The sequence below is a fragment of the Mesorhizobium norvegicum genome, assembly GCF_004919685.1.
Lineage (GTDB): Bacteria > Pseudomonadota > Alphaproteobacteria > Rhizobiales > Rhizobiaceae > Mesorhizobium > Mesorhizobium norvegicum.
The window spans coordinates 1-53,314 of record NZ_SMYZ01000027.1 but is presented as its reverse complement, the minus strand read 5'-3'; the positions used below and the strand labels follow the sequence as shown (position 1 = coordinate 53,314).

Annotated in this window: 63 protein-coding genes, 1 tRNA gene, 1 pseudogene and 1 riboswitch (1 of these 66 cut by a window edge); of the genes and pseudogenes, 28 read left to right on the top strand and 37 right to left on the bottom strand. The window is 62.1% G+C overall.

Annotation, left to right across the window (positions count from 1 at the left end; all coding sequences use genetic code 11):
• The 9 genes from FCU66_RS11825 to FCU66_RS11785 form a co-directional block, all read right to left on the bottom strand.
• Window positions 1–396: the 5' end (the start) of an IS481 family transposase gene (locus FCU66_RS11825; protein WP_136621430.1), read on the bottom strand. Its footprint begins 738 nt before the window's first position; only the first 396 of its 1,134 coding nucleotides appear in the window; its start codon is at window positions 394–396; its stop codon lies off the left edge, out of view.
• Window positions 397–556: 160 nt separating this feature from the next.
• On the bottom strand, window positions 557–1,621 hold the full coding sequence (locus tag FCU66_RS11820) for an ABC transporter ATP-binding protein (protein WP_136621431.1): 1,065 nt from the start codon (window positions 1,619–1,621) through the stop codon (window positions 557–559).
• A complete protein-coding gene (locus FCU66_RS11815) occupies window positions 1,621–2,409 on the bottom strand; it encodes an ABC transporter permease (protein WP_136621432.1) in 789 nt (262 codons plus the stop codon). Before FCU66_RS11815 ends, FCU66_RS11820 begins: the two co-directional genes overlap by 1 nt.
• Window positions 2,409–3,272, bottom strand: a complete 864-nt coding sequence (locus FCU66_RS11810; RefSeq protein WP_136621433.1) for an ABC transporter permease — start codon at window positions 3,270–3,272, stop codon at window positions 2,409–2,411. Before FCU66_RS11810 ends, FCU66_RS11815 begins: the two co-directional genes overlap by 1 nt.
• A 67-nt stretch (window positions 3,273–3,339) precedes the next feature.
• Window positions 3,340–4,401 carry an ABC transporter substrate-binding protein gene (locus tag FCU66_RS11805; protein ID WP_013530805.1) on the bottom strand — a complete coding sequence of 354 codons (1,062 nt, stop codon included), beginning with the start codon at window positions 4,399–4,401 and terminating at the stop codon, window positions 3,340–3,342.
• A gap of 59 nt (window positions 4,402–4,460) precedes the next feature.
• Window positions 4,461–5,432: a PfkB family carbohydrate kinase gene (locus FCU66_RS11800; protein WP_136621434.1), complete on the bottom strand. Its 972-nt coding sequence runs from the start codon at window positions 5,430–5,432 to the stop codon at window positions 4,461–4,463.
• Window positions 5,429–6,469, bottom strand: a complete 1,041-nt coding sequence (locus tag FCU66_RS11795; protein WP_136621435.1) for an ADP-ribosylglycohydrolase family protein — start codon at window positions 6,467–6,469, stop codon at window positions 5,429–5,431. Before FCU66_RS11795 ends, FCU66_RS11800 begins: the two co-directional genes overlap by 4 nt.
• A 3-nt stretch (window positions 6,470–6,472) precedes the next feature.
• Window positions 6,473–7,198, bottom strand: coding sequence for a GntR family transcriptional regulator (locus FCU66_RS11790; RefSeq protein WP_136621436.1), 726 nt, complete (start codon window positions 7,196–7,198; stop codon window positions 6,473–6,475).
• A gap of 229 nt (window positions 7,199–7,427) precedes the next feature.
• Complete coding sequence (locus FCU66_RS11785; RefSeq protein WP_136621437.1) at window positions 7,428–7,697, bottom strand: DUF982 domain-containing protein; 270 nt, start codon at window positions 7,695–7,697, stop codon at window positions 7,428–7,430.
• Window positions 7,698–7,770: 73 nt separating this feature from the next.
• On the opposite strand from FCU66_RS11785, the gene FCU66_RS11780 reads away from it, so the two are divergent.
• From FCU66_RS11780 to FCU66_RS11770, 4 genes are all read left to right on the top strand, one after another.
• Window positions 7,771–8,028, top strand: a complete 258-nt coding sequence (locus FCU66_RS11780; protein ID WP_023814060.1) for a hypothetical protein — start codon at window positions 7,771–7,773, stop codon at window positions 8,026–8,028.
• Between the two features lie 207 nt (window positions 8,029–8,235).
• Window positions 8,236–8,529, top strand: coding sequence for a hypothetical protein (locus tag FCU66_RS11775; RefSeq protein ID WP_136621438.1), 294 nt, complete (start codon window positions 8,236–8,238; stop codon window positions 8,527–8,529).
• Between the two features lie 19 nt (window positions 8,530–8,548).
• A complete protein-coding gene (locus FCU66_RS41090; protein ID WP_168992125.1) occupies window positions 8,549–8,686 on the top strand; it encodes a hypothetical protein in 138 nt (45 codons plus the stop codon).
• A gap of 47 nt (window positions 8,687–8,733) precedes the next feature.
• Window positions 8,734–9,804 (top strand): sensor histidine kinase, encoded by a 1,071-nt coding sequence (locus FCU66_RS11770; RefSeq protein ID WP_136621439.1) that lies wholly within the window; start codon window positions 8,734–8,736, stop codon window positions 9,802–9,804.
• Between the two features lie 5 nt (window positions 9,805–9,809).
• Here the strand turns inward: FCU66_RS11770 and FCU66_RS11765 are convergent, their stop codons facing one another.
• The 4 genes and pseudogenes from FCU66_RS11765 to FCU66_RS11750 all read right to left on the bottom strand — a co-directional run bounded on the left by FCU66_RS11765 (window position 9,810) and on the right by FCU66_RS11750 (window position 12,129).
• Entirely contained in the window at window positions 9,810–10,295 is a 486-nt protein-coding gene (locus FCU66_RS11765) for a pyridoxamine 5'-phosphate oxidase family protein (RefSeq protein WP_136621440.1), read from the bottom strand.
• A 460-nt stretch (window positions 10,296–10,755) separates the two neighbouring features.
• A complete protein-coding gene (locus FCU66_RS11760) occupies window positions 10,756–10,920 on the bottom strand; it encodes a DUF3309 family protein (RefSeq protein WP_082525567.1) in 165 nt (54 codons plus the stop codon).
• Between the two features lie 250 nt (window positions 10,921–11,170).
• Window positions 11,171–11,461: pseudogene (locus FCU66_RS42785) on the bottom strand (hypothetical protein); the annotation flags it as partial.
• A gap of 32 nt (window positions 11,462–11,493) precedes the next feature.
• The gene (locus FCU66_RS11750; protein ID WP_425462851.1) at window positions 11,494–12,129 is read right to left on the bottom strand and encodes a methyltransferase family protein; all 636 of its coding nucleotides are present in this window, start codon (window positions 12,127–12,129) and stop codon (window positions 11,494–11,496) included.
• Between the two features lie 286 nt (window positions 12,130–12,415).
• On the opposite strand from FCU66_RS11750, the gene FCU66_RS11745 reads away from it, so the two are divergent.
• Both FCU66_RS11745 and FCU66_RS11740 read left to right on the top strand, forming a co-directional pair.
• The gene (locus tag FCU66_RS11745; RefSeq protein WP_246093865.1) at window positions 12,416–16,462 is read left to right on the top strand and encodes a tetratricopeptide repeat protein; all 4,047 of its coding nucleotides are present in this window, start codon (window positions 12,416–12,418) and stop codon (window positions 16,460–16,462) included.
• Between the two features lie 21 nt (window positions 16,463–16,483).
• Entirely contained in the window at window positions 16,484–17,263 is a 780-nt protein-coding gene (locus FCU66_RS11740) for a hypothetical protein (protein ID WP_136621442.1), read from the top strand.
• A 103-nt stretch (window positions 17,264–17,366) separates the two neighbouring features.
• On the opposite strand, the gene FCU66_RS11735 is transcribed toward FCU66_RS11740, so the two are convergent.
• The 5 genes from FCU66_RS11735 to FCU66_RS11715 all read right to left on the bottom strand — a co-directional run bounded on the left by FCU66_RS11735 (window position 17,367) and on the right by FCU66_RS11715 (window position 21,772).
• Window positions 17,367–18,389, bottom strand: coding sequence for an ABC transporter substrate-binding protein (locus FCU66_RS11735; protein WP_136621443.1), 1,023 nt, complete (start codon window positions 18,387–18,389; stop codon window positions 17,367–17,369).
• Window positions 18,382–19,149, bottom strand: a complete 768-nt coding sequence (locus FCU66_RS11730; protein WP_136621444.1) for an ABC transporter ATP-binding protein — start codon at window positions 19,147–19,149, stop codon at window positions 18,382–18,384. The genes FCU66_RS11735 and FCU66_RS11730 overlap by 8 nt, the downstream gene beginning before the upstream one ends.
• Complete coding sequence (locus FCU66_RS11725; RefSeq protein ID WP_136621502.1) at window positions 19,146–19,898, bottom strand: ABC transporter permease; 753 nt, start codon at window positions 19,896–19,898, stop codon at window positions 19,146–19,148. Before FCU66_RS11725 ends, FCU66_RS11730 begins: the two co-directional genes overlap by 4 nt.
• Before the next feature lie 104 nt (window positions 19,899–20,002).
• A complete protein-coding gene (locus FCU66_RS11720) occupies window positions 20,003–20,611 on the bottom strand; it encodes a YkoF family thiamine/hydroxymethylpyrimidine-binding protein (protein ID WP_136621445.1) in 609 nt (202 codons plus the stop codon).
• A riboswitch (TPP riboswitch) is annotated at window positions 20,602–20,715 on the bottom strand. Its footprint overlaps the gene before it by 10 nt.
• Before the next feature lie 136 nt (window positions 20,716–20,851).
• Window positions 20,852–21,772, bottom strand: a complete 921-nt coding sequence (locus FCU66_RS11715) for a LysR family transcriptional regulator (protein WP_136621446.1) — start codon at window positions 21,770–21,772, stop codon at window positions 20,852–20,854.
• A 145-nt stretch (window positions 21,773–21,917) separates the two neighbouring features.
• Here FCU66_RS11715 and FCU66_RS11710 point away from each other — a divergent pair, with 145 nt between their 5' ends.
• The gene (locus FCU66_RS11710; RefSeq protein ID WP_136621447.1) at window positions 21,918–22,655 is read left to right on the top strand and encodes an SDR family oxidoreductase; all 738 of its coding nucleotides are present in this window, start codon (window positions 21,918–21,920) and stop codon (window positions 22,653–22,655) included.
• 131 nt (window positions 22,656–22,786) lie between these two features.
• Window positions 22,787–23,890, top strand: coding sequence for a nucleotidyltransferase family protein (locus FCU66_RS11705; protein WP_136621448.1), 1,104 nt, complete (start codon window positions 22,787–22,789; stop codon window positions 23,888–23,890).
• Window positions 23,891–23,967: 77 nt separating this feature from the next.
• Here FCU66_RS11705 and msrA read toward each other — a convergent pair whose 3' ends face one another.
• Together msrA and FCU66_RS11695 are read right to left on the bottom strand one after the other, a co-directional pair.
• Window positions 23,968–24,486: a peptide-methionine (S)-S-oxide reductase MsrA gene (gene msrA, locus FCU66_RS11700; protein ID WP_136621449.1), complete on the bottom strand. Its 519-nt coding sequence runs from the start codon at window positions 24,484–24,486 to the stop codon at window positions 23,968–23,970.
• Window positions 24,487–24,642: 156 nt separating this feature from the next.
• Window positions 24,643–26,187 carry a glycosyltransferase family 39 protein gene (locus FCU66_RS11695; protein WP_136621450.1) on the bottom strand — a complete coding sequence of 515 codons (1,545 nt, stop codon included), beginning with the start codon at window positions 26,185–26,187 and terminating at the stop codon, window positions 24,643–24,645.
• A 194-nt stretch (window positions 26,188–26,381) separates the two neighbouring features.
• Between FCU66_RS11695 and FCU66_RS11690 the strand changes: the two genes are divergently transcribed.
• The gene (locus FCU66_RS11690; RefSeq protein ID WP_136621451.1) at window positions 26,382–27,089 is read left to right on the top strand and encodes a hypothetical protein; all 708 of its coding nucleotides are present in this window, start codon (window positions 26,382–26,384) and stop codon (window positions 27,087–27,089) included.
• A 123-nt stretch (window positions 27,090–27,212) separates the two neighbouring features.
• Here FCU66_RS11690 and FCU66_RS11685 read toward each other — a convergent pair whose 3' ends face one another.
• From FCU66_RS11685 to FCU66_RS41085, 7 genes are all read right to left on the bottom strand, one after another.
• Entirely contained in the window at window positions 27,213–27,536 is a 324-nt protein-coding gene (locus FCU66_RS11685) for a hypothetical protein (protein WP_136621452.1), read from the bottom strand.
• Window positions 27,536–27,721 carry a hypothetical protein gene (locus FCU66_RS11680; protein ID WP_136621453.1) on the bottom strand — a complete coding sequence of 62 codons (186 nt, stop codon included), beginning with the start codon at window positions 27,719–27,721 and terminating at the stop codon, window positions 27,536–27,538. Before FCU66_RS11680 ends, FCU66_RS11685 begins: the two co-directional genes overlap by 1 nt.
• Window positions 27,706–27,933: a hypothetical protein gene (locus FCU66_RS11675; RefSeq protein ID WP_136621454.1), complete on the bottom strand. Its 228-nt coding sequence runs from the start codon at window positions 27,931–27,933 to the stop codon at window positions 27,706–27,708. The genes FCU66_RS11680 and FCU66_RS11675 overlap by 16 nt, the downstream gene beginning before the upstream one ends.
• 1 nt (window position 27,934) lies before the next feature.
• Window positions 27,935–28,153, bottom strand: coding sequence for a hypothetical protein (locus FCU66_RS11670; protein WP_136621455.1), 219 nt, complete (start codon window positions 28,151–28,153; stop codon window positions 27,935–27,937).
• On the bottom strand, window positions 28,153–28,863 hold the full coding sequence (locus tag FCU66_RS11665; protein WP_136621456.1) for a glycoside hydrolase family 108 protein: 711 nt from the start codon (window positions 28,861–28,863) through the stop codon (window positions 28,153–28,155). Before FCU66_RS11665 ends, FCU66_RS11670 begins: the two co-directional genes overlap by 1 nt.
• A 165-nt stretch (window positions 28,864–29,028) precedes the next feature.
• A complete protein-coding gene (locus tag FCU66_RS11660) occupies window positions 29,029–30,147 on the bottom strand; it encodes an EpsG family protein (protein ID WP_136621457.1) in 1,119 nt (372 codons plus the stop codon).
• 114 nt (window positions 30,148–30,261) lie between these two features.
• Entirely contained in the window at window positions 30,262–32,631 is a 2,370-nt protein-coding gene (locus tag FCU66_RS41085) for a hypothetical protein (RefSeq protein WP_168992127.1), read from the bottom strand.
• 305 nt (window positions 32,632–32,936) lie between these two features.
• Between FCU66_RS41085 and FCU66_RS11650 the strand changes: the two genes are divergently transcribed.
• The 4 genes from FCU66_RS11650 (at window position 32,937) to FCU66_RS11635 (ending at window position 35,356) form a co-directional block, all read left to right on the top strand.
• Window positions 32,937–33,242, top strand: a complete 306-nt coding sequence (locus tag FCU66_RS11650; RefSeq protein WP_136621458.1) for a hypothetical protein — start codon at window positions 32,937–32,939, stop codon at window positions 33,240–33,242.
• Window positions 33,243–33,392: 150 nt separating this feature from the next.
• Complete coding sequence (locus FCU66_RS11645) at window positions 33,393–33,662, top strand: hypothetical protein (RefSeq protein ID WP_136621459.1); 270 nt, start codon at window positions 33,393–33,395, stop codon at window positions 33,660–33,662.
• A gap of 330 nt (window positions 33,663–33,992) precedes the next feature.
• Window positions 33,993–34,754, top strand: coding sequence for a hypothetical protein (locus FCU66_RS11640; protein WP_136621460.1), 762 nt, complete (start codon window positions 33,993–33,995; stop codon window positions 34,752–34,754).
• A gap of 248 nt (window positions 34,755–35,002) precedes the next feature.
• Window positions 35,003–35,356 (top strand): hypothetical protein, encoded by a 354-nt coding sequence (locus FCU66_RS11635; protein WP_136621461.1) that lies wholly within the window; start codon window positions 35,003–35,005, stop codon window positions 35,354–35,356.
• A gap of 59 nt (window positions 35,357–35,415) precedes the next feature.
• Here the strand turns inward: FCU66_RS11635 and FCU66_RS11630 are convergent, their stop codons facing one another.
• A complete protein-coding gene (locus FCU66_RS11630) occupies window positions 35,416–35,844 on the bottom strand; it encodes a DoxX family protein (protein ID WP_136621462.1) in 429 nt (142 codons plus the stop codon).
• A gap of 200 nt (window positions 35,845–36,044) precedes the next feature.
• Between FCU66_RS11630 and FCU66_RS11625 the strand changes: the two genes are divergently transcribed.
• The 5 genes from FCU66_RS11625 (at window position 36,045) to FCU66_RS11605 (ending at window position 38,316) form a co-directional block, all read left to right on the top strand.
• Complete coding sequence (locus FCU66_RS11625) at window positions 36,045–36,236, top strand: hypothetical protein (RefSeq protein ID WP_136621463.1); 192 nt, start codon at window positions 36,045–36,047, stop codon at window positions 36,234–36,236.
• Between the two features lie 779 nt (window positions 36,237–37,015).
• Window positions 37,016–37,195 (top strand): DUF3606 domain-containing protein, encoded by a 180-nt coding sequence (locus FCU66_RS11620; RefSeq protein ID WP_024501602.1) that lies wholly within the window; start codon window positions 37,016–37,018, stop codon window positions 37,193–37,195.
• A gap of 84 nt (window positions 37,196–37,279) precedes the next feature.
• Window positions 37,280–37,723, top strand: a complete 444-nt coding sequence (locus tag FCU66_RS11615; RefSeq protein WP_136621464.1) for a GFA family protein — start codon at window positions 37,280–37,282, stop codon at window positions 37,721–37,723.
• Between the two features lie 98 nt (window positions 37,724–37,821).
• Window positions 37,822–38,058: a DUF982 domain-containing protein gene (locus tag FCU66_RS11610; RefSeq protein ID WP_136621465.1), complete on the top strand. Its 237-nt coding sequence runs from the start codon at window positions 37,822–37,824 to the stop codon at window positions 38,056–38,058.
• Window positions 38,059–38,070: 12 nt separating this feature from the next.
• On the top strand, window positions 38,071–38,316 hold the full coding sequence (locus FCU66_RS11605; protein WP_136621466.1) for a DUF982 domain-containing protein: 246 nt from the start codon (window positions 38,071–38,073) through the stop codon (window positions 38,314–38,316).
• Window positions 38,317–38,408: 92 nt separating this feature from the next.
• On the opposite strand, the gene FCU66_RS42530 is transcribed toward FCU66_RS11605, so the two are convergent.
• The 3 genes from FCU66_RS42530 to FCU66_RS11595 all read right to left on the bottom strand — a co-directional run bounded on the left by FCU66_RS42530 (window position 38,409) and on the right by FCU66_RS11595 (window position 40,167).
• Window positions 38,409–38,543 carry a hypothetical protein gene (locus FCU66_RS42530; RefSeq protein WP_281285517.1) on the bottom strand — a complete coding sequence of 45 codons (135 nt, stop codon included), beginning with the start codon at window positions 38,541–38,543 and terminating at the stop codon, window positions 38,409–38,411.
• Window positions 38,544–38,634: 91 nt separating this feature from the next.
• The gene (locus tag FCU66_RS11600; RefSeq protein ID WP_136621467.1) at window positions 38,635–38,931 is read right to left on the bottom strand and encodes a hypothetical protein; all 297 of its coding nucleotides are present in this window, start codon (window positions 38,929–38,931) and stop codon (window positions 38,635–38,637) included.
• A 159-nt stretch (window positions 38,932–39,090) separates the two neighbouring features.
• On the bottom strand, window positions 39,091–40,167 hold the full coding sequence (locus tag FCU66_RS11595; protein ID WP_136621468.1) for a sensor histidine kinase: 1,077 nt from the start codon (window positions 40,165–40,167) through the stop codon (window positions 39,091–39,093).
• 438 nt (window positions 40,168–40,605) lie between these two features.
• Between FCU66_RS11595 and FCU66_RS11590 the strand changes: the two genes are divergently transcribed.
• Window positions 40,606–40,899: a hypothetical protein gene (locus FCU66_RS11590; protein WP_136621469.1), complete on the top strand. Its 294-nt coding sequence runs from the start codon at window positions 40,606–40,608 to the stop codon at window positions 40,897–40,899.
• Between the two features lie 87 nt (window positions 40,900–40,986).
• Window positions 40,987–41,060: transfer RNA gene (locus tag FCU66_RS11585), tRNA-Gln, on the top strand.
• Between the two features lie 67 nt (window positions 41,061–41,127).
• On the opposite strand, the gene FCU66_RS11580 is transcribed toward FCU66_RS11585, so the two are convergent.
• Window positions 41,128–41,343 (bottom strand): hypothetical protein, encoded by a 216-nt coding sequence (locus FCU66_RS11580; RefSeq protein ID WP_136621470.1) that lies wholly within the window; start codon window positions 41,341–41,343, stop codon window positions 41,128–41,130.
• 110 nt (window positions 41,344–41,453) lie between these two features.
• Here FCU66_RS11580 and FCU66_RS41080 point away from each other — a divergent pair, with 110 nt between their 5' ends.
• The 6 genes from FCU66_RS41080 (at window position 41,454) to FCU66_RS11550 (ending at window position 44,669) form a co-directional block, all read left to right on the top strand.
• Window positions 41,454–41,609 (top strand): hypothetical protein, encoded by a 156-nt coding sequence (locus FCU66_RS41080; RefSeq protein WP_168992128.1) that lies wholly within the window; start codon window positions 41,454–41,456, stop codon window positions 41,607–41,609.
• A gap of 31 nt (window positions 41,610–41,640) precedes the next feature.
• Window positions 41,641–41,829, top strand: a complete 189-nt coding sequence (locus FCU66_RS11575; RefSeq protein ID WP_136621471.1) for a hypothetical protein — start codon at window positions 41,641–41,643, stop codon at window positions 41,827–41,829.
• Between the two features lie 723 nt (window positions 41,830–42,552).
• Window positions 42,553–42,759 (top strand): hypothetical protein, encoded by a 207-nt coding sequence (locus FCU66_RS11565; RefSeq protein ID WP_136621472.1) that lies wholly within the window; start codon window positions 42,553–42,555, stop codon window positions 42,757–42,759.
• Window positions 42,760–43,013: 254 nt separating this feature from the next.
• Window positions 43,014–43,199 (top strand): hypothetical protein, encoded by a 186-nt coding sequence (locus FCU66_RS11560; protein WP_168992129.1) that lies wholly within the window; start codon window positions 43,014–43,016, stop codon window positions 43,197–43,199.
• A gap of 163 nt (window positions 43,200–43,362) precedes the next feature.
• Window positions 43,363–43,608, top strand: a complete 246-nt coding sequence (locus FCU66_RS11555; RefSeq protein ID WP_109660886.1) for a DUF982 domain-containing protein — start codon at window positions 43,363–43,365, stop codon at window positions 43,606–43,608.
• Window positions 43,609–43,667: 59 nt separating this feature from the next.
• Window positions 43,668–44,669, top strand: coding sequence for an aldo/keto reductase (locus FCU66_RS11550; RefSeq protein ID WP_136621474.1), 1,002 nt, complete (start codon window positions 43,668–43,670; stop codon window positions 44,667–44,669).
• A gap of 4 nt (window positions 44,670–44,673) precedes the next feature.
• Here the strand turns inward: FCU66_RS11550 and FCU66_RS11545 are convergent, their stop codons facing one another.
• Window positions 44,674–46,713 (bottom strand): ABC transporter ATP-binding protein/permease, encoded by a 2,040-nt coding sequence (locus FCU66_RS11545; RefSeq protein WP_136621475.1) that lies wholly within the window; start codon window positions 46,711–46,713, stop codon window positions 44,674–44,676.
• Between the two features lie 237 nt (window positions 46,714–46,950).
• Here FCU66_RS11545 and FCU66_RS11540 point away from each other — a divergent pair, with 237 nt between their 5' ends.
• Entirely contained in the window at window positions 46,951–47,538 is a 588-nt protein-coding gene (locus tag FCU66_RS11540) for a DUF308 domain-containing protein (RefSeq protein ID WP_136621476.1), read from the top strand.
• A gap of 192 nt (window positions 47,539–47,730) precedes the next feature.
• Window positions 47,731–48,309 (top strand): TetR/AcrR family transcriptional regulator, encoded by a 579-nt coding sequence (locus FCU66_RS11535; RefSeq protein WP_136621477.1) that lies wholly within the window; start codon window positions 47,731–47,733, stop codon window positions 48,307–48,309.
• Between the two features lie 84 nt (window positions 48,310–48,393).
• Here FCU66_RS11535 and FCU66_RS11530 read toward each other — a convergent pair whose 3' ends face one another.
• From FCU66_RS11530 to FCU66_RS11515, 4 genes are all read right to left on the bottom strand, one after another.
• The gene (locus tag FCU66_RS11530) at window positions 48,394–49,746 is read right to left on the bottom strand and encodes a HipA domain-containing protein (RefSeq protein ID WP_136621478.1); all 1,353 of its coding nucleotides are present in this window, start codon (window positions 49,744–49,746) and stop codon (window positions 48,394–48,396) included.
• Window positions 49,746–49,919 carry a helix-turn-helix domain-containing protein gene (locus FCU66_RS11525; RefSeq protein WP_246093864.1) on the bottom strand — a complete coding sequence of 58 codons (174 nt, stop codon included), beginning with the start codon at window positions 49,917–49,919 and terminating at the stop codon, window positions 49,746–49,748. The genes FCU66_RS11530 and FCU66_RS11525 overlap by 1 nt, the downstream gene beginning before the upstream one ends.
• 501 nt (window positions 49,920–50,420) lie before the next feature.
• A complete protein-coding gene (locus FCU66_RS11520; protein ID WP_168992135.1) occupies window positions 50,421–52,382 on the bottom strand; it encodes an AI-2E family transporter in 1,962 nt (653 codons plus the stop codon).
• A 324-nt stretch (window positions 52,383–52,706) separates the two neighbouring features.
• Entirely contained in the window at window positions 52,707–53,141 is a 435-nt protein-coding gene (locus FCU66_RS11515) for a hypothetical protein (protein ID WP_136621481.1), read from the bottom strand.
• Between the last annotated feature and the right edge of the window lie 173 nt (window positions 53,142–53,314).

Here is a 53,314-nt window from a genome sequence, read left to right as displayed (position 1 = left end):
GCGCCCGAACGGCTTGGCTCCACCCCCGAGCAAGCCCAGTTCGACGCCGTTGCGGTGCAGGATCCCGGTCACCGTCGAGGGTGCAGGCGAGCCGGTTCCCTCGCGCTGCAGGACCTTGGCGATCTTGCGACCGCCCCAGGCTGGGTGCGCCCGGCGCATGCCAAGAACCGCCGCCTCGACCGTATCCGTGCTGCGCGCCGGGCTCGTCGCCGGGCGGCGCGATTGCTCCGCAAGCCCGGCCTCGCCATGAGCGCGATACCGCGCAATCAACTTGTGACCACAGGTGCGGCCGATCCCGAAACGACGACAAAGCGCACTGACATTGCTGCCATCTTGCACGCCAAGACGCACAAACTCCAACTTCCCATCCATCACGCTGGTGTCCCCAAATGGCATCGCGAACCTCCCGGCGCAAAGCACGCCAAACTGTTCGCGATGTCCTCGCACACCTGTTCGCGATGTCCCCGGTCCAAACACCCACCTGTGGGGGAGATGCCCGGCAGGGCAGAGGGGGGCGCCACGGAACGCCAGCCGTCCCATCCGTCCACAGTCCTCCTTAACCCGCCGCGATCAACACCGTACTCTCCGGCGACCAGCGCAGCACGACATCCTGACCTTCCGCCAGCCGTTCCATGCCGGTGTTCTGCACAATCACCTTCAACGTCTGGCCGCCACGCTCGACGAAGTAGGTGCTGTTGTTGCCGGCGAAGATGCGCTTGGAGACCTGCCCCTTGAGCATGTTGGCGTTGCCATCCGGCGCCCCGGCGTCGGTCGCAATCCGGATGCGTTCGGGCCGCACGGCGCAGCTTGCCTTGCCGCCGGCGGCAAGCGTCGCACCGGCGCCGGCGGCAATCGCCGTGCCGTCCGCCAGCCGGATGCCATTGCCCGTCGTGTCGCCGCGAAAGATGTTGGCGTCGCCTAGGAAGGTGGCGGCGAATTCGGTCTTCGGCCGGTCGTAGATCTCCTCTGGTGGTCCTTCCTGCACCAGCCTGCCGTCGCGCAATATGCCGATGCGATCGCTCATCGTCAGCGCTTCTTCCTGGTCGTGGGTGACGAAGATGGTGGTGATACCGATCTCGCGCTGGATGCGTTTCAACTCGATCTGCATATCGACACGCAGCGCCTTGTCGAGCGCGCCCAATGGCTCGTCGAGCAGCAGCACGCGCGGCTTGGTGACGATGGCGCGGGCGAGCGCCACACGCTGGCGCTGGCCGCCGGAGAGCTGATGCGGCCGGCGGCCACCGAGCTTGCCGAGCTGCACCAGATCGAGAGCGCGCTGCACCTCGGTGGCAATCACAGCCTTGACCTCGCCGCGCACCGACAGGCCGAAGGCGACATTATCGGCGACGCTCATGTTGGGAAACAGCGCATAGTTCTGGAACACCATGCCGATGCGCCGCTTTTCGACCGGCACCCGCTCGACGCTCTCGCCACCGATGGTGATGCGACCCGAGTCCGGAAAATCGAAACCGGCGATCTGGCGCAGCAGCGTGGTCTTGCCGCTGCCCGATGGCCCGAGCAGCGCATAGAAGCCACCATCGGCGAAATCGATGGAGACATCGTCCAGCGCCTTGTGCGCGCCAAAGCTGCGCGAGACATCAGATACTTGCACCCCGGCCATTATTTCTCTCCGCCGAATTTGAAGAACCGCGCCGTGAGCAGCATCAGCGCCATCGACACAACAATGATGATCGTCGAGACCGCATTGATCTCGGGCGTGAACCCTTTGCGGATCGCGGCATAGATTTCGACCGGCAGCGTCGTCTGCCCCGGCGTCGCCAGGAAATAGGAGACCACGAACTGGTCAAACGAGACGGCGAAGGCAAACAGCCCGCCGGCGATGACGCCGGGCATGATCCACGGCAGCGTGACGCGCCGTGTCACCTGCCACTGGTTGGCGCCGAGCGAACGCGCCGCCTCTTCCAGCTCCGGCGCGAAGGTCTGCAGCCGGGCCGAGACGACGACGATGACATAGGGCAGCGCCAATGCGACATGGCCGAGCAGGATGGCATGCAGGCCGCGACCAATGCCGACGCGGAAGAAGAAGATCAGCATCGCCGTGCCGGTGATCAGCCACGGTATGGCGATGGGCGGAAACAGCAGCGCCTGCAGGAATTTCTTGCCGCGAAACTCATAGCGATAGAGCGCCAGCGACGCCGCAGAGCCGAGCACGGTGCAGATGATGGTGGCGATGACGGCGATTTCGACGCTGTTCCAGGTGGCCGCGATCAGCTGGTCGTTCTGCCACAGCGAGGCGTACCATTCGGTCGTCCATTCGAACGGCAACTGATAGAAGGGCGAGACGTTGAACGACATCAGCGCCATGATGATGATGGGCAGATAGAGAAAGGCGAGCAACAGCCAGATGTAGATGCGGCCGAGCCATTCGAGGATGCGGGTCGTCGCCATCACGCTGCCCTCCGCAGCACCGGCGAGGCCACCGCCAGGATGACCAGCACCACCGCCAGCAGGATGAAGGAGAGCGCCGCACCGAGCGGCCAGTTGAACACGGCAACGAACTGGTCCTCGATGACCGTGCCGTAGAAGGTGCCGGTGCGGCCGCCAAGGATGCGCGGTTCCATGAACGAGCCGACGACCGGCACGAAGATCAGCGCCGCACCCGCCACCAGCCCCGGCATCGACAACGGGATGATCACCCGCTTCAGCACTTGCAACCGCGAGGCGCCAAGCGAGCGCCCGGCCTCGATCAGCGAGTCGTCGATGGCCTGCAGCGTGAGATAGCAGGTCAGCACCATATAGGGCACGTAAGAGTGCACCAAGCCGATGATGACGGCCGGATAGGAATACATCAGGTCGATGTTGATCTTGAACGGCAGCACGGCGTTGAGCGCGGTGTCGAGGATGCCGCCCTCGCGCAGCACCATCGCCCACGAAAAGATGCGCACCAGCCCGTTCGACCAGAACGGCAGGATGACGAGCAGGAAAATCGCCTCGCGGCTGCGCCCCTTCAACACCTTGGCCAGCACGTAAGCCGCCGGATAGCCGATGACGATGCACCATAGCGTCACTTCGAGGCCGAGGCGCAGCGAGGCCAGCAGCAGCGTCAGATAGAGGCTTTGCGAGAAGAAGGCGGCATAATTGCCAAGGGTGAATGCCCACGGCCTTCCCGACAGTGGCAGCTCGGTCATGAACGAGAAAAAGACCATGGCCGACAGCGGCAGGAAGATCGCCACCGTCAGCCAGAGATAGGCCGGCGCCAGCAGCGGCAATGCCGATCTCAGCCCGCTTCGCGACGCTGTCGCAGCTGCCATGATATCCTCCTCCCGAGGATTGGAAGAACCAGCCGGCGCGAACCGCCGGCTGGTCCGGATGTCGGCTCTATTTTACGTCGACCTTGAGCTGCTGCCACAGCGCCAGATAGGCTTCGCGCTGCGCGTCGGTGATCGGCGCCTGGAACTGGATGCGCTTGGCCACTTCGGGGTCACCCATGACCTTGCGGTTGAAGGCATCCTCGGGCAGCGCTTCCACCGCCTTGGTGTTGGCCGAGACCGGCGCACCGACCTTGGTGACCCATTCGACGTAGAATTTCGGGTCGATCATGTAGTTGATGAAGGCCTCGGCGCCGGCGACGTTCTTGGCGCCGACCGGGATGGAAAAGGCATCAAGCCAGGCGACGGCGCCCTCCTGCGGCACGACCAGCGAGACCGGCAGCTTGAAATGCGTCTTGGCGCGGTCGGCCGAGCCGCTCCAGTAGGTGCCGATGTCGATCTGGTTGGAAGCAACCATCTGGTTCCAGTCGTTCTCCGAGCTCCAGAAAGTCTTGATCTGCGGCATCAGCGAGGTGAGCTTCGCCTTGACCGCATCCATATCCTTGATGTCATTGATGTTCTGGCCGGTGGCGATGGCGCCGAACTGCACCGCTTCGACGGCATCGTCGCGAATGACGACGCGGCCCTTGTGGGCTGCATCCCACATCTCGGCGATGCTCGTCGGCGGCTTGTCGAAGGATTTGTCGTTGATGGCGAGAGCGGTGAGGCCCCATACCCACGGCACGCCATAGACCTTGCCGTCATGAACGAGCATCGGCGAGCCCGCCTTGTCCTTGCTGATGTCGGCGTAGTTCGGCAATTTGGAGACGTCGATCGGCTGGATCAGCTTGCCGTCCATCGCCTGGTCGTTGAAGGCGGCATTGATCATGACCACGTCGTAGAGGCCCGGATTGGTCCGGATCTTGGTCAGCATCTCCTGTTCGGAATTGAAGAAGTCGTTGACGACCTTGTTGCCGGTCGCCTTTTCGAAAGCCTCGACGGCCCACGGCTCGTCGGCGCCGTAGCCCTTCCAGTTGAGCACATGCACTTCGTCGGCCTTGGCGGCGAACGCGAGTGCGGAGGTAAAGACGGCGGTCGCCGTCAGCAGAGCAGTCAAGTCAGGCATGCGCATGGTTTGGTTCCTCTCTGTGGGTTTGCCCGCTTTCCCGGGCTTGTCAGGCTTTCTGTCGATTATGCATTGGCCTTCTGTGTCCGGCCTGCATCCGACGGGTCGGCGGCATGGCTCAGGAATGTCTGGATTTCGCGATTCGTTGGCGCCGACGAGCCGCCATGGCGGGTGACCGAAACAGCCGCGGCCGCATTGGCATAGCGTGCTGCCTCGAAGGGCGGGATGCCGCGCGCCAGCGCGCTGACGAAAGCGCCGATATGGGTGTCGCCGGCGCCATTTGTGTCGATGGCGGTGACCTTGAAGCCGGCAATGGTCTGCGCTGACCCGTCGGCCAACCGTACGTGGCAACCCTTCGCACCAGCGCGGATGACCACGCCCGCTGCTTTCGGGCAGTGGTCGCCCAGCAGCCGTGCCGCGAGGCCTTCGACATCGCCAAGACCGGCAATCTCAGCCGCCTCCGTCATGTTGCAGCTCAGCCATGTGGTGCGGGCAAGCACCCGCGACAGGATGGAGCGTGGAATGTCCGAGATGACCGGCGTCGGGTCGAAAACGAAAGGTGTTTCAGCAGGCAAGGCCTCGATCCAGTCGGTGAGCGCATCGCGGCTTTTGGGATAGCTCAGCGTATAGCCGGAGGCGAACACCCAGTCTCCAGGCGCCACTGGGACAGGCGCCATCATGTCGAGGCTGAGTACGCTCTCCGCACCTGGCCACGAGACGAAAGTGCGTTCGGCGTCGCTCGAGATCATGGCGACGCAATTGCCGCTGTCCATCAGTGGCGATGGTGGGGTCAGCGTCGCGATGCCCTCGGCCATGAAAGCAGCGCGCAGGAAGTCGCCATTCGGGCCACTGCCGAGTTGGCCGCCGAACACCACCTTCATGCCCGTGCGGCTGGCCGCGACCATCATGTTGAAGCCGCCGCCGGCGACCTGGGCGAAGCTCGACGCCGTCTTTTCCATGCCGGGCGCCGGCAGGGCGTCGATGCGGTAGACATAGTCGACCACAGCACTACCGATGTGAACGAGACGGCCGCTCATGCCGCGGCATCCTTGCCGGAACCGGTTTTCGCCACCCTTGCCGCGACAAGGTCGGCTGCAAGCGCGCGAACCTCTGACATGTCGATGCCGACAAGCCGGGCGATGTGCTGTTGCGGCAATCGGGAAAAACCGCTGCAGGCGCCGGCCATGCCGGCGGCGATGGCGCCGATCGTATCGGTGTCGCCGCCGAGATTCGCGCTGATGATGGCTGCTTGCCAAGGGTCACCACTCGCGACTTCCAGCACGGCGAAGGCCGCCGGAACGGATTCCTGGCTGGCAACGCCGGTACCGACCAGATCGGTGATCAGCCGGATGGCATCCCTGATCGCCTTGCCGCGCACGATGTCCTGTGCCCAGACGATACGCGCGGCGATGTCGCCGCCGGTGACCCAATGGCCGAGCGTCGCCCCTCGCCTCGCCGCCGCGACGGCGCTGGCGGAAGCATCGCGCCAGCCGCCGCCGGCGACGCCGCGGCTGACGGCAGCGGCAACGGCAGCGGCGGAAGCGATGGCGATCGAGGTGTTGTGCGTCGCCCGGCAGGTCTCCGCCACCTTGGCGACGAACGCCTCCAATGGTTCGAGCGGCATCATGATACCGACAGGCGCGATGCGCATGGCCGCACCATTGGTGTCGCCGCTGCGGCCAGCTTCCTCGGCCGGCACGCCATTGTTGATGGCGTCGATGGCACGCTTGGTCGACGGCCCCAGCAGATCATAGCTGCCGCGCGCCTTCACCTCACGTTCCCAGCCGAGCAGCGCATTGACCCAGCGCGCATGGTCGAAGCGGTCGCCGGATTCGACAAGAATGCGGCCGAGCAGCAGCGCCTGCTCGGTGTCGTCGGTGATGGTTCCGGCAGCCAATCCCTTCGACACCGGATGATCGGCGAAAGGCGCGATGAAATCCTCGACATGGCCGTAGAGTTCGGCAATGCGGGCCGGTGACAAAAGCTGCGTCGGCATGCCGAGCGCGTCTCCCAGCGCCCCGCCAACAAGAGCGCCCATGGCGCGATCAATGGCCTTGCTGGTTGCATCCGACATCGCTCAGAACCTCATATGCAGCGCGAAATGCGCCGGGTTGAGCAGGCTGGTGACATACTCGATCGGCCGGTCGTCGGCCGCACGCGTCAACCGGCGGCCGCGCAGGAACGGCGTGCCTTGCGGGCAGCCGAGGATGGTCGCATCCTCGGTATTGAGCATCTCGATCTCGACCCATTCCTCGCCATGGTCGGGAATGAGGCCGGCGGCGCGCAGCGTCTGGTGCAGCGAGCCCTCGCGCAATCCGCGCAATGGTACGTCCTCAAGCTCGGGTGACAATGGCAGCCGGCTGCGCTCGATGGAGATCGCATGGCCGTCGCTGGCGTTGGTGCGCACCCGGTCGACGGCGATGAAGAACGGGCTTTCGATACCAAGCAGCGCGGCCAGATCGGTGTCCTCGATGACCTCTAGCCGCAGCGTCCGCGTCTCCGCATTGGCGCCGGCATCGGCTAGCGCCCGCGACCAGCCGATGGCGTCATCGACCGGCTTGCCGTCGAAGGTGACGAACGAGCCGATGCCGACCTTGGTGGTGATCAGCCCGCGGCTGGACAGTTCCTCGAGGCCCTTGCGGACCGTATTGCGGCTGACTGAGAAGCGCTGGACGAGTTCGTTTTCGCTTTGAAGGCGGTCGCCGAAACCGAGAACGCCGGAGCGTATCTCATGTTCGAGGACGGTGGCGATCTGCTCGGGCTTGCCCGTGCCGGGAGACAGTTGAACTGCGCGCCGCTTCATATAGGTACCTGTTCAGTGAACCTGTATAATCCTGTTCAATATATAGACACGGACGCCGTGTCAACGGGATCCAAAAGCAAGCCAACGGGCGCGAATGTTGCGGAATGCCTACAAAACCGCCGACGACAGGCCGGCATACGGATTCCGAAAAGCCGACCACCGATCAACCGAAAAGACCGCAATCAATCAAGAAGATAGCGCCAGTTCTTGATTCAATTTGGCCGGATAGCTACGATATCGACACCTCACGGGGCTCGACGAGGATGTCCGCCTCGATCGCGGCGTTGATGAACGCCGCCCGTGCCGCCGAGGCTTCTTTCTTTCCCTCAAGCACGGCCAGGCAGACCTTGCGGGCAACCATATGCCTTTGCCCGGTCACAACCGGCCAGCGGTTCATCAGGATGTCGGCAGCCTGAGCGACCCTCTCCACATTGAAGATCGAGTTTCGCGATCGGCCGAGCGCAATCCTGACCGGCTCATCGAAACGCTGGTCTTGCACCACCCCACCTCCGAAATCGAACGTGCCGACCCAATTCCCTATATTGTGATAGGTTCCGCGCCAAAGGTGCAAGATGTCCGATTCCAGTGGCCAGAAAAATCCTAGGCTGATCGTCGTGGTCGCGTTCGATCGCGGCGAGGATGGGGAATTGTTTCCAGCCTTTGGACCCGCCGACCAGCAGAGCGAGGACCGCGCCATACGCACTGCCAGGGCTCTGGCCGCAAAACATGCCGGCGTCATCGCCTGGAGCCGCGAGGCCGACCCGACGCTGGGCGAATACGGCCCGCCGAACACGCTCTTCGTCAGCGGCGACGTACCTGATATGGAGTAGCCGCTGGACCGGCCTGAACTTAATGTCTGCGGCCTCGCCGAGAATCGAGAATATCGCCGCAGATTCAATTGATTCGGCGCTGTGCTAAGCAGGGCCGATAAAATAAAACCTCGTTTTAATATATTCCTCCGAAGGAACTGTTTTCTCTCGATCCCGTTTGTCTGCAGGTCGTTTATTCCAATGGCCTCGACAGAGAGGAATTCCCAAATGAACCTCAAGATGCTCACGATGGGCGCGATGGCGCTTGCGATGATGACTGGCTCGGCTTTGGCCGCCGGCAGCACCGGAACATCGGCACTCGATGATCCGGCGAAGATGTCTCCCTTCTTTACCGATGCCGGCATGAAGACCATGAAGTCCGACGCGGAGTTCAAGACCGCCTGGATGGCCATGAAGGAAGAAGACCGCGCAGGCATGATGAAGGAATGTGGCGACGGGGCCATTGCCAAGTCGCATGACAATTTCTGCAAGATGACCAAGCAGCTCGGCGGCGCGAACTGACGCAGCACGATTTGGGCGCATGCCCGAAAAGAACAACCGGATGAAGGCGGGCCAGGTGCCCGCCTTTTCCTGTTCAATGGCAAGCCAGCAAAGTGGCGGCCAACACATTACCGTGCTGGAGGATTCAATGGGCGACAACGGCCAGGCAAAGATATAGTGTCGGCGTTTGGAGTGGCAGAACGCCGCTCGTTTGGCTTTGTGCCCATGTTTCAACCCATTGCGAATATCGAAGACGCGCAGACGCTGGCGCAGGCGATCGTCAACACGATCACCGAGCCGTTCCTGGTCCTCGACGAGCAGTTTCGCGTGCTGGCTGCCAGCCGCTCCTTCTACAAGACATTCGAAGTCGACCCGCAGCAGACCCAGGGCTCGCTGCTCTACGCGCTCGGCGACGGTCAGTGGGATATTCCCGCCCTTCGCCTGCTGCTGGAGACCATCATTCCCGAGAAGACCGCCATGGACGGTTTCGAGGTCGAGCATGATTTCCCGCAGATTGGCCGCCGCACCATGCTGCTCAATGCCCGCAAGGTGCTTTACGACCACAGTACGGCCATCACCATTCTTCTCGCCTTCAATGACATAACGGCCCGTCGTGTCATCGAGCGGGAGAAGGAAGAGCTGCTCAGCCGCACCGAAGATCTGCTTCGGCAGAAGGACGTGCTGCTGCGCGAGATGGAGCATCGGGTCGCCAACAGCCTGCAGATCATTGCCTCGATCCTGTTGCTGAAGGCACGCTCGGTCACGTCGGAAGAGACGCGCCAGCATCTCAAGGACGCCCATCAGCGCGTTCTGTCCGTGGCCGAGGTGCAACGCCATCTCCACACTTCAGCCGGTGTCGACGAGATCGATGTCGGCTCTTACCTTCCGAAACTGTGCAGCAGCCTCGCCTCGTCGATGGTCGGCGAAACCCAGCCGATCACGGTCACCGTGACGGCCGAAGGCGGCAGGATGGATTCGCAAAGGGCCGTCAGCCTGGGACTGATCGTTACCGAACTCGTGCTCAACGCCATCAAATACGCCTTCCCCAAGGAGAGGGCCGGCGCTCGCATCCAGGTGAGCTACGAGACCGCGGGCAGCGACTGGAAACTCACGGTTTCGGACAATGGCGTCGGCAAGATCGCCAACGATGTACCGGCTACCGGTCTTGGAACAGCCATCGTGGAAGCATTGGTCAAACAGCTAGAGGCCAAGGTGGACGTCATCAGCGACACTGACGGCACCAGCGTGTCGGTCACAAGGGCGACGTTCACCTCACGGGTGCCGCGAGCGGCGTAAAACCGCTACCACGATGCCTGCCTTCCGGATATCGCCTCGATCCTGATCTGATAGAAGAGATGGCTGCCCGAAACTGTCGCGGCGTCGCCTGGCTTCAGGGCTCCCGGTTCCCACCAGTTCGCGTGCCTTGCCAGAAGCGACCAGGCAAATTTGCGATCACTGTCGACGGGAGCGGTCATTCTTTCGACGCCGGCGGTGCTGCCGTCCAGGTCCGGTCCTTTGGGCAACTCCTCGAAAAGGCCGTCCACGACGACGCTCCTCCAACCGTTGATACCCCCGACGTCATCCACCTGAAGACAGACGTGGGGATTGGCCTGCATCCACTCGACCTTCCTGCCGGGAAGCGAGAAGCTGAAAATGGTGTCACCACCGAAGGCAAAATGGATCGGCACCACATAGGGCCTGTGCTCGCGCACACAGGCCAGGCGGCCAAGCCTTTGCGCCTTCAGCAGCGCGACGCAGTCCAGCCGCGTCATCTCCTTGACGTTCATCGCAATCCTTCTTTCTGGTCAGGCTGAGCGGTCGATGCGGCGGATGACCTTGATGGCCTCTGCTTCCGCCACGCCAATAGCGCATCTATTCCCTGGATAGTCTCGATGCGGCCGCGCGCCGCCACCATCCGCCGCAGGACGTGAAGATCATCACGAATTTCGCAGGGTGCAGCGTCAGGGGCATTGGCAGCCTTCCGTAACTCAACGACATCGACGCAAGCCGGTTCCCTCGCCCATCAAGCAAAAGCCCGCCACGGTGAACCGGAGCGGGCCTTGGAGGAGGACAAGGGGTGGGACCCTCTCCTCTTGTTTCCACGGGGGTGTGGACCGCAATCATCTTACAAAAATTTCGAAACCAGCCGGATCACAAGCAGGCCCGCACACATCACAATCCGGTGCGCCACAGGCACTGACGCGGTCACGAGATTGCGATCGCTCCCGCGTCAATCGAGCAGCACGGCTAGATCCGCCCAAGCACAACAAGCACGATGAGGATGAGCAGAACGAGCCCAAGACCACCGCCGCCATAATAGCCGGTTCCGTAGAAAGGGCCGCCGCCGAGGCCGCTGAAGCCACCGAGCAGCGCAATGATGAGGATAATGATGAGAATGGTTCCTAAGCTCATGGCTTTTCCCGCTCCTGTGGGCGCCATCGCGCCGGTTTCAACATCGCGCTATTTCGATGTTGCTGGGATGTGAACGCTTTCAAAGCATTAGCGTTCCGCCCGGCGCAGCGATGCCGGACGCACGGGAACACTCGGGGTAACCACACGGAAAGCCCGCCGGCATGGCGGGCTTTCCGACCGGCCGCAGGCCCGGAGAGTGCGGTCAAGCCTCACGGCTGGTTCGGCACTTCCGATCCCGGCACTGCTGGTGTCAGCGGCGTGCGATGAGCAGGCAGAGCTGGCGCAGGTCGCGGTCATAGACCCCAGAACTGCCGAGCACATCGACGCAGCGCTTCTTCATCCGCGCCACCTGGCTGTTCGACATGTCGGCGACGACACCCGGCAGGTTCGGATGTCCCGGAGTACCGGGATTACCCGGATTCCCGGGATTGCCTGGATTGCTCGGGTTGGTTCCGCCGCCGATGCCGACACCAACGCCAACGCCGACGCCGCTCGAGCCACCGACATTGGCACCGGCGCCGGCGTTGACGCCGCCGCTACCCAGCCCGGTATTGCGGGTTGGCCGCCCTGTTGTCAGACGATCCCGTAGAACAATCTGTAATGGACGCGCTTCATATAGTCCCGGTATTCCGGCGTGGCGGCCAACAGCGCCTCTTCGCGCAGGATGCGATGCACCTGGAAGAAGGTGATCACAGCGTAGACGGCGAGATTGTAGAAGGAAAAGGCCGACAGCAGGAACAGGACATGGCCGGCAAGATAACCGGCATAGATCGGATGCCGCACCAGGCGGTAGGCGCCGCCGGTCATCACGCCGCGATTGCCGGGCAGAATGGCGAACGAACGCCCCAGCGATATCTTTCCCCAGATCACGAACCCCAACGCCAGGGCCTGCAGAGGCGCCGCGAAATAGACCGGAACGATGGCCACGCCCGGCTCCAGATCGATGAAGCCGACACCGAAGCTGGCGATCACCGAGACAACCACCGTGAGCGGATTCCAGTCGCGAACCTGCGGCCGCCGCGACAGAAGCAGCCAGGTAAAGGTCAGGATCTCGGAAATCGCCAACAGCGCCACGTTGAGGCGGGTCGGATCGAGCATAAGGTGGTATACACCGCGGTAGACGAACATCCCCGCGAAAGCCAGCGCGCAGATCCGAAAGAAGCCTTCCCGCAAATCGACCAGGATCTCGCGCTTTCGGGCTGCGGACAAAATCCTGTCGTCTTTGATGTGCGAAAGGGTTTCGCTTTTTGATATCAGCAAGGCAAGCACCCCAACAATCCCTCAGGGCGACCTTTGCATGCAACCATTGCCGGGCAGTTAATCAACAAGATCGGATCAGCATTAAGCGTCCGAAACGCATGCAAGCCGTGGGGGCACGGCGATGCAGATTGGCTCCGTTCCATTGCAATTTATGCTTGCATTCTGGAACAAATAAGGAACAATAAGCGATTACCGCTGAGGCGGACCAAGGTTTTTCGGGGGGAGGACCAGCGATATGGCGAGCTGGAAAGGTGCGGGGTTGCCCGTCGCCGTGATTGGATTGCGTGTGCCGATGAAGGTTTCGCCCGGCCGGCTGTTGGCTGGACTTGCTGTCATTCTCGCCCTCAACGCACCGGCGCTCGCCACAGAGAGGGACTACGCAACCTGCATAGGCAAGGACATCGAGCCGGACAAGCGCATCGCCGCCTGCACGCCGATCGCCGAGGACACCACGCAGCCGCCGCCCATTCGCGTCATGGCCTACTTCCATCGGGGCGTCGCCCGGGACGACAAGCAGGACTACGATCGGTCGATCGCGGACTACAGTGAGGCGATTGCGCTCGATCCCAAGCAGGCATCGGCATACTTCAACCGCGGAGCCGATTGGTACGACAAGGGAGACAACGACCGCGCTATCGCGGACTTCAACCTCGCCATCAGCCTGGAGCCATCGTCCAGCGATGCTTATTCCAACCGCGGCGCCGCCTTCCTGCGCAAAGGCCGTACCGATGCGGCCATTCTCGATTTTCAACAAGCTATCGAGGCCGATCCCAAGAACGCCGACGCCTATGCCAACCGGAGTGCTGCCTGGCTCGGCAAGAACGATTGGACTCGCGCGATTGCCGACGCCAGCACGGCGGTGGAACTCGATGCCGCTGGTATCGACGGCTATTACTACCGGGCCGTCGCCTGGGCGAGCAAGGGCTACAACGATCTCGCCATAGCCGATTTCGACAAGGCGATCGCCCTTGATGTGAAATATGCGAGGGCCTATTTCGGCCGCTCCCTGGTGCGGACACGCAACGGCGACGCGGTCGGCGCAGCCGCCGATTGCCGAAAGGCCATCGAGTTCGATCCGAAGAAGGCAGGTGGCTGCGACACAGGACCGGTGGGCGCGAAGGCGCCAGCTGTGCCACAGACACCCAAACCTGCCGCATCCCCTGTGTACGAACCGCTACAACTATACCCCAAAGAGGATCACTCCGAGCTTGTTGCCTGGAACCTCAAACGGGGGCTGGAACAGCAGGTGCAAGGCGACGTCAGAGGCGCGATAGACTCATTCAGCTTTGCGATCCAGCTAGATCCTTACAACGCCGAAGCCTTTCACGACCGGGCGCTTGCAGAGGCATCCCAGGGAAATTACGCCATAGCCGCCACCGACTGTCGGCGCGCCATCGAACTCGACCCGAAGCGCGCAGGCTCTTGCAGCGAACGCGCCCCGGGCGAAACAGCTCCGTTGGTTGCCACTGGGACAAGGGACCCGGCAGCTGCAAAAGTCCTGCTCGAGCGCGCCGAGGCGCGGCTTGCAAAATATGGCGTCGAAGGCGCACTTCTCGATTTCGACAAGGCGATCAGCTTCGATCCCCAGAGCGCCGAAGCCTATTTCAGCCGGGCCGGCGCCAGGACACTGAAGGGCGATATGGTCGGTGCGGCGGCGGATTGCCGTCGCGCCGCCGAGCTCGACCCAAAATGGGCGGGAAGCTGCCGTGAGGTTGCGGGCAACGACAGCAAGTCGGCACCGTTGCCAGACACACAACAGCCAAAGCCGCGAGCCACCGTTTCGAATTCGAATATGGCGGCCACGCAAGACACGCTGGCCGCGAAGGCCCTGGAGGCGACCGACCCGCACGCCCTGGAAGCGATCCTTGGCGGCGATGCCTTCCTGGACATGGGCAAGTACGATCAGGCGATCGGCGCCTACAACCAGGCGATCTCGCTCGATCCGAACAACCGGTTCGCCTATTTCGGCCGCGGCAAGGCCTGGGCTGCCAAACGCGCCTACGAGCAGGCGATCGCCGACTACGACAAGGTCACCGAACTCGCCCCTGATTTTGCCGCAGCTCATTTTCGCCGGGGCCTCGCAAAGGTCACGTCAGGCGATGCCGAGGGCGCCCTTGCCGATTGCAACCGAGCTGCAACACTCGATCCAAAGGCGCGCGACGCCTACTTCTGCAATGGCATGGCCTGGCACGCAAAGGGCGACCCAGGGAGTGCGATCGCCGCCTATTCGGTGGCGATCGGGATCGATCCGAAGGATGACGCGAGCTATTACGGGCGCGGCATGGCGCGGGCCGATAGCAAAGACTATGACGGCGCCATTGCCGACTTCGACGAAGCGATCAAGCTCGGCCCGGGCAACGCCGATTATGTCCTCAGCCGCAAGGCGGCGGTTGCAGCGAAAGGTGGAGGCGATACAACGGGCACCGCTCCCCGCGCCCAACCCTTGGCCACGCAGGACAACGGACACGAAGCCCAGTCCGACGGCAAGCTATCCGCGGCCAAGATGGCGGAGCTCATTCAGGCGACCGACCCGCGCGTTCTCGTCGCGGTGCAGAACGGCGACAGCCTGTCGGATGGCGGCAAGTACGACGAGGCAATCGGCGCGTATGGCAAGGCGATCGCGCTCGATCCCGACAGTCCCCTCGCCTTTTTTGGCCGCGGCAATGCCTGGTCCGCCAAGCGCGCCTATGACCGGGCGATTGCCGACTATGACCGGGTGATCAAGCTCCTCCCGAATATGGTCTCTGCCTATGTTCGCCGGGGCATGGCCAAGGCCACGACCGAGGATGCCGAAGGTGCTCTCGCCGATTGCGGCCAGGCCGCCGAACTCGATCCGAAGGTGCTGGATGCCTATTTCTGCATGGGCATGGCCTGGCACGTGAAGGGCGATACCCAGCGAGCCATCACAGCCTATTCGGCGGCGATCGAGATCGATGCCAAAGATGCCCCCAGCTATTACGGGCGCGGCATAGAACGGGCCGACAGCAAGGATTATAACGGCGCCATTGCCGACTTCGACCAGGCGATAAGGCTCTATCCGGGCAATCCGGACTACGCGGTCGCCCGCAAGGCGGCCGTGGCCGCGTTGAAGAAAGGCGGTGCCGCGCCTGATGCCGTCGGCTCGGACCCGAAGAACCTCAAGGCTTTCATCGACCGCGGCGACGCCTTTTACGACAAAGGCAAATTCGATCGCGCCATCGCCGAATACAGCAAGGCGATTGCGCTCGATCCAAGAAAGGCCTCGGCCTATGTCGGCCGCGGTACGTCGCTTGTCGAGAAGGGCATGTACGACGCAGCCATCACCGACTTCGACAAGGTGATCGAACTCTATCCCAGCTATTCAGACGCCTATCTCGGCCGCGCTGTCGCGTGGACAAACAAGAACGAACTGGATCGCGCCATCGCCGACTACAGCCGCGTGATCGAACTCAACCCGCAGTATGCGCCGGCCTATTTTGCGCGTGGCACCGTCTGGCTCACTAAGGGCGACTACGACCCGGCGATTGCCGACTTCGACCAGGCGCTGAAGCTCAACCCAAAGATGGCCCCCGCCCGCAAGGGCCGCAAGTTGGCGATGGTTGCAAGAGACGAAGCGAATGCATCGAAGATGCCAGGCAAGGCCGCTGGCCGGGCTGGCGAGCAAGCGACCAGGCCGAGTTGGACTTCACGCGCCGCGCAAACCTTCAACAAGGGTCGAGCGCTGTATGGAAAGGACGACTATGACGGCGCCATAGCCCTGTACGGCAAGGCGATTGCACTCTTTCCGGCGTTCCATGATGCCTATCTGGCCCGAGCAATGGCCTGGGAGGCCAGGAACGATTACGCTCATGCCGTCGCCGATTACACGCAGGCGATCGCGATCAATCCGAATATTGCCGAGACGTACTATGACCGCGGCCGGAACCTCAGCTTCCAGGATAACTACGAGGGGGCGTTTGCCGACTTCGAAAAGGCGATCAGTCTCAATCCCAAGGACGCAAATGTCTATGCCGATCGAGGCCTCTTGTGGATGGGAAGGCACGAGGATGTCGCTGCGCTGCGCGATTTCGAAAAGGCCCTCAGCCTCGACCACAAGAACCCATTTGGCTATTTCGGCCGAGGCGTGATCCGGACCAGCAGGGCGGACTATGACGGAGCTATTGCCGATCTTAGCCAGGCAATAAAACTCAATCCCAAGTTTGCCGCTGCTTACGACGCGCGAAGCAAGGCGTGGGAGGCCAAGGACAATCACAAGCGCGCCGAAGCCGACCGCAAGAAGGCGCTGAGCCTCGGCGCGAAATAGGCAGGTTCAAGGAGGTTGGCGATGACGCGTTGGAAGGCTTTGGGCGTGGCGGCGGTCGCCGCTTTGTCCTTTGTTGCGGTAAAGGTATTGCCCTGGGCGGCCGGCTTTGCCGGCGGTAAATATCTTTACCAGACGGTGGCGGGTTCGCCCGATCCACAAACGCTGACCACAGCTCAGGTAAGCGAACAGATTGAGAGCCAAGGAAGCCAGATATTCAGGGCAATCAAGCAGGAGTTCCCAGAAGACTACGACGCCGTCGTGGAAAAGATCACGGCCGTGGCCAGGCTTGGAAATGTCGACCAGGTGCGAAACACGAGCAGGATGGCGGTCGCCGATCTCAGGCAACGATACGCATCCCTGCTGTCCTCGGCTCCGGACAGCAAAGCCGCCGAAGCCCTGCGCGCGCAATTGGACATGCTCAACCATGTCATGGCGCGGGAAACCGCTGCCACCTGCAACAACTACCTTCGCGAAGGGCCGGGCGCGCTCAGCACGCCGGACCAGGATTTCCTGATCGACATGGACAAGGTCGGCGCCACCCTGTTCCACGCCTTCGGCGCAGCGAAGAATGGCGGTCTGCCAGCCGCTGCTGCCAGCGACGGAGACTGGTCGCTGCTGGCCGACGCTTTCATCAACGCTGGCGGCACTCCCGCCGAGATAACCGCCATTGCCAATGTCAGCCGGGAATTCGAAGGTCTCTGCCCAGCAGTCGCGAAACTATATACATCCGCTCTATCGCTGCAGGGTGAGCCCGGGCGGCACATCAAAACCACTTTGCTCTATGAGATCGCCCGGAATTAGCCGGGATCTGCGGATCCGTGTGTTCGATGAGGAACTGTCATGCCTAGCGAGCCCCGTTGGCTCGCCAGGCATTTCCTCCAGTTTCGAGAGGCAGATTGGTCCCCTAGCCCAGAGTTGAATTGCTGAAATACTCCGCAAAATCCGGACGTTGCGCCAAAACCTTGCCGTCGGCATCGCGCAAAATGCCGGAGGCGAAGAGATAGTCGCCGATCGCTTCCATCTTGGCCAGATCCATGGTGCCGATGGCGCCGTTTTCTCCGCGCAGATAGTGGCCGTCGATCAACGCCTTCAGCGACGCCTCGATCAATGCCGGATTGGTCAAGGCATCCTTGTTGGCGGCGATCAGCAGCGCGGCGGCTTCCTTTGGATGATCGACGGCAAACTGATAGCCGCGCCGCGTGGCCTGGACGAAGGCGGCCGCAGGTTTGGGGTTTGCCTGGAGATAGGCGTCGCTCGAAGAGATCAGTGTCGTGTGCTCATCGGGAACGCCGTAGTCGGCATAGACGAAGCTGCGCTGCTTGACGCCCTTGAGTTCGGCTTCGACACCCTCCCAGGTCGAGACTTCGAGCGTGAAATCGACCGAGCCATTGGCCAGCGCCTCATAGGCTGAGGTGCCGAGCGTCACCGTCTCGAAATTGCCCTTGCCGCCATCATGGCGGATGATGGTCGATATCAGCGCGTTTTCCCAGGCACTGCCGAAGCCGCCATAGATCAAACCGTCAAGATTCCTCGGGCCTTCGATCTCGCTGCGTGCCGCGTTGAAGACCACGCGACCGGTTTCAGATTGCACCACCGCATAGACGCCCTTCAGGTCCGCCCCGGCGGTCTTCTGGGTGAACAGGCTGATGGTGCCGTTGATGCCGAAATCGGCGACGCGGTTTGCGACCAGCGTGCCCGCACCGGTATCGCTGTAGGGCAGGATCTCGACCTCGAGCCCGGCCTCGCGATAAAAGCCCTTGTCGCGGGCGACGAACAGTCCGATGTGGTTGGTGTTGACCGTCCAGTCGAGGGCGACGGTGACCTTTTGTGCCGCCGATTGTGCTTGGGCTCGCCCCGATCGGGCAACGAGCGGAAGGCCGGTGGCAAGGGTCAGCAACAAGGCCTGCCGGCGCGTCAAGTCAGTCATGGTCGTGTCCTTTGGGTGGGTTGGGGTTGAGGATGATGTCGAGGATTTCGGCCTCGAGCGCACTTGCCTGCCGCGCGGCATCGCCGCCAAGGCTGCGCGGGCGCGGCAGCGGCACCTTGATTTCACGAACGATGCGGGCCGGGCGCGCCGACAGCACATAGATGCGGTCGGACAGGAACACGGCTTCGCGTACATCGTGAGTGATCAAGAGGGCCGTCCAGCGGTGGTGCCGCCACATCTGTTCGAGCCAGCGCTGCATGGCGGTGCGGGTCAGTGCGTCGAGCGCGCCGAACGGCTCGTCGAGCAGCAGCATGTCACGCTCCTGCACCACCGTGCGCAGCAGGGCCGCGCGCTGGCGCATGCCGCCGGACAGCTGCGCGGGAAAATGTCGCTCGAAGCCGGCAAGCCCGAACTCGGCAAACAGCGGCGCGACGCGCGCCCGCGCCGCCTTGCGCCGGATGCCTTGCACTTCCAGCCCGAGCGTCGCGTTGTTGAGGATGCGCCGCCAAGGCATCAGCGCATCACACTGCGGCATGAAAGCGAAATGCCTGCCGTGGTCATCGAGCGGCGCGCCGTCGAACAACATCTCGCCCTCGCCATGCTCGGCGCCGGTCAGAAGCTGGAACAGCGTCGACTTGCCGGCGCCCGAGGGCCCAAGGATTGAGACGAATTCACTTGCGCCGACACTTAGCGAGATATCGGCCAGCACGTCGAGCCCACCGAACGCCTTGCGCACATGCCGCAGCTCAAGCCGGCTCATCGCCACGGCCCCTTCCCTGCGCTTTCCTTGCCGGCGCGCTCCCAGGGCATGGCCAGGCGCTGCAGCAGCACAGTCAACCCGAACAGGACAAGTGTCAGCGCGGCGCTGACACCGACGGCTGCCAGCACCAGGTCGGGGCGGAAATTGTTCTTGGCGTTGAGCATGTAGATGCCCAGCCCTTTCGCGGCCCCGGCATATTCGGCGAAGATGGCGCCGACCACCGCATAGGTGATGGAGATCCTCAGGCCGGCGAAGAAATAAGGCAGCGCCGAAGGCAGCCGCGCCAGCACGAAGATGCGCCAGCGCCCTGCTCCCATGGCGCGCAGCATTTGCCCGATCTCGGCCTCGGTTGCCTCATAGCCCTCGACCAATGCCACCAGCATCGGAAAGAAGGTGACCAGCGCCACCAGCATGATCTTGGGCGCCAGTCCGAAGCCGAACCACAGCACCACCAGCGGCGCAATCGCCACCAGCGGCAAGGTCTGGCTGACGATGAAGACGGGAAACAGCGCACGCCGCAGCGGCAGGAAGAAGTCGACCAGCATCGACAGTGCAAAGGCGGCGCTGAGCGAACAGGCAAAGCCAAGCAGCGTGGCGCGGATGGTCGGAATGGCGTTGTCGACCAGTGCCTCGCGATTGAGCATCGCTTGCTCGAAGACGCGCGACGGCGCCGGCAGTATCGTTGGCTTGATGCCGGAATAGGTAGCACAAAGCTCCCACACCAGCAGGAGCAAACCGACCGAGATCATGGCCGGCACTGCCTTGACAAGAAGGCTCGCGATCGGGCGCGAAGCGACTGATGATGAGACCACGGGAGATAACCTTTGACGGCCGCGCGGGAGCGGCGGCAGCTTCAGACAGCCGACGGGCTGTTGGCCGAGACCGTGACGTCGAGGGTTACGTGGCCGGCGCCTGGTCCGAAGCGGCAGAAAGCCTCGTCCAGCGCCGAAAAGATCGCACCGGCATCACCGCGCAATTTCGTGCAGAAATGCTTGGAAAGCTCATAGACGCCGGACTGCTTGAGAAAGTCGATGCAGCCGTAGATCTCGTCCATGTGGTCGTCGGTGCCCATCACATAGAGCGAGAACTGCGCCGCCGCCGGCTGGCCGGTGGCAGCAGCATTGCGCACCGCTGTGATGGCCGCATCCTTGCGCGGACCGAGTGGCCCGACAGGCCCGCCGACTGCATCGGAGCGGCAGATCGGATCATCCGGCTCGCCCGGGCAGCCGCGCGAGATGGTGGCTGACAACACGCAGTGTTTGCCGCTGCGTGCTGCCGCCACGAAGAGATCGCGCATGGCTGGAAACAGCACTTCGGGCGGCCCGACCAGCAAGGTCGAGATGTCGTCGGTCTCGATCCTGAGCTTGTCGCGCCAGGGATCGAGCGCGCCGAGCGCGCCAAGGATGACGCCGACGAAATCGTCGGCCATGGGATATAGGGAAATCTGTGCGCCTGAAAACATCGCCCGCCTCGCTCCGCTGGTATTACCCAGATCAGCTTCTAGGGTCTGTGGGCTTGCCGCCCCCGTCTCAGCCCCGACCGTACGGAGCACCCCTGTGGATGCGCGGGTTAAAGCACCATTCGAGCTGAAGTGAAAGCCATTTTTTCAGCGCCCTGCGCCAAAAGCATTGCGCCAGGCCTGGGCCGGCTGTCCTCGAGGAAGCTGCTCGGCGCATGCTCCGCAGGGTCGACGGACAATCGGTCAACCGCCCGGCAGTGCTTGCCGGCCGGCATGCGCATGCCGCAGGAATTCGACGAAGGCGCGCACCGCCGGCGGTGTATGGCGCTGCTTCTGGTAGCAGAGGAACCAGCCCGGAAACATCGCGCACCACTCATCCAGCAACGAGACCAGTTTGCCGGCGTCGATCAGCGGACGCACCAGCTCTTCCGCCCAGAAGGCAATGCCGACGCCCTGCACCGCGGCCGCAATCGCCATGCCGCGGCTGGAGACAACCAGCGGACCGTTGACCGCGACCGAGAACCATTGGCCATCCCTGGCGAATTCCCATGTGTAGAGGCCGGCGCTGCCCGGCCGGCGCCAGTTGATGCAGCGGTGCTGGAGCAGATCCGCAGGTGCTGATGGCGATCCGTGACGGGCAATGTAGTCCGGCGAAGCCACCGCGAGTTGGCGCTGCGTACCGCCAAGCGGCGCGGCAACCATGTCGGCTTCGAGAAATTCACCAAGTCTGACGCTGACATCATAGCCGGCCCCGACACTATCGATGGCGGCATCGTCGATCGTCACATCGAGCACGATCTCCGGCCATGTCTCATAAAAACGACCGAGCACCGGCTCCAGATAGGTAGCCGCAGCGACACTGGGCATATGGACGCGCAAGATGCCGGCCGGCCTGTCACGCAAGGCGGCGGCATCGCCGACCGCCGCCTCCATCTCGGCCATGGCCGGCGCGAAGCGCGCGTGCAGGCGCGCGCCGGCTTCGGTCAGCGAGAGACTGCGGGTCGTGCGATTGAGCAGGCGCAGGCCAAGCCGCGCTTCGAGCTGGCGGATCGTCTGGCTGAGCGTCGATGCCGAAATCCGGAGATCTTCCGCGGCAAGAGCAAAACTGCCATGCGCGACGACAGTGGCAAAGGCCTTCAGCTCCGCATAGTCACTGCCTCGCATTATGCCAGATTCTCCAATGAGTATAATGGCATTCTATCGCATTTTCCGTATGGGGTCTGCTGCCTAGCTTGAGGACATGTCTCGAACATCGCCGATCATCGGCATCGAGCACATCTGAATCTCCCTCTGAGCAGGAGCAACGAACATGCGGGAACTCAACGGAAAAATCGCCCTGGTGACCGGCGCCTCCTCCGGTATCGGGATGGCAACCGCACTTGCGCTGGCGGCGCAAGGCGCGGTCGTTGCCATTGCGGCACGGCGCCGGCAGCGGCTTGACGATCAGGCCAAGCGCATCCGCGACGCCGGCGGCGAGGCGCTTGTGATCGAGGCCGACATCACCGACGAGGCGCAGGCAACCGCCATGGTCAGTCGCGTGCTGGAAAGCTATGGCCGACTGGACATGCTGTTCAATGTCGCCGGCGTCGGCGTCGCCGCCCCCTTCCAGAACACCACCACCAGCGAATACCGGGCGATGGTCGATATCAACATTCTGGGTTTGCTCTATGCGATCAACGCGGCGCTGCCGGTGATGAAACGGCAAGGTTCAGGCCATATCGTTATCGTCTCGTCGGGCACCGGCCGCTACATCCACCCTTCGGTCGTCTATTCCGGCACCAAGCATGCGGCCAGCGCCATGGCGGAATCGCTGCGCCGCGAAATCGGCAAGGATGGCATCCGCGTCACCGTGATCGAGCCGGGCGCGGTCAAAACCGAGTTCACCGCCAACATGCGCGATGACGTGCGGCTGGCGGTAGAGCAAAGACTGGGCGACATGGAGCAGCTGGAGAGCGAGGACATCGCCGCAGCCATGCTCTACGCCGTGTCGCAACCGCCAAGGATCAACGTCAACATCCTGACGCTCTACCCCACGCAGCAGGCATGAAACCTTGCGGGCAAGATAGTTATAAGGTTTTCGCAATTTTCTTATAACCACTTGAAATCGGGAGCAGAAGCGCGCAGTTATAAGAGAACTGCAAATTTCTTATAACGCAAAGGCCTTGGTCGGACGCCGCCATGAAATCGATCGATATCGCTTATCGCACTCTGTTCGCTGAACTCGTGCAACGAAGCCTGGACGCCTCGTTCCAAACCGACTTCTCGACGGCAGGCAATTTCGTACGGGTTCCGGTGAAAGGCCGTGACTACTGGTATTTCGAGGAGACCAGACCGAAGACGACAAGGCGATATGTCGGTCCGGCCGACGATCCCGAGATCGCAAAACGCGTTGCCGCCTTCAGGGAAATCAAGAGCGATCTGAAGGGCCGTCGCAAGCTCGTGTCGACGCTCGTTCGCGAGGCCGGGTTGATGGAGCCGGAGAAATTTACCGGCGATATCGTCGAAGCTCTTGGCAAGGCCGGGTTTTTCCGCTTGCGGGGCGTACTTGTCGGCACGGTCGCATTCCAGACCTACGCCGGATATCTGGGCGTAAGGCTGCCTGGGGTGGCACTACAGACAGGCGATGCCGACTTTGCCCAATTTCACTCGGTTTCCGTCGAAGTGAACGACAGTCTGCCACCGATCATGGATGTGCTGCGCGATATCGATCCGTCGTTTCGCGAAATTCCGCACCGAACGGATGCCAATCGCACGACCCAGTTCGAAAACGCTTCCCGGTACAAGGTCGAATTCCTGCCCCCAAACCGGGGTAGCGACGACTATGCCGACCACGCGAGCGCGATGCCGTCGCTGGGCGGCGCATCGGCACAACCCTTGCGATTCCTGGATTTTCTGATCCGCGAACCCGTAAGAACCGTGTTGTTGCATCGATCCGGTGTCCCAGTGCTGGTCCCCTCACCCGAGCGATATGCCGTCCACAAACTGATTGTCGCCCCTCTTCGCCAAGCGAACGCAAACGGCGCGGCAAAGCGGGAAAAAGATGTTCTTCAGGCAAGTTTGCTGATCGAGGCGATGGCAGCTACCCGCCGGCAAGATGATCTCGCCGTGGTGTTCGCCGAAGCATGGCATCGCGGCGCCAGCTGGCGCGATGCAATCCAACGAGGTCTTCGTTTGCTCGATTCCGATCGGCAAGACACGGTCGAGACAATCGTTCGAAGGGCACTTTCGGACATTGGTGAAAAGCTCGATGGCTTCACCGACGCGACAAGGCGCGCTGACTGAAGGTGTTTGGGATGCGATGATGCCGCTCGACGACCCCATCGAGCGGCAATGCATTGCAGGACCGGAAGCTGTGGACCCTACGAAACCGCCTTTTCGCGAACCGGCAGCTTCCAGCCTGGCCTGACGAAGTGGCAGGTGTAGCCGTTGGGGTATTTCTCCAGATAGTCCTGATGCTCAGGCTCGGCTTCCCAGAAGGGACCGGCCTGCGCGACTTCGGTGACGACCTTGCCCGGCCACAGGCCCGAGGCATCGACATCGGCGATGGTGTCTTCGGCGACGCGCTTCTGTTCGTCGCTGGTGTAGTAGATCGCCGAGCGATAGCTCATCCCGACATCGTTGCCCTGCCGGTTGCGGGTCGTCGGATCGTGGATCTGGAAAAAGCGCTCCAGCAGCGTGCGATAGCTTATGACGGCCGGATCGAAATTGATCTCGATGGCTTCGGCATGGCTGCCATGGTTGCGATAGGTGGCGTTGGCCACGTCGCCGCCGCTGTAGCCGACACGGGTGGAGATAACGCCGGGGTAGCGCCGTATCAAATCCTGCATACCCCAGAAGCAGCCGCCGGCAAGGACTGCGCGTTCGGTGGAAGTCGCCATATCACGTCTCCTCAAAAGCAATTCCAGGAAAAGTCTAGCGGTTTTCCCGGGAAAAGCGCGTAGCGCTTTCCCTTGGGAATTGCGCAAAAGCAAGTTGGATCTCCCCATAAATGGGCATTGTCGCCTGCTTCGTCCAGCGGGGCCGACGGACCTGCTTCAATTGCCCGGTCGGGTGAGGCTGTCGATCACACCCGGCAACTGCGGCGCGCCGGGCGGAACGGCGGCAAAGCTGATCGCCACCGGCGGTGCCTTGAGCGACCAGTCGAAAAGAACTGTTTTGACCGGGATGTTGCCCAGCCACGCCTGCAGATAGGGTGGTACGTCGTGCCCAGGCCAGACCAGAAGTATGCCGTGGTCGCGCAGCCGCTGGCTGGTGATCCAGGGGGCGTATTGCATGTTCAGTTCGGTGAAGATCGACGGTTTGTCGTAGGCATTGAGGCCCGCCAGCGGCGCAAAAAGGGGATGGCCGCCGACGATGTCGAGCCGACCGGGCGCGGCCGCATGCCAGACGGCCTCGGCCTCGTCCGAGATCTTCTGCGCCGGCCAGCAGACAGCGTCCGTGCGTCCACGCAAATTGCATTTCGTCCAGCGGATGCCGGCATAAGCACCGGAGATGCCGATAATGCAGATGAACGCGCAGATCGCCAGCTTTCGCATCTCGACGGCGCCGAGACGGTGGCCCAGGAGGGCGAGCGCCACAACGCCGGCAAGATTGTACATCGGCGCGCCCCAGGCCTCGCCTGCACCTGCGAACAGGGACGCCACCATGACGAGGACCGCCGGGCCAAGCCCCATCCACAAGAGATAGACGAGGGTACTGCGCGCGACGGGCTCTTCCGGCGGGGGCGAGCGCCGCAACAGCCCCGATATCGCCAGCACCAGAACGAAGCCGCAGAGTCCGGCAATCTGGACGCTGATATAATAAAAGCGGGAGCGATGGGCCAGCACCCACTGATCGCGCCAGGCGGCATAGGTCAGCGGCAGGAAATCCATGCGGTAGAGCTCGACGGCCAGCGGCGCGGCGACGGCAAGGAAAACCGCAAGCCCGAGCCATGGCCAAGGTGTGGCGAGCCGACTGCGTGCCCTTGCATCGGACAACAGCCAGACCGCGCCGAAGAGCAACAGCAGCCCGGTGGAAAACTTGGCATAGAGGCCGACGCCGGACACCAGGCCGAGCACCAGCCACCAGCCCGGCCCGCCGCCACGGCTTGCACGCCACAGCAGCCAGCAGATAGCGGCCCAGAATGGCATTTGCGTGTAGTCATGATTGAACTGCGGGGTCGGCCAGCCGAAGAAATAGAGCGACGGCATCAAAAGCACGGCGGCCAGCGCGCGGGTTTTTCCGAGCATGTCGCGGGCCAGCAGATAGACGAAGACGAAGGTCGCCGAGATGACAAGCTGGGCCACGAAATATTGCGGCCAGTGGAACGATCCGGTCAGAAGATGGCTGGTCTCGAGCAGCCATGCGGGAAGCTGTGGATGTTTGTAGGTCAACAGCACCCATTCGCGTCCCCACATGAAGCCTTCGACGACATCATTGGGCGGTGAGACGTTGACAAGCGCCGGCGCCAAAGTCCAGCACAGGATCTGTGTCAGGCACAAAATCGCGAGCAAATACCAGGGATGACGGATCAGACTGGACCAAATCGATGGGGAATCGACGGCGGCGGCAGGCAATCCCACCGGCACCCAGTGATCCATGGATCCATCTATTCCCGCCATGCCGCGCTTAAATCACATAGTCCGGTTTGACGAACAGCCCAAACATCGAAGCTTACGAAAAAGTATAGCTGTGTGCCATTGCAGCACCAAGATCGGGCAGGAGTATCGACGCTCCTCCCCCCAGGCAGGACAGCGCTGCACGCCTGACCCTGTCTGAAAAAATCCGGGTCCCAATGCGCCACCACCATGCCGTCATCCACTACCGTGCGCTCGACTTCTGGATGGCGCGCGCGGCCGTTCTGGTCATCATCTGCCTGCAGCTCCTGGTCATCAACAACCTCTCATTCGGGCCGCGCTGGCTGGCGCCGGCGCTGGAGGCCGCCCTGCTGCTGCCCTTGTCGGTGGCCACGGCCTGGACACAGGCCGCCACCCGAAAGGCGGTCGAGGATCACGAGTGGCACGCGATCGGCCAGTTTCGCATCATGATCCGCAGAACCGCCTTGGCGATGACCGCCATCATCAGCGTCATGAATTGCGGTTCGCTGGTCTTGCTGGTGCGTGCCTTGCTGGAGGGCCACGCCGGCAACAGCGGCACGACGCTGTTGATCGACGCGCTCAACATCTGGGTCACCAACGTCATCGTCTTTGCCTTGTGGTTCTGGAACACCGACCGCGGCGGGCCGCCGACCTGCGGCCTCGTCAAGCTTGCGCAGGCCGATTTCCTGTTTGCGCAGATGACGCTGAACGACCGTGAGCTTCGCGATTGGCTTCCCGGCTTCGTCGACTATTTCTTCCTCGCTTTCACCAATGCGACAGCCTTCTCGCCCACCGATACCTTGCCACTTTCCCAACGCGCCAAGCTGCTGATGATGGCCGAGGCCATGATCTCGCTGCTGACCATCGCGCTGGTCGCGGCACGCGCGGTCAACATCCTGGCTTGAGGCTTGCCGCCGGTCCCGAAACGCAAAATAGCCCGCCCCGGCGAACCGGAGCGGGCTATGACGAAAGTGTCTCGGGAATCTGTCAAGCAGTCGCCAGCAAACAACACCAACCGGGGCCAGCAGCTACTCCTCCGGCACCGACTTGAATCGCCTCACGACAAACTCGAACAGGACGTCCGAAATCCACATGGCGCAGACGCCGATCAGGAAGGCGGCGGCCAGCGTGGTGGTGTCGTCGGCGGGGTCCGGCATCGGCAGGCCGGTGATCCTGGCGTAGGACACCGCCGGCAGCGTCAGGTAGGCCGCTGCCAACGCTCCACAGATCGGCGAGGCCACCATTTCGCGCAGCTTGTAGCGATGCCGCGACAGCGCCCGCAGAACACCGCCGGCGAGGCCCGCCGCCACGACCGGTCCCTTGATGCCGAGCAGGTCGAAAAGATCGTGCATCACGGCCTCCATCCACAAAGCTTCTGGCCCTTTTCGTTGTGAGCCAGGATCGCCGCCACCGACGCCCCGGAAAGGGTCGCCACCTCTGTCTGTGTCGGTCGGATGGGATGCCCGGCCGCGCAGAACGAGCCGCCTGATGTCGTGCAGCCGGCCAGCGTGAACGACAGCGCTACGATTTTGACCATCTGCCCAGCCTCCCCCGGTTGTCGTCCGGCGTCCGGCCGGCGACGGCGTCATCGATCTTCTGGGCTTCGGTGCGCGCCACGGCGTCGGCGGCATCCTGCCTGGCCTTCTGGCTGGCCTTGCCCCTGGCATAGGCCGTCCAGAGACCGGCAAGCGCGGCACCCATTGCAGCGAGATACGGCCAGAACTGGCCAAGCAGTGCGAGTGTTCCCATCTCATGTCTCCTTGGCCGGCGGTGCGACCATGCCGCGCGGGCCGTCACGCACCGCGTTGATGATGATCTTGGCAAGGGCAATGGCGCCGCTGATCTGAAGCGCGGTGCGGTCGCTGACGCCGAACATCGTCCAGTCGAAGCCGGCCAGGGCACCACCGCAGATGATCGCGATCAGCGTGTTGAGAAGATTGTGCAGCGCGTTGGTGTTGAAGCATGTCATCAGAAGAGGCCCCCGAAAAACCCGGTGACGTGATGCCAGAAGGCCGCGAGCGCTCCGGCAATGAGGACGAGAATGCCGGCCGCGGCCGCCGTCTTGCCGCTGGATGGCGGTGCCGGCGGCACGGGCTGGACCGCCGGCGCCCCACCAGCGGGCGTTTCGACCCTGGGCGCCGACGCGGCCACCGGTGCCACCGGTCGTTGCGCCGACATCAGCAAGGCCTGAACCCGCACCGACCTGACGCGATCGGACCAGCCGCGTCCGAAGGTTTTCCATGTCGGCAGCCGTTGGAGAAACGCCAGCCGCGCATCGCAGAGCGCATCGATGATGACACCGGCCGGCCTTGCCTTGACCGCGGCAAGGGTCGCCGGCCCGATCCGGCCGTCCTGGGCAACACCGACGGCCGCCTGCAAATATTTCGCCGCCCGGCCAGGCCCGCTGTTCACCGCGAAATCGAACACGGCATGGTCGACACCGTCGGGCAGCTCGGCGCCGAGCACTGCGTCCCAGTAGAAACGCCGGTAGACGGCGGCGACCTGCGCGTCGCTGATGCTGCGCAGGTCCGCCATTGTCGCGTCGGCCTTCACGTAGCGACGGAAATTGGCGAGCGTCACCCCCTTCATGGTCGCGCCGCCGGGATCAGCCGGATTGTCCGACCACCCGCCTTCCGATTTGAGAACAAGCGCAAGCGCCCGCGCGAAGTTGCGGTCCATGGTGATGGTTCCTTTGAAGATTGTTCGGGAGGGCCGATGGGGAATTGCACGGTCGAGGAGACGCGAAGACCGCGCGCGGCACGTCAGTCGATGCGCAGAGCGATGCTCAAGCGGTGATCAGGCTAGGCAGAAGACTGCGCGAGAACCGAGCAAGCCGTGGGTGAGTTAAGCGCCTTGCCAGCGGCTGGACGAGCGAGTTTCAGTACGGGGATCGGTGTGCCGAAAAAAACGGCGCGGCGCGATTATACGTGCATACAGCGTCACTAGCACCACCGGGAGCAAAAGCATGGGCATCATGGCGACCCGGTTGTAGTAAGGTAGTCCGCTCGCCAACATGTATATAACGGTCATGAGGATACAATATTTTCCCAAGCGCTCATCCGACTTCTTTGCCGCCCTCTTGATCAACAAGACACTTGCGACGCACTGGACTAGCGAATAGGCAAAAAACAAAACCTTAAATCCTACCCGATAATTCACAAACATGTCGGAAGAGTACTGAGTGTACAGACCGGCCTGCGCCAAAATCGGGGCAATTATGATATTAGAGATACTAGAGATGGAGTTTGTAATGTAACCAGCGAAAATCAAGGCAACTACACCAACGATCAATTTTCCTGATCGAGGAACAAAATCTGCCAATACATAGATTGCAACGAATAGAATAGCGCTATAGTGGCTACCAATCGCAAAGATAGCAAAGAAGATTGCTCGGTATCTCTTACCGCCATTGATCGCCAAAAAGAATGCGATAATGAAGATAAGCGAAAATCCTTGACGCAACGTGTTTTGGCCCAGTTGCTCGAACCATGGCAGCATGATTAGGCCGACAGTCGATATCGCACCAAGCATTACGCTATCGCTTTGTCTGATCGAGTAAAGATAGTACACTGAAACCATGACCATGCTGTTGGCTAGCATGCTGTCAGAGATCGAAAACCCCAGGTTGGCGTATATCCAATGCATGGCGATGAACACGGGCTCGTGCGCCACAGCCGTCATATAGACTAGGAACGTTGCCCTGTTCGCATAGGCGAAATCTCTCGAGTAGGCGACGATATCACCTTCCAAAGCATACGAGGCATAATTCGCATAGTCGGTTCGAGAAGCCGCGAAGAAGAGCACCGGGGCTAGAAAGAGCAACGTGGGGAACCAGAGTTGGCGAATGGGACGCATTCGAACGCCTCTTTGATTCTTGGCGACAAGTGCAATAGCACCTTCATTATTGTCAGACGAAACGCAAAATGCTGAAGCTCTCCAAATAAAGTTGCCGGCCAGCGCCACGTGGGCTCGCTAGACATGGTCCTCATTTTTCGTGGCGATCGCGACTCACGCTGCACGCTGATCCACGTTGAAAGCACCTCCGATGCTTGCTCGATCGGCGGTCCTGATTGCGGCTCAAAACTCAATGAACTCAACTGTCACGCCAAGTCCCGTCAGAGCCCTGCCTGTGCCGGCTGAGTTCGAGTTGACGAATATGATGTCGCCCGGCTCCAGGTCAGCGCCAGCCGAGTTGGCAGTAACAGCGCCGTCGCGCATGACGAACGCAGTCAGCCCTGTTACGCTGGTATCAATGGTCGACACGTTTGCCGAAGCACCTGCCCGAAGGCGTCGCAAGATCAAGTTCCGGTAATTGGCTGCATCGGCGATCGCATCGGCAGTCACTTGGTAGCTGGCTCGAACAATCCGGCCACGGCGACGCGCTACGAACATGCTCTTGTTTATCAACCCGGTTGCAGCGTAATCGCCGAGTTGAGCGGCGATGCTTTCGCCGAATATGTACTTCTGCGCGTCACCTTGGAGTGTAACCGTTCCCTTGACGTGATTGTTTTTCCCCCATCTAAGAGAATACGGATAAAGCAGATATTCCCACTTCACCGCGCCGCCAAATGGCCGCCAAACCACAGTGCCATCGGCGATCCGATGATCCGTCCCAGCCGGACCACCTGCAACCGCCGAAGTGCCTGCCGTCACGCAGATAAAATACGCGCCACCGTTCGATCGCACTGCATCCACGGCGTAAACCGTCGACGCCGCCCACACGGCAATAGATGTCGAGCCGTCATCTATGACGGAAAGCGCCGTTCCGGTTGGCCCGCCGCTGCTGGCTGATTTCCCCTCCGCTGTCGCGCGATAGAAATTCCCGCCGTTGGTAACAATAGCGTTGCGCTTGTAGATCGTGTCACCAGCCCAAGCCGCTACGGCGGTGCTATCGCCGTTCAGCACCACATTACCGCCGATATCGCACTCGTCGACGGAAGCGCGTCCGGCGCGAGTGGCGAGCCCCGTGATTGTTAGGTCCGTAAGTGTGCCACCAAGCGTGTTGTTGCCCCGCGTGATCAGCCGACGAACCTTGGCCTGTGAAGGTGTAGAAATATTCAGGCCGCCTTTGTCAGATGCCTCGATGCGCAGTCCGTCGATATCGACGTCGAGATCAGACCAGGCGATCTGATCGGCATTCGACGCGGCCGAAATACAGTTCACGGCATGGTTGAAGCCGCATTGTGCCCGATAGGAGGTAATATCTTTGAGCTTCAGGTTGACCGCCTCGCGAATATCGAAGTAGCCGTGATCGTCGAGCACAATGTTCTGTAGGGTAATGTCCTGCACCGGGGCCGCTCCGGCATGATTCCCTGCCGACCAATCCCACCCGATGTAAAAAGCCGGAATGGCCGCTGAACCGACCGCCGAGCCGGAGATATTTGACAGAAGGATGCGCTTCCCGACCTGGAAATTCCTGACAATCGTGCCTGCGACATATTCCGCAAAGGTATCGGGCGTCGTCGTCTTGTAGTTTACGGTGACGATGTTTCCGGTGTTGTTGACTGAAAAATCGCCGATCGAAGCGTCGACCTGGTCGTTGACGTCGATGCACTGGTTCACGCGCGAGGTCGACTTAAACACTCCATTGCGGATGACGACACGTTGGCTGGCGCCGTCGAGATCGATCGCTTCCGAGAAATCTTCGAAAAGGAAATTTGTCATCACGAAGCCGTCGACATAGCGAACATTGAAGCCGCCCGTCACCTTCTGGTGACGATGCCCATCGACCTGCACATTCTTGCTGTTCTGGATGTGGGCGTAGTAGCCACGCCGGCTGCCGCTGGAACCACCCTTGGTATCCAGAAACCTCAGCCCGTCGACGCCGACTGCATAGACAAAGCGCTGGTTGCTGTTCGTGGCATCGGCATTATTTTCAGGATCGAAGGTAACACCATCAAACGTGATGTTCTTCCGAGCACCGACGGTCATGTTCTTGTCAGTCGAGAAGACTGGCTGGACATCCGCCGCGATAACACTGGCCCGGCTCACGCCGTGCAACACCGCCTCATGGCCACTGAAAGTAACGTTGTCCGCAGTCAGCGCAACCGCACGATAGACATTCACCGAAGGGAAATTGCCGAAGGTGAAAGGTGAGACCGAACCTGGCACCATTTTGTAGGAACCGGCTGGCAGCCTGACCCCGCCCAGCGCCAGGTCGTGCGCCGCCTGCACGGCTGGCGCATCGTCATTGTAGTTATTCTTGCGAGCGCCTTTCTGTGAAGCAAGAGGCGTGTCTGACAGCGTATACCCCGCCAGCGTCGCGCCATCGCTCAAGGTGATCACCAGATCCCCGGCCGTGGTTCCGTTCTTGCGGTAAACCGCGCCGCTGCCCGCCACCTGGTGGCTGTCGTAGAATGCGGTGCGGATGTAGGTCGGGGCGATGACCGGCGAAAACGCCTGGGCGGCAGCGAGCGTGGCGAATTGCGGATCGATCACTGTTGTCATCGCCTCGGTTGCGACATTGGCCGCGGCCTGGGCTTGGTCGATGATGTCTTGCGTGGCGTCCCGAATATCGCCAACGATGTCATCCGACTGATAGAAGCTGAGAACGATGTCGCTGGCTCCAACGACAGGGTTCAGCGTCTGGAAGGCAAAGCTGCCCTCACCCCGTCAACGACTTTCTAAGAAAAAATTCCTAGACCGAATTTTCGGGCAAGATCCTGAAGACTTGCCAAGGCATCGCCTCGCTGCGCCCTTCGGAGCGAAAAGGCTGCTCGCGCGTTTCGATTGTAGCCACGGGAGCAATCGCCATGAATGTCGCCAATCTGCAACTCGAAGGCCTGCTGATGGCCGTCGCGTCGGTCAACCGCCTCCTGGTTCAAAAGGGGGTGCTGACATGTGAGGAAATCGACATGGCCTTGCGCAAGACCGAGGCCGGCGAAACCAACCAGGAGCGATCCGAAGGCATGTCCGCGTCCAGCCGTGACGCCGTCAACTTCCCGATCCGGCTGCTGGAGCTCGCCAATCAGTGCCAGCCGGAGGCGGACATGCCCTCCTTTTCGAAGCTGGCCCGCATGGTCGGCAAGATCAAGGAACCCTACAACGACCAGCTCTGAGGGCGCCAAGGGAGCGGACAACGGACCGGTGCCGGCAAAGCCCGTGGAACTCCCGCTTTTGCGGCCGGCTGGTCATGAGCCGGCACCTGTGAAATCATTAGACAAAGCTCATGGAATGATTCCCGTCACACGCCCTTGTGGGAGAGGACGATGGACAGACCAGCCATGGCATCGGTGTTCAGGATGCGGCATGCGCCGGCCACGGTCTCCGGGGTGCGCAGCACCGGCCAGGGCCAGGCCGACCCGATCATCCGCGTGCGCTCGCTCGGCGAAGCGATCCGCTTCGTCGCCCACGCCTATCCCCAATACGATATCAGCGCCGTCGCTATCATTTCGAGCGATCCTTCGGCCCCCCGCCTCGGCAGCCTGGAGGTGAAGGCGCTGTGGCGCGAATATGGCGAGCGCCTGACGCAGGAATAGGCCATTACCCGTGGCTCAACACGGCCCGGCCATCCCGGCCGAAACCGATTCCGCGCCGCCCGCCGGAGCGGAAACGTCGTTCGCGCTTTTTCGACCATAGCCACGGCAGCAAATCGCCCTGAACGTCGCCAAGCTGCAACTCGAAGGCTGACGGCCGTCGCATCGATCAACCACCTCTATTCGTTGCGCGCCCGCTGCACGCTTTGATCCGCTCCGAATTCTTTGGCGATCTCGAAGTCGTCAAGATGAAAATTGATCTAATGCAATTAAGAAAACCGCAACGCGGTGGCGATACTGATCGCAAGTCGGGGTGATGATGGGAGACGGGTGTTGGTGGAAGGCAATATTTGGGTGGCTTCGCTCGAAGTTTATATCCGCAACTGGAAATGGGTTGTCCAATACATCTGCCTGGCCGGCGGATTGGCGTTGCTCGACAGGTTCATACACATCAACTCCGGAGCTTCAATCTTCATCGGTGTAATGATTTCGACCTTCTTGGCTATTCCTGCTCACATCGCCGTCCTGACGCAGCTTGACCCCAACCAGGTATCCGATTGGCTGAAGGAACGGCCCAAGGCATTCTTCACTTTCGTGAAGCGTTGCCTGTTGCTCGGCTTCCTCGGCGCAATAGGTCCACTTGCGTTTGGGATTGTCATGGTCATCGGCGGCATCCGTCCGTCCATCGCCATGCTGGCAGCGCTTCTTGTCTGGGTTTTTTCCGGCATCGCTGCGTTCGCAAAATGGGGCACGATGTTGCCCGCGGTCATTGCCGATGATGACCAGACGCTTGCAGTTGCCGGCCAACGCGGCTCCAAAGTGTTCGGCTATGCGTTTCCGCGTCTGCTCATCTCGTTCGGCTTGCTCACGGTATTGGTCATAGCGATATTGATGTTGCTGTGCTCCCTGATGGGCATCGATCCAGAAGATTCAGGCCTCGCGTCTTTGATGCTGCCTGTCGTCGGCGCCATCATTGGCGCGTATCAAATCGTGATGACATCCATCGTTTTGTCACGCTCATACCTCAGAGCACGGCCGGCCGCACCGCCTGCACGCTGGGTGGCAGATAAGTCATTGCTGTCCTTTCGAACCTGACGCACAACGACCAGATGTGAGGGCACGATTGCCAACCTCCTCCCGGCGTGCCGAGGAGATGGGAGCGTCGCATGACGTAGATCATGTCGAGCACTACCCGATCCCGGTCGAGGTCGAAGTTTCGGGCAAGCCAAACCATTGGCCCAACATTATCCGTCGGCGTGATTTATCGAACGTCTTGCCGATGTCACGGAGTTTTGCTTGGTTGCGGGCTTGTTGATTGCCTGGTGATTTCTTCGGGGGGACACATGAGATTTGAATCGCGCTTTGGCACCTTGTTGCTTGGCGCCGTCATGCTCGCCGGCTGCACAACCGTCAGCGAGGGCGAGTTCAACAACGCCCAGGCCGTCGTCAGCGGCAGCCCGGCGATCAAGGCCAAAGTCATCAGGGAGTGCATTGCGAACCAGGCTACACTGCCGCTGGCCGAGAGAAAAACCGTTGCCGAAGTCGCCAATGTCAGCCTGGAACGCTTGCCGGCAACGATCTGCAATCGCCTTTGGAATGCCGTCGCCAGAGGACGCATAACCTATGCTGACTACCGCAATCTCTCGTCGCCATCGGCCGACAGCAGCAAGGTGATCAAAATCCTGCAGGGCCGCTAGCCGGCCTTCGCCTCGGCCAGACTGCGCTAGCTGCCTTGCTCGGGCCGCATGCCCGCGCCTCAAGCCCGGCCCGGCCATCCCAGATTCAGCGAAAGCACCTTACCCGGACCATGCACCGCCGCGAACAGCAGTCCGGCCAGGAAGGAAAAATGGTCGATGAAGAAGCCGAACTCGGCCTGGTTGCCGGCCCAGTGGCTGGGTCCGTGGAAGGCAAGGGCGAGGAACAGCACATAGGCGGCGGCAATCAGGGCCGCCTGGCTGAAGAAGGCGCCGGTCAGGAAGCACAGCACCAGGGCGACTTCCAGGATCGCCGCGCACCAGGCCAGCAACAGCGGAAACGGAAAGCCAGCGGCGGCGATGTAGCCGGCGGTCGCCTCCATGCCCATGAATTTGAACGTCACGGCCATCAGGAAGACGCCGGCGAAGATCAGCCGGGCGATGAGAAGGGCCGCGGTCTGCCACGGCGATTGGGTGATTTGCGACGACATGCTCGTTCTCCAGCGTTGCAGGTTGGTCGCTCCTAGGACGCGCGACGATTGCCAGGCCCGACACATCAGGCCAATTTTTTCTCGACAAGCGCGATGCAGGCGCTCCGCCAGGGATCCTGGATGCCTCTTGAAACCATGCACCGTGTTTTCGGTTTGCCGGCTGACGGTACATTATTGCCCGCTCAAAGGGGGAATCGGACATGGCCAAGGCATTGACCATCGGCGCACCGCAGCATCAGGCGATGAGCACCGCCTATGAGCAGGAGTGCAGGGAGATGCTCGTTCCCCATCTCGACGCGCTGCTCGACAAGGTCGAGGCCGCCGGCTGGGACCGCGGGCAGGCCGCCTCGGCGCTGATGTATCTCGCGGCGATGCGCCTGAAGCCGGCCTGACCGCGCCCGGCCCGCACGGCCTTCCCAGGCATCCCGTGAGAATCATGAAACTTGTTGGTAATCACGAAAGTGCTATTGTTAGCCGGGGCTAATGCACAGGCATGTACCGGTGCAGTTATTTCGGGCGGGTGGGAATTGAGCATAAGCGTCAGGTTCAGGGCAAAATCCCTTGCCGTCCAGTCGACGGCACTTGAATGCAGCGGCTGCGGCGGCGCCGGCCAAATCTTCCAATGCCCGCGCTGGACGAGTTCCAATGGCAATTGCTGCCCCGCCGGCACGCACCAGCGCGGCTGCCCCGGAGTCAGCACCGCATGCTCCGAATGTGACGGCGATCACCTTTCCGACGCCGACCCGATGCGGCCATCGGCCTGATACGAGCCGATTGCGAACCTGGCTAATCGTTCCTCGCCATGGGCGCAGACGCCCGTCGCTTCGTCATCCACGGGCGGAGCAATGAGCGTAGCGACGCAGCGCAGACCCGAGGATCCATGCCGCGACTTCCGGGCGTCTCCACGGGGCCAAATTCTGCTCCGCTGTGCTCCTCGACTAATGTCACGGCATGGATCCCAGGGGCTGCGCGACGGAGCTTCGCTCCTGCTTCGCCCAGGGATGACGACGTTGAGGCCCGGCCGATCCTGGGTCCACCGAAACGAACGATACCATCGCGTTATTGTCGTGCCGGTGGAACCAGCGACGCCGATCTGTGTTATGTCCTGTTGATCGCGGGATCGGGCGCCGACGGCTGCGCGTTTCCCCGACAACAGAAAGTGAGGCCTGAGATGGCTGACGACAAGTCGAAGACGAAACAGGACCGCAAGCTGGTCTCGAGCGAAGAGCCTTACGAGGTCGCTGCCTTTGCCCGCAAATACGGCATTCCGCCAAGCGAGGCGCAGACCATCATCAAGCGCTACGGGCCATCGCGCAAGAAGCTCGATGCCCATATGGCGGCGCGCGGCTAGAGCCTTTCCCCGGGATCGGGACGGGGCTGCAACTCTGCACCTGTCCCACCCGGCCCGCAGCGCCACGCAATGAGGGAGGTTGCCATGTCCGACACCATACGCAGGACCGGCAGTTGCCTGTGCGGCGGCGTGCAGTTCTCGGTCAGCGGTGCGCCGCTGCGCATTGGTCTTTGCCATTGCAAGGATTGCCGCAAGGCCGGCGGCTCTGCCTATTCGGCCTTTGCCATCTGGCCGCGCGAGGCCTTCGAGACGACAGGCCTCGTCAGTTCCTATGGCACGCGCAGCTTTTGTCCGACCTGCGGCGGCCGCGTCGCCTGGGTCGACGACAACGAAGCCGAGGTGATGATCGGCAGCCTCGATATCGCGCCGACCGATCTCGTACCCGAATATGAATTGTGGACCTCAAGGCGCGAGGCCTGGCTGCATGCCTTGCCCGGCACCGAACAGTTCGAGCATGACCGGCCGGCGGCGCACAGCGCCGAAGTGCCGGCGCCGAGGTCGCTGTCGGACGTCGATGCGGCCGAGTGAGATTTGATCTCTGGCGCAGGGAACCCTGCCCTGCCGCCGACGTTACTGGACGCCTCTCGTGCATGTCGCCGAGCATGCATCAGTCACGGAGACGACCGTTGAACGACAAGATGTTTCCCCGGCCCATCAGGTTGAAGTTTGCCCCGGAGCGTGAGCGTGTGGTGCGCAGTGCCTGGGAAGGCCTGGAATGCCTCGGCGACTGGCCGGCTGGCCGGAGCCGGCGCTACCGGGCGGCGTTGCGCAGCTGTCGCGATGCGCTGGACGGCTGGACGCCGCCGGAAAAGGCGATGCGGGCGATGATCGACGCCGCGCGCGAAGCAAAATTCCTCCAGTAGCGGAAGCAGGACATGGCCGACTTGATGCTGCCCACGCCGATGCGGATCCGACCGCATGGCTCCGACACGATCCGCGACATCACCACGCTCGGGGATGCCAGCGAAATCCTCATCGACTGGCCGCAGGCCAAGCGCAGCCCGTTCTATCAGGCTGCGCGCGAACAGGTCGAAGCAGCGTTGGAAAGCAAGGCAGGTGCCGCCGAGGCGCAGGAAGCCTTCGCGGCGCTCTGCAACCATGCCGGCATACTCGTTCGGTAGACGTTTCAATCCATGAAAAAGCAGGCGAGGCACTCATGCCTCGCCTGCATTTTTCGAAATCGATCCTGAATCACTCCGAATAATCGATCCGATTATTCCGCAGGAAGCTCGCCCTGTACGATCGGGTGAGAGGTTTCAAAGCCAAAGCTCTTTGGCGCCAGCAGAACCAAAGCAATCACAACGGCAATCGAGGCAAGCAATGTGGCCGTGGTCGCAATATCTCTCACAATAATTTCTCCAAATTCCAGTCGCGAGAGAAACGTTCCTAGGAAACCGAGGTTCCATTAGCTTGAGCGATGATACCGGCGCGACCTGCCTTTATTGCTTCGGTGGCTGGGCCGGGACTTCGTCTGGCTTGATCACCGGCGTCTTGCCTTCGTCGGGCGCCGGCGCTGCCATTCCCTGGTCGCCGGTGGCGGGCGGTTTCAGCACACCGCCGCAATCGTTGAGCGTCTCCGTCAGATTGTCGCTGCCAGGCTGCTGTTTTGCGCCTTGCTCCATCTGGACCCGGCATTTGTCGGCCTGCGGCGCCTGGCTGTCGTTCTGCTGCTGGGCCGCGGCCGGTATGGCCAGCGCCAGCATCAGACTGAATGGGACGACGGTGAGAATTCTCATCTCGGCCTCCTTCTTCCTGTCACGGCCGCCCGCGGCGACCTTTCCCTTCACAGCGACAACGCCTGTCAACGAAAAAGGTTGGCCGCTTCCGCCCGGCCGATGCGGAAGCCGGCAGGATCAGTCCGCCCGATGGTTGTTTCGATTGACCGAGCCGGACCTTCAGGGGCCGAAAGACGGCTCGGCAGCAGGGATTTCGGCGCCGAGCTGCGGAACGATGATCGATTCCAGCGGCGCCGTCAGCGACCAGCTGAGATGGCCAGGGCTGCGCTCCAGCACCGCCGAGCCGTTCAGCGATTGCGGCGCGACCCGCTGCAGGACGACGGTGCCAAAACCCTTGCGCGTGTATTCGTCTTGCCGTCCCCCTGGCCGCTCCCCTTCATGCACCGGCATCGTCTCGTCCCAGACGAGATGGATTTCCCGCTTTCCCGAAACACCGGTGGCGATCTGCCAGGTGATCTCGAGCCGCCCTTCTCCACCAGCCAGAGCGCCATATTTGGAAGAGTTGGTGCCGAGCTCATGAAATGCCATTCCGAGATTTTGCACGGCGTTCGGCTGCAAGGTCAAAAGCGGTCCGGAGAGCGATACCTGCTCCTCGTGCCCGAACGGCTTGAGCTGCTCCTGGATGAGGTCGAAGAGGCTGGCGCCCGCCCATTCCGAGTTCACCAGCAGATCGTGCGACCGCGACAGCGCCATGATGCGGGAACGGATCAGCGCCTCGAACTCGCGCGGATCGGTCGAGCGTTTGCTTGTCTCCCTGACCATCGAGAGGATCACCGCGAACTGGTTCTTGACGCGATGGTTCACCTCGCGCAGCAACAGCCGGATCCGGCGCTCGCTCTCCTTGGTCGCGGTGATGTCGCGGGCGATCTTGGAGGCGCCGATGATCTCGCCCGATGCATTCCTGATCGGCGAGACGGTCAGCGAAACGGCAATGATTCCGCCATCCTTGCGTCGCCGGATCGTCTCATAGCTGGCCACGACTTCGCCACTGCGAACCCGGCCGATGATATCGGCCTCTTCATCCCTGAGGTGATCGGGAATGAGCATGAGCACGGACCGGCCCACGGCCTCCTCGGCGGTGTAGCCGAACATGCTCCGCGCTGCCCCGTTCCAGCTGGTGATGACGCTGTTCAGATCCTTGCTGATGATGGCGTCGTAGGACGAATCGACGATCGCCGCCAGCCGTGCGTCGGCGTTGGTTTCGAGCATGCCATCGACGCTTGCCAATTCCGTCATTGCCCCACCTTTCCCCGCATCAGCCAACCTCCTGGGTCCATGCGGGATTTCCGTCCATGCCCTGCAATGCGTGGCGGGACATTTTGGTTGCAAGGGGGAAGAACATTCCGCGACATTCGCAGCAGAGACTCGGACCCGACTTCAGTTCGGTTTGGGGGTGACGTCGTCCGGGGCGTCAACCGGAACATCGGCCGAAGCGTCCCGTTGCGGGCAATCCTCATAGTGGTGGTCGCGGCCGCCGCAGAAGGAACAGCACATGGCTTCGCGATCCCCGTTTCCGGGCCGCCATTGCGGGGTTTCGTAAGGCTTCCTGCTGTCCATCCCCAGCAATGCGCGACGCGCCATTTGGTTGCGCCGCCAAAGACGGCCAGCCGGCTGTTGCGGAACCACCGGCCGGGATGCGAGTTTCGCGTGACACATCAGCTCGAGGAAACCGCCATGCCCATCCGCCGAATTGCCTTGATGACGGCAGCGATCCTGTTTGCCGCGACCAGCCTGGCCGACGCCCGGCCCGATACCCGCACGATGAGTTGCGGTCAGCTCCAGCAACTGATCCAAAGCCACCGCGCCGTGGTGCTGACCACCGGCCCCAACACTTATGACCGCTATGTCAGGCAGTTCGGCAACGAATGCGACTGGCCAGAAGTACCGATGTCGGCCTATGTGCCCACCCGTGACGGCCACTGCCCGGTCTACCGCTGCGAGGAACCTGTCAACAACTTTCCGGACTGATGCCGTTGCCGGTCACACAGCTTTGCCGCCGCACTGCGTTGATCCCGGCGCGCGAACCGGCTAGGGGTGTGGGTGCGACTTGCATTTTCCCGCTTCGTCTAATGGTAGGACAGCGCCCTTTGAAGGCGTGAATCGTGGTTCGAGCCCATGAGCGGGAACCAAAATCAAGCGCTTGGCATACCTCGACCGCAGAGAGCAGATCGATCATTTCGAATCGGCGCGCATGGCCTAGCCCGCCGATATCAAATACATCAACACGCTCACTATGCCGGTGACTGCCGCCCCACCCAAGATCAGCGCCAGGTGTCTCTGCTTGCGGGTCTTAACCGGCTGCTTTCGATCTGTGCTGGCATAGGCACTATAGAACCGCCGACCGTCCTCTCCAAACCGATCGCTGTTCGGGTAGGCCTTTTTCGGTTTTTTCCGGGGGCGAAGAAAGCTCACCTGATCCTCCAGAGAAACCGCTCCAACCCATACTTATTAGCGTATGCTTGTATTTGCCTTCAAGCAGGATCATCATGTGGGCTGTTGGTGGCTTGAAGGGGTGCAGTGCCATGGAACTGATTTGCTTTGACCAGAGCGGGGGCATCTTTGCATCAACAATGCTCCTGAACATCGCGGCGGTTTTCATGGCTTTGGCAGCATTTGCCGCCGTGCGGCTGACTGCAATGTCAGGCGAAGGTCCTATCGAACAGCTCCAGACGGTGTAGCCGCGAGGTGCCTCCCGTCCGGGAGAAGGATATGGCCGGGAGAAAAATGATTGCGGTCAAGGACTGGTCTTGCGGCATGAGCGACGAGCTTGGCCGTGTGGTCCTGACCATCAACCCGACTGAGGGTGAGCCAATCCTGGTTTTGATGACAATTTTCCAGGCGGCAAAAATGGCCGGGGAATTGCGGTCACCGAAACTCGTCCCCTTCTCACCCCAGTGACACCATGCCCCCGAAAGAGGCGATAGGAACTCCCTTTGACCGCGTGAACCGTGGTTCGAGCCCATGAGCCCGCCAGGCAATGCGACTCCCATATTTTAGCGACAGCGAAACCAAGGTCGCACTTCCACGTTGAGGCTCGTTCAACATGGGAACTCAAAGAATGGATCCGGCAACCCAGGCAGTGATGCTTTTGCTCTCCTGCAGCCCGGGAGAGGCGTCAATCTGCAAACCCGTCGATATGGCGCCGACACTGTATGCCTCGCTTGATCAATGCCGAGCGTCTTTGGCCACAGGTTGGCAAGTTCGCCCAATGGGGAAATCGTTGGAAGGTGCCGGTCAGTCGATCCGACCGTCACCGCTTCATTACCGGCAAACTACACCACGGTCGTGGTCACGCGAGGAATTGGAGACGGCCCTGCGACGAGCTATCTCGTGCCGCGGGCGACGAAATGAGCAGAGGCAGGACTCCGAAGTCCCCGGCCCGCTTTGCCATCACCGATGACGCTGGTCTTGCCGGCGCAACGCCGATGGCAACGAGGATCAAGCTCGCCGGGGCAGCCCCAACGCCATCCCCAGCGAGCCGGTTGCTCCGCTACGATGAACAATGGAGCAATTCCTGATGTACGAATTCGCGCGCCACTAAGTTGCATCTGGCGCTCCTGAAACCATTTCGCGGACCCTGCGTTGACGACCGGGGCGCCCGTCAGACACAGGAGACATCTCATGACCGTCAACTGCCGCATATCGATCGACAACCGTCCGGAAGCAGCCGATGCCGTTTTCCAGGCAGTTCCCCGGATCGGCGAAAGCGTTTCACTGTCGATCGACGGAACGACGCAGGACCTACGGGTATCGCGTGTCGTGCATGTGACCAACGGCACGCTGGAAGGTGCCGCCATCGTCGTCGAAGTGACGACCAACATCCTGTAGAGGCGAGAGCAGGCCCCGGCATATCTGCCGGCGCCAGTCATCGGTCGCAGCCAACTGATGCCGATGACGATGGAGAGCGCGCGAACGCCCCGCGCGGTCTGCCTCGCGCACCTTCGATCCAATAGAGAAGGCAACCGGCGGGCCGATACGCCCGGAGGGGCGCCTTCTTGTCTTTTCAGGTCTTTTCAGGTCTTTTCGGTGGAACAAGTTGGGCTGACGGAAATTGTCCCGTCGCCTTACAAGAGGAGGACGTCGTGAAAGACCTGCGCAGTCTCCTTGCCGAATTGTCATCCAGCTGGCCCAAGCGCCGCAAGACGCAAGCGCTCAAGACCACGGCCACGGTCAAGACCGCGCCCCGCCTCGCCGAACAAACGACAAGGCAGTGTGCTGCCCACAAGCCGAAGCCACCGCCCACCCGCGACGTCGCCTCGAACATGTGAGCGGCGCCGAAAGGCGAACAGACCGGGCGTCTCTCAATGTGGATGGTTCGTTGAAGAACGCCTGTTTCGGAACTTTCACGCCAGAGTGACGAAACCTTGGACTGCCAAAAGCGTTTATCGCTTCAGCCCAGTCGAGGTTCCAATGAGCCCAGTCGAGGTTCCAATGCAAACTGCATGGTTTTCCAAACCCGTGGCGGTGTCTGTCGGTGTCACCGGTTCCATCCGCCATCTGTCCAATACACAGCAAGCCATTGAATTGCTCACGACACATTGGCGTGACGCCGGCAGTCCGAAACATCAATCGGCATTGCGCGCCTGCCGCCGGGCGACGAGCGGCGATGTTGCCGCCGAGATCGCCAGGGAAGCGCTTGTCGAAGCCGCGCGTGAAGCCCACATCCTTGTCGAGTAGGGCGTGTCGACAAAATCAGCCAACGCCATAGTTTCTGCAACCCGCCGGAGAGCGCCCCAATGACCCTGAAAACACGCAAGCTCGGCAGCCAGGGACTGCGGGTCTCGGCCGTCGGCCTCGGCTGCATGGGCATGAGCCAGTCCTACGGCCCGGCCGACGAGGCCGAATCCATCGCCACGCTGCATCGCGCCATCGAGCTCGGCTGCACCTTCCTCGACACCGCCGAGGTCTATGGTCCTTACACCAACGAGGCCCTGCTCGGCCGGGCGTTGAAGGGCAAGCGCGACCATGTGACCATCGCCACAAAATTCGGCTTCCGCATCGAAAACGGCAAGCAGGTCGGCACCGATAGCCGGCCCGAGCATATAAGCGAGGCCGTGGAAGCCTCGCTCGGCCGGCTCGCCACCGACCATATCGACCTTCTCTACCAGCACCGCGTCGACCCGGCGGTGCCGATGGAGGATGTCGCGGGCGCCGTCGGCAAACTTGTCGAGCAAGGCAAGGTGCGCTTCTTCGGCCTGTCGGAGGCAGGCGCGGCCAACATCCGCCGGGCGCATGCCGTGCATCCAGTGTCGGCGGTGCAGAGCGAGTATTCGCTGTGGGAGCGCAATCTCGAGCCGGAGATCATCCCGCTGCTTAGACAACTCGGCATCGGCCTGGTTCCGTTCTCGCCGCTCGGCCGTGGTTTTCTGACCGGCGAGGTCAAGCGCGCGGAAGACTATCCCGAAGGCGATTACCGCCGCAACGATCCGCGCTACCAGGGCGAAAACTACGACGCCAATGTCGAGGCGGCGGCCAAGGTGCGCGACATCGCGACAGCCCGGGGCGTCAAGCCCGGCCAGATCGCATTGGCCTGGCTGCTGGAGAAGGGCAACGGTTTTGGCGTCGACATCGTGCCGATCCCTGGCACCAAGCGGATCAGATATCTGGAGGAAAATGTCGCCGCCGCATCGCTGAAACTCGACGCCGCCGAAATGGCCGCGCTCGACGACGCGCTGGCGCCAGGAAAGATCTCCGGCCCGCGCTACACCGAGCGCGCCATGGCGATGGTCGACCGGTAGCAGCTCAAGGTCCTTTTGCCTTTCGTTTGGGCGCGCCGGATCCCCACGCGCCGGAGCCCCACAAGGCGCGCCCGAGCAGGTTGCGCTTGCCCTTGCTCTGGCCCAGATCGATATCGCTGACGAGCTTTGCCCCGCCCTTGCGCCGCTCCAATGTGATCTTGCGGCTGTGGAAAGCCTCCAGCTCGGCGCGGTGCGCCACGCTGATGATGGTGACATCAGGCAATTCGCGGATCACCATCTTCATCATCTTGTCCTGGCTCTTCTCGTCGAGCGCCGAGGTCGCTTCATCCAGCACGACAATGTCGGGGCGATGCAGCAGCAGGCGCGCGAAGGCGAGGCGTTGCTTTTCGCCGCCCGACAGCGTCTGGTCCCATGGCGCTTCTTCCTTGATCCTGTCGGCAAGATAGGTGAGGCCCACCTTGTCGAGGACGGCCTTGATCTGTTTGATCGTCCACTTATCCGCCGCCGCGGGATAGGCGACCGCGCGGCGCAGGGTCCCCGAGGGGATGTAGGGGCGTTGCGGCAGCATGAACAGACGCCTGCCGGCGTGGAAATTGACGCCGCCGCCGCCCCACGGCCACAGGCCCGCAATAGCCCGCACCAGCGTCGACTTGCCTGAGCCGGATTCGCCCGCCACCAGCACCCGCTCACCCGGCTCGATCGCAACCTCGGTCTCCTTGACCACGGCGGTGCCGTCGTCCAGCGTCACGGAGAGATTGTCGAGGCTGAGCATCGCGCCGTCTTCGGTTTCGCCTCGGTTGATGCGTCCGAGCGCATCGCTCAGCTCGGCGCGCTCGAGCCCGTCGAGCGACATCATCAGCGAGGCGATGCGCCGCGCGGAGGCGTTCCAGTCGGCAAGGCGCGGGTAGTTGTCGACCAGCCATCCGAACGCGCCTTGCACGATGCCAAAGGCGGAGGCAGCCTGCATGACCTGTCCGAGCGACATCGAGCCTTCTAGAAATTTCGGCGCGCAAAGCAAAATCGGCACGACCGGTGCAAACAGGCTCGACCCCTGCGACACCAGCGCGGTGCGCATGTGCTGGCCGGTCAGCAGCGCCCATTGCCTCAGCACATGGCCGAAATTCCTGTCGATGCCGCTGCGCTCCTCCTCCTCGCCGCCCAGCAAGGCGATGCTCTCGCCGTTTTCGCGCACGCGCGTCAGCGTGTAGCGCAGTTCGGCCTCCGCCTGGTTCTTCCGCTCGGAAAGGCGGACGAAATTGCGGCCGACGACCACCATCGAGGTGGAGGTGATGGCGGCATAGATGATCGCCGTAATGACCAGGAAGCCGGGAACGGTGACGCTCGACCCTCCGATCGGCAGGGTGAGCGCGCCGCCGATCGTCCACAGCACCACGATGAAGGTCGAGGCCACCAGGAATGCGTTGAGGACACCGGCGATGAAATCGACGGGCGACTCGGTGGCGATGCGCAGATCCTCGGTCATGCGGGCCTCGGGGTTCTGGTGGTCGCCGCCGACGAGGTTCAGCTGGTAGTAGCGGCCGTTTGCCAGCCAGCGCGCGATAACCGCCGTAGTGAGCCAGGAACGCCAGCGGCGCTGGATCGTCATGCGCAGGTAGACTTGTGCAACGACAAGGCTGCCGCTGCCGAGCACGAGCGGCACGAATACGGCGCTGAGCAAATAGACCGTGCGGGCATTGCGCTGCTCAATGGCGTCGAAAATCGAGCGGTGCCAGACATTGATCCCATACTGGAAGCCGATGTTGATGCAGATCAGCACCAACACCCCGATTGTGAACGGCCAGGCGAGCCTGTCGGCGCCGCGGCCCCAATAACCGCGTGCGCTGATCCAGAAACGCGTCAGCAGGTATTTCTTGCGCGCCTGCTCGGCCTCCTCGGGCGTCAGCTGCGGATCGGGATCGACGGCATCCGGCGGCGGCGCGGCTTGTCCGTCGACTTCGGGCGCGGCATGCCCTTCGGCCTCGAGCGCGGCTTCGACAGCCGATGCTTTTTTTTGGCGCGATTTTCCAGCCCCGCGTGGTTTGGCGCCGTCGGCCCGTTTCGGCTTGGATTCAACCCCTGACATAAGGGCGGTAACGGCTTAAAAATCAAAAGGTTGCATGACGTCCGATCGAGATCCGGCAGCCACGGCTCTTCTGGCGTTGCAATGCCGCGCAGTCTCGCCCAGGGGCGCCCACGGCCTCTGGCCACGGCCCTCCCTCCCCCTCAGCCAAACTTACTCGATGAACGGTGAAATCGGTTGACCAAAACTTGTCTACCTTCTAGTAGGTAGATCGCTATCAACCAACATTGGAAAACCGGTATGCCTATTCAAAACACTGACACTCTCACCCAAGCTTCGAACACATGGCTCAAAAGCTATTATTTTGTCCGGTTCGGCGTTTCTGCGGCATGGGTCGCACTGGCTTTTACCCTCGCCAAGACCATGCCGCCTTTGGCCGCGATCATGCTGGTGGCGTATCCTGCCTGGGACGCCCTTGCGAATGTCGTCGATGCCCAACGCACAGGCGGGATGAGCCGCAATAAGTCGCAGCTGCTGAATTTTGTCATCAGCGTGCTTGCCACCTTGGCGGTCGCTGTCGCGCTAACCAACAGCATGAACGCAGTGCTCGCGGTCTACGGCGTCTGGGCTGCTCTATCCGGCCTGTTTCAACTGATTACCGCGCTGCGGCGTTGGAAGACCATCGGCGCGCAGTGGGCGATGATCTTGAGCGGCGCTCAATCGGCACTGGCCGGGCTCTTTTTTGTGAAGATGGCCGGCGGCGTTGAAGATATCGGCATCACAAATGTCGCGCCCTACGCTGCGTTCGGCGCTTTCTATTTCCTGGTGTCGGCGGTGTGGCTGACGGTGAGCGACATCCTTCGGAAGTCACCGCGGATCGCCAGCTAGATGCGCTCATTGAAGACCTGTCCGATATCCTGACGTCGTTTTCTGCTGACGCGTGGTGCGCTGTCTTCCTGGAGGACGGCGCACTCCTTTTGAAAGAGATTGGCGGTCAAGCCGCGCTCCTGTTCCGCGGGCTCGGACAAACCTTGCGAGGACCGGCAAAATTTCCTACCTCAACCTACCGGAAGGGTGACAATGAACGCTGCACCGAGTGACACCGCGGGCAAATTGGTTGGCGGAGCCGCCCAGCTGATCATGCGTGTCGGCTACAACGGCTTCAGCTATGCCGACCTGTCGGAGCGCTTTGGTATCCGCAAGGCCAGCATTCACCATCACTTCCCCTCCAAAGTCGATTTGGTCGTGGCAGTCGTCGAACAAGCGCGCGCCGGTATCCGAGCCCAGAGTGCGGCGCTGGAGGAAGGTTCGCCGGCACTGGATCAGCTGCGGTTTTATACAGGGTATTGGGAACGCTGTATCAAGGATCAGTCCGCTCCCTTCTGCCTGGCTGCAGTGCTGGCGGCCGAATTGCCCGGCCTGCCCGAAGAGGTGGCAGTTTCCGTCCGCGGTCATTTCGTCGACCTCGGCAAATGGCTGGAGCGGCTGTTGGAGCTCGGTGTAAAGCAGGGGGCAGTGCATCTCGAGGCATCCCCCGAGGTCGAGGCACAAGCTTTCATGGCGACCGTATACGGAGCCATGCTTGCCGCCCGGGCGTTTGATGACCCGGAGCGGTTCAACGTGATCGTAGAAACGCTTTTTCGTCGCATCCGCACCTGACGATGCCAAATGGCAGCGTCGACCGCCCTTCTCCCTTTTTTTGCGGAGTGGGCGATGCTGTCGCTCCTTGCGAGCGGCCGGCTCTCAATTCATCAGCCAACCGCCGGCTCGGTCAAGAAACGCGTCCCGCTGTTCCACCGCCGCTGGCGCGACCAGCCCGAACGCCGCCGTCAGCGTGCCGGTGTTCGACGCAATGAGATCGGCGAAGCGCTTCATGTTCCGCTTGTCGAGGCCATTGAGCTGCCGCGCCAGGGATGCCGCAATGTCGGCCGTATGGCCGGCACGAATACGTTTGCGCGCGGCAGCGCTTTCGATACCCAGCGCTTGCAGGAAGGCCGCGAAATCGTCAGCGGTGATCGCCGCCAGCCTGTCCGCCGCGCCGATCCTGAAGGCCAGTTCTTCGGTCAGGTTGGCGTCGAGCCGGGTCGGCAGCAGGTCGTAACGTGGCGCCATGCGGACGCGCCCGCCTCTATCGTGAAGAAGCGCGAAATTCTTGGCGTGGCCATCGGTGTTGCCGATCATCAGATCGAACAGCGTTGCCTTGATGAAGATATCCTTCTCGCCGGCCGGATCCGCCGTCGCCTCGAGCACGCGGCGAATGGCCGGTGCGTCGAAGCGCCGGCCGGGCGTTCCGCGCCGCTCGTATTTCAGCGCCGCCGGCAGCCCGAGCGCCTGGGCGAAATCCTCCTGATGGATGCGCACGATCCGTCCGTCGCCGGTCAGCGCCCTGTCGAACCGGGTAATCAGCAGCGCCTCCATCTCACCGAAAGGCATAACCGTGGCGTCGGCCGTGTCGAAGCCGAGCGCCCGCGAGAGCGCGAGCGCCTCGGCCTCATCGCGAGCATCGTGGAGATGACCCTGATCAGGGACTTTCAAAATATGCGTGGTCGGCGCGCCCGAACCCGGCCGCGGCTCGGCGAAGGAGCCGTCGGGCAGGTAGGTCAGCGCGATCTTGCTCTGCACCCCGGCCAGCGGCGACGGGTCGGCGGTGCCGTCCGGCAAGCGGCGACGGCGGTGCAGCGCATCGACGATGTCGACCATCCGTTCCATGCCGATCCGAACATAGTCGCTGCCATAGTCTCCGGGCAGCTTGACCGGTGGGGCTCCGGCCGGCAGCACCGACAAGGCGCCGGCGCAGTCCTTGCCGAGATGGAACAGCAGGCCGGCGATGTCATCGCGGGCGAGACCCTCGCGGGCCATGATATCGGCCAGCGCACCGTCACGTTCCTGCAGCAGATTGTCGAAGAACGGCCTGGCGGCGACATCGCCATAGGGCTCGTCGGTCAATGGCAGCGCCAACGATAGGGCGACGGCGTCGGGATTGGCGACATAGTCCGGCCGGTAGGCGTAAGCGACCCCGCCATTGTCGTCGCGCGCCAGGATGCCAACCGGCTCGGTGAATCCGTCGAGCCGGACGTCGAGTGTCAGCGCATCCATCAGCGTTCGCGGGCAAAGAGCACAATGCCGGCGGCATTGGTGACCTTCAGCACCTTGCCCAGTTCCAACGTCGGCTTGCCGTTCTCCAGCTCCGACAGGAAGCGCCGGCCGACCCCGGCGAGGTCGGCGAACTCCTGCTGCGAAAAATCCCGCCGCTCACGGACCGCACGCACCAGCCGGCCGAGGTCCGCCGGCGACNNCCTCGGCCTGCCCCTGCGCATCGGAGCCGAGCATACGAGGCAGCGTGACCCGAACTTCGGGCGCAAGGGCTTTGATCTTCGTCACAGGAACGATGACGTTTGCCCCACCCGGTGTATTGCCCACATGTTCGGCGAACCCGGCTTGTATGCCGGCATCCGCGGGATTGGATCGCGCGGCGCGGCGCGCAATCTCGATGGCATTTGGCGGAACGGTCGTCGGCGTCTGCGTGGTTTTGGTCATGATCCTGATCCCGAACGGGAACATAATCTCTCCAAAGGCCAAATACAAGCCAGTTTGCTACCGATCGGGATCACGACTCAGAAAGATTGGATACCGTACGGGAACAGAAGACGCACCCAGATCCCCACAATCGCCACATTGATCCCGAGCGGGAGCAGGCACAATACGCTTTGCTCTGTGGCCATCGGTCCCTGGCTTGCCCACCCCGTAGCCGAACAAAGGCGAAGGTGGCCCTAACCCGCCGCCGCCGCGGCCGCAACCTTCCTGGGCGCCGCCCGCTGTCGCCGCATGCGGCGTTTGGCGATGCGCTTGAGGGCAACCGGCGGCTCGTTTGACAGCGCGCCCAGCACGGCGTCGACCATGCCATGCGCCACGAAATCGGCGTTCATGTCCTGGGCCAGCTTGGCCGCCGTTTCCTTGCCCTCGCTGCCGGTCTCCGACCAGAACACGATTCCCACCCGAAGTGCTGCCTTCGCGCGCTTCAGCCGGCGAACCAGAAAGCGGGCGTGCTTGACGGAATCCCGGTTCAGGAAGCCGACCACGACGGTGTCGACGGTTTCGAGTTCGAGGTGGCGAATGGCTGGCGGTTCCAAATCGGCAAAGCCGGCCTTCGAGACTGTCGCGCCCTGGACTTCCAGCACCTGCGCCAGCATCGCGGCAGTGGCGTCGTCGAGTTCGCCGCGCCCGCCGGCGCAAAGCACTGACATATCGGTGCCATCGGGCAGCTCGGTCTGGTCCTCGCCGCTGGAATCGCTATCGTCGCCCGCCTCCGCGGCCACGTGCGGTTCCTCCTCCTCGCCCGCTTCCTCCTGCGCGCTGTCGTCGAGATTGGCCACCAGCGTCATGGCACTGGCCGCCACCTGCCGTCTTTGCAGGTCGCCCATGACGCCGCGCACACGGTCGCGCTCGCCCAGCAGGAGTGCCGGAATGGCAACCTTGTCGTAGAATTCGACCAGATATTTCTCCTCCAGCATCTCCTCGGCGTGGTCGGTGGCTTCCTCGGGATCGCCGGCCAGCAGCCGCTGGTAGAGGCGCGCATGGGGTTCGAGCACCGGCTCGTTGCCGAACAGCACGTCGAGAAATTCAAACTGCGGCACGTGCCTGCCCAGCACCACCAGGCAGACGGTGAGCGGCGTCGACAGGATCAGCCCGAGCGGACCCCAGAGCCACGTCCAGAAAATCGCCGCGACGATGATCGCCAGCGGTGACAGCCCCGTTCGCGAGCCGTAAAGCCAGGGTTCGATGACATTGCCGGTGATCAGTTCCATCGCCACGAACAGGGCGGCCGTCCACAGGACGAGCGACCAGCCCGGCGCCACGGCCAGCGCCAGGAACAGCGGCAAAAGCATGCCTATGGCCGGGCCGATATAAGGAACGAAACGCAGCGCCAGCGCCAGCAACCCCCACAGCAGTGCATTGGGAATGCCGAGGATCCAGAGCCCGATCGCAATCGGTATGGCGTAGACGATGTTGACGACCAATTGCATGAGCAGATAGCGGCCCACCCGCTTGCCCGCGTCGCGAAGTGCCTCGGTGGTGCGGTGGAGGTCGCCGTAACCGACAAGCCGGATGAAGCGGTCGCGCAAATCCTCTCGCTCGAGCAGCATGAAGATGACGACGACGATGATCAGTCCGGCCGATCCGAGCGGGCTGATCAGCGGACCGACTATGTTCTGCAGGACCTGGAGCGGCCTTTCGCGCGAAATGATCTCGACGGGCACCGGCTCGCGCGGCGGCTTTTCCGGGGTGGCGGCCGGCAGCGAGGCGTCCTGCCTGTCGATCTCCTGGCCGACACGCTCGACCACATGGCTCAACCTGGCAATGATCCCGCCCCCGACCCCGGTTTCCTTGAGCGAACGGATCTTGGCCAGGATGTTGGTCTGGTAGACCGGGATGTTCTGCGCCAGTTCGCTGACCTGCGTGGCGACAATGAAGGAGAACAGGGCAAGCGCCGCGAAAGCGCCCAGCACGCAGGCGATGACAGCGGCAATGCGGGGTATGCCGACCTTTTTGAGCGCCGCGACAAGCGGCGCGAGCGCGAAGGTCAGCAGCAGCGCGATCGCGATCGGCAGGAAAACCTCGCGCCCGAAATACAGTGCCGCCACAGTGGTGACGATGGTCGCCACATTGGGCAATGACGTTCGCGGGTGGGTCGCGGCGGCCGAAAGGGTATCTTCCAGCCCCGGAGACGCCATGTCGTTTCGACGATGGGCCACTCTATGTCTCCCCCTGCCACGCCGCCATGATCTGGCATATTGAGCCGGCGTGCAACTTTCTCAGTCCATCAGCCAGCCGCGCCGGGATGGCGAGATCGAATGCCGTTGTCAGCGTTCCCATGTTAGACGCGATGAGATCGGCTCGCTCGACATCGTGTTCGGCGACATCGACCGCTGGTAGCCGACAAGCGGCACCAACCAGAACAACCGATAGGAGGCGGAGAGACTCTGCCGCCTCATCGTTCTTCAAGCAGTCGTTCAGCCGACACCGTGCGCGATGTTTACCAGCCGGAGCATCGGCCTTCAGTGCAGAAACGTTCCTCGCAGCCACGCGAAGAAACCGGATCTTGCCGACATTGCCGCGCGGACACGGGATGCGGCCCATCGTGCCGGCATCGTGGCGCCGACATGGCAATGGCAGACGATTTCGTGGAGCTGCCAATCGGTCAGCTCGAAGAAGCGCTTGGCCTCACCGTAGGTATCCTCCTTCAAGCCCAGCGCGCGAAAGATCGGATCTTCGAAAGCAACTGTGATTGGTGATCCCGCGGAACGCATTGTTTCGCGCATCTCCACAGATTGGTACTCGGTCCCCGTCAGCGCCCCTAGGCACCTGTTGGGATTTTGCTCCAGAAGCTGCGCCCAGCGTTCGAGGCGTTCGCCTCGAGTCGCGACAAGATAGGTTGCCTCGGCGTGGACGTCGGCAACGGCATGCAGTTGGTCAACGGTTTGATGCTTCACGGACGCCTCCTATTCACTCCTATTCAGCGGCTGAATTCGCTCAGCCTTGAATGGAATTATGGCGCTCCGTGAGGTCGGCAAGATACGGAAATGCACGGTATGACGATTCATTTTGGGCAGCATGGCTCTATTCCGCGGCACGGCTCGCCAGCGATCGTCGGCGAGGCGAAGAC

What these genes read in the sequence shown, in the direction of transcription:
- FCU66_RS11760 (WP_082525567.1), bottom strand. Translation starts at nt 10,920, where the DNA reads ATGAGCTTAGGAACCATTCTCATCATTATCCTCATCATTGCGCTGCTC.
- FCU66_RS11535 (WP_136621477.1), top strand. Translation starts at nt 47,731, where the DNA reads ATGAACGCTGCACCGAGTGACACCGCGGGCAAATTGGTTGGCGGAGCC.
- FCU66_RS11745 (WP_246093865.1), top strand. Translation starts at nt 12,416, where the DNA reads ATGGCGAGCTGGAAAGGTGCGGGGTTGCCCGTCGCCGTGATTGGATTG.
- FCU66_RS11620 (WP_024501602.1), top strand. Translation starts at nt 37,016, where the DNA reads ATGGCTGACGACAAGTCGAAGACGAAACAGGACCGCAAGCTGGTCTCG.
- FCU66_RS41085 (WP_168992127.1), bottom strand. Translation starts at nt 32,631, where the DNA reads ATGACAACAGTGATCGATCCGCAATTCGCCACGCTCGCTGCCGCCCAG.
- FCU66_RS11625 (WP_136621463.1), top strand. Translation starts at nt 36,045, where the DNA reads ATGGCCAAGGCATTGACCATCGGCGCACCGCAGCATCAGGCGATGAGC.
- FCU66_RS11530 (WP_136621478.1), bottom strand. Translation starts at nt 49,746, where the DNA reads ATGGATGCGCTGACACTCGACGTCCGGCTCGACGGATTCACCGAGCCG.
- FCU66_RS11780 (WP_023814060.1), top strand. Translation starts at nt 7,771, where the DNA reads ATGTCCGATTCCAGTGGCCAGAAAAATCCTAGGCTGATCGTCGTGGTC.
- FCU66_RS41090 (WP_168992125.1), top strand. Translation starts at nt 8,549, where the DNA reads ATGCCCGAAAAGAACAACCGGATGAAGGCGGGCCAGGTGCCCGCCTTT.
- FCU66_RS11595 (WP_136621468.1), bottom strand. Translation starts at nt 40,167, where the DNA reads ATGACGGAATTGGCAAGCGTCGATGGCATGCTCGAAACCAACGCCGAC.
- FCU66_RS11690 (WP_136621451.1), top strand. Translation starts at nt 26,382, where the DNA reads ATGCGCCACCACCATGCCGTCATCCACTACCGTGCGCTCGACTTCTGG.
- FCU66_RS11540 (WP_136621476.1), top strand. Translation starts at nt 46,951, where the DNA reads ATGCCTATTCAAAACACTGACACTCTCACCCAAGCTTCGAACACATGG.
- FCU66_RS11810 (WP_136621433.1), bottom strand. Translation starts at nt 3,272, where the DNA reads ATGGCAGCTGCGACAGCGTCGCGAAGCGGGCTGAGATCGGCATTGCCG.
- FCU66_RS11685 (WP_136621452.1), bottom strand. Translation starts at nt 27,536, where the DNA reads ATGCACGATCTTTTCGACCTGCTCGGCATCAAGGGACCGGTCGTGGCG.
- FCU66_RS41080 (WP_168992128.1), top strand. Translation starts at nt 41,454, where the DNA reads ATGGAACTGATTTGCTTTGACCAGAGCGGGGGCATCTTTGCATCAACA.
- FCU66_RS11680 (WP_136621453.1), bottom strand. Translation starts at nt 27,721, where the DNA reads ATGGTCAAAATCGTAGCGCTGTCGTTCACGCTGGCCGGCTGCACGACA.
- FCU66_RS11730 (WP_136621444.1), bottom strand. Translation starts at nt 19,149, where the DNA reads ATGAGCCGGCTTGAGCTGCGGCATGTGCGCAAGGCGTTCGGTGGGCTC.
- FCU66_RS11575 (WP_136621471.1), top strand. Translation starts at nt 41,641, where the DNA reads ATGGCCGGGAGAAAAATGATTGCGGTCAAGGACTGGTCTTGCGGCATG.
- FCU66_RS11565 (WP_136621472.1), top strand. Translation starts at nt 42,553, where the DNA reads ATGACCGTCAACTGCCGCATATCGATCGACAACCGTCCGGAAGCAGCC.
- FCU66_RS11735 (WP_136621443.1), bottom strand. Translation starts at nt 18,389, where the DNA reads ATGACTGACTTGACGCGCCGGCAGGCCTTGTTGCTGACCCTTGCCACC.
- FCU66_RS11630 (WP_136621462.1), bottom strand. Translation starts at nt 35,844, where the DNA reads ATGTCGTCGCAAATCACCCAATCGCCGTGGCAGACCGCGGCCCTTCTC.
- FCU66_RS11555 (WP_109660886.1), top strand. Translation starts at nt 43,363, where the DNA reads ATGCAAACTGCATGGTTTTCCAAACCCGTGGCGGTGTCTGTCGGTGTC.
- FCU66_RS11665 (WP_136621456.1), bottom strand. Translation starts at nt 28,863, where the DNA reads ATGGACCGCAACTTCGCGCGGGCGCTTGCGCTTGTTCTCAAATCGGAA.
- FCU66_RS11715 (WP_136621446.1), bottom strand. Translation starts at nt 21,772, where the DNA reads ATGCGAGGCAGTGACTATGCGGAGCTGAAGGCCTTTGCCACTGTCGTC.
- FCU66_RS11790 (WP_136621436.1), bottom strand. Translation starts at nt 7,198, where the DNA reads ATGAAGCGGCGCGCAGTTCAACTGTCTCCCGGCACGGGCAAGCCCGAG.
- FCU66_RS11705 (WP_136621448.1), top strand. Translation starts at nt 22,787, where the DNA reads ATGAAATCGATCGATATCGCTTATCGCACTCTGTTCGCTGAACTCGTG.
- FCU66_RS11605 (WP_136621466.1), top strand. Translation starts at nt 38,071, where the DNA reads ATGGCCGACTTGATGCTGCCCACGCCGATGCGGATCCGACCGCATGGC.
- msrA (WP_136621449.1), bottom strand. Translation starts at nt 24,486, where the DNA reads ATGGCGACTTCCACCGAACGCGCAGTCCTTGCCGGCGGCTGCTTCTGG.
- FCU66_RS11590 (WP_136621469.1), top strand. Translation starts at nt 40,606, where the DNA reads ATGCCCATCCGCCGAATTGCCTTGATGACGGCAGCGATCCTGTTTGCC.
- FCU66_RS11765 (WP_136621440.1), bottom strand. Translation starts at nt 10,295, where the DNA reads ATGAACGTCAAGGAGATGACGCGGCTGGACTGCGTCGCGCTGCTGAAG.
- FCU66_RS11815 (WP_136621432.1), bottom strand. Translation starts at nt 2,409, where the DNA reads ATGGCGACGACCCGCATCCTCGAATGGCTCGGCCGCATCTACATCTGG.
- FCU66_RS11600 (WP_136621467.1), bottom strand. Translation starts at nt 38,931, where the DNA reads ATGAGAATTCTCACCGTCGTCCCATTCAGTCTGATGCTGGCGCTGGCC.
- FCU66_RS11725 (WP_136621502.1), bottom strand. Translation starts at nt 19,898, where the DNA reads ATGATCTCGGTCGGTTTGCTCCTGCTGGTGTGGGAGCTTTGTGCTACC.
- FCU66_RS11795 (WP_136621435.1), bottom strand. Translation starts at nt 6,469, where the DNA reads ATGTCGGATGCAACCAGCAAGGCCATTGATCGCGCCATGGGCGCTCTT.
- FCU66_RS11720 (WP_136621445.1), bottom strand. Translation starts at nt 20,611, where the DNA reads ATGTTTTCAGGCGCACAGATTTCCCTATATCCCATGGCCGACGATTTC.
- FCU66_RS11800 (WP_136621434.1), bottom strand. Translation starts at nt 5,432, where the DNA reads ATGAGCGGCCGTCTCGTTCACATCGGTAGTGCTGTGGTCGACTATGTC.
- FCU66_RS11550 (WP_136621474.1), top strand. Translation starts at nt 43,668, where the DNA reads ATGACCCTGAAAACACGCAAGCTCGGCAGCCAGGGACTGCGGGTCTCG.
- FCU66_RS11520 (WP_168992135.1), bottom strand. Translation starts at nt 52,382, where the DNA reads ATGGCGTCTCCGGGGCTGGAAGATACCCTTTCGGCCGCCGCGACCCAC.
- FCU66_RS11710 (WP_136621447.1), top strand. Translation starts at nt 21,918, where the DNA reads ATGCGGGAACTCAACGGAAAAATCGCCCTGGTGACCGGCGCCTCCTCC.
- FCU66_RS11545 (WP_136621475.1), bottom strand. Translation starts at nt 46,713, where the DNA reads ATGTCAGGGGTTGAATCCAAGCCGAAACGGGCCGACGGCGCCAAACCA.
- FCU66_RS11775 (WP_136621438.1), top strand. Translation starts at nt 8,236, where the DNA reads ATGAACCTCAAGATGCTCACGATGGGCGCGATGGCGCTTGCGATGATG.
- FCU66_RS11695 (WP_136621450.1), bottom strand. Translation starts at nt 26,187, where the DNA reads ATGGATCACTGGGTGCCGGTGGGATTGCCTGCCGCCGCCGTCGATTCC.
- FCU66_RS11615 (WP_136621464.1), top strand. Translation starts at nt 37,280, where the DNA reads ATGTCCGACACCATACGCAGGACCGGCAGTTGCCTGTGCGGCGGCGTG.
- FCU66_RS11770 (WP_136621439.1), top strand. Translation starts at nt 8,734, where the DNA reads ATGTTTCAACCCATTGCGAATATCGAAGACGCGCAGACGCTGGCGCAG.
- FCU66_RS11645 (WP_136621459.1), top strand. Translation starts at nt 33,393, where the DNA reads ATGGACAGACCAGCCATGGCATCGGTGTTCAGGATGCGGCATGCGCCG.
- FCU66_RS11650 (WP_136621458.1), top strand. Translation starts at nt 32,937, where the DNA reads ATGAATGTCGCCAATCTGCAACTCGAAGGCCTGCTGATGGCCGTCGCG.
- FCU66_RS11670 (WP_136621455.1), bottom strand. Translation starts at nt 28,153, where the DNA reads ATGACATGCTTCAACACCAACGCGCTGCACAATCTTCTCAACACGCTG.
- FCU66_RS11635 (WP_136621461.1), top strand. Translation starts at nt 35,003, where the DNA reads ATGAGATTTGAATCGCGCTTTGGCACCTTGTTGCTTGGCGCCGTCATG.
- FCU66_RS11805 (WP_013530805.1), bottom strand. Translation starts at nt 4,401, where the DNA reads ATGCGCATGCCTGACTTGACTGCTCTGCTGACGGCGACCGCCGTCTTT.
- FCU66_RS11820 (WP_136621431.1), bottom strand. Translation starts at nt 1,621, where the DNA reads ATGGCCGGGGTGCAAGTATCTGATGTCTCGCGCAGCTTTGGCGCGCAC.
- FCU66_RS11675 (WP_136621454.1), bottom strand. Translation starts at nt 27,933, where the DNA reads ATGGGAACACTCGCACTGCTTGGCCAGTTCTGGCCGTATCTCGCTGCA.
- FCU66_RS11740 (WP_136621442.1), top strand. Translation starts at nt 16,484, where the DNA reads ATGACGCGTTGGAAGGCTTTGGGCGTGGCGGCGGTCGCCGCTTTGTCC.